At 55.5% G+C, this 57,671-nt stretch carries 49 protein-coding genes (1 of these 49 only partly in view); 21 read left to right on the top strand and 28 right to left on the bottom strand.

The genetic code is table 11. The features are described 5' to 3' along the window. The 14 genes from B5D61_RS09845 to pseB all read right to left on the bottom strand — a co-directional run. Nucleotides 1-257, bottom strand: the 5' end (the start) of a protein-coding gene (locus B5D61_RS09845) for an SDR family NAD(P)-dependent oxidoreductase (protein ID WP_078813184.1). The gene continues 493 nt to the left of window position 1, outside the view; 257 of the gene's 750 nt are visible here — the first part of the coding sequence; it begins with the start codon at nt 255-257; its stop codon lies off the left edge, out of view. A 32-nt stretch (nt 258-289) separates the two neighbouring features. Next, on the bottom strand, nt 290-1,258 hold the full coding sequence (locus B5D61_RS09840) for a transketolase family protein (RefSeq protein ID WP_078813182.1): 969 nt from the start codon (nt 1,256-1,258) through the stop codon (nt 290-292). Between the two features lie 48 nt (nt 1,259-1,306). Beyond that, complete coding sequence (locus B5D61_RS09835) at nt 1,307-2,119, bottom strand: transketolase (RefSeq protein WP_078813181.1); 813 nt, start codon at nt 2,117-2,119, stop codon at nt 1,307-1,309. Nucleotides 2,120-2,165: 46 nt separating this feature from the next. Continuing rightward, nucleotides 2,166-2,798: a class I SAM-dependent methyltransferase gene (locus B5D61_RS09830; protein WP_139373165.1), complete on the bottom strand. Its 633-nt coding sequence runs from the start codon at nt 2,796-2,798 to the stop codon at nt 2,166-2,168. A gap of 59 nt (nt 2,799-2,857) precedes the next feature. Further along, nucleotides 2,858-4,093 carry a polysaccharide pyruvyl transferase family protein gene (locus tag B5D61_RS09825; protein WP_078813177.1) on the bottom strand — a complete coding sequence of 412 codons (1,236 nt, stop codon included), beginning with the start codon at nt 4,091-4,093 and terminating at the stop codon, nt 2,858-2,860. A gap of 250 nt (nt 4,094-4,343) precedes the next feature. Beyond that, complete coding sequence (locus B5D61_RS09820; RefSeq protein ID WP_078813176.1) at nt 4,344-6,152, bottom strand: 1-deoxy-D-xylulose-5-phosphate synthase; 1,809 nt, start codon at nt 6,150-6,152, stop codon at nt 4,344-4,346. A 511-nt stretch (nt 6,153-6,663) separates the two neighbouring features. Next, on the bottom strand, nt 6,664-7,584 hold the full coding sequence (locus B5D61_RS09815; protein WP_078813174.1) for a class I SAM-dependent methyltransferase: 921 nt from the start codon (nt 7,582-7,584) through the stop codon (nt 6,664-6,666). Beyond that, nucleotides 7,581-9,377, bottom strand: coding sequence for a cytidylyltransferase domain-containing protein (locus tag B5D61_RS09810; RefSeq protein WP_078813173.1), 1,797 nt, complete (start codon nt 9,375-9,377; stop codon nt 7,581-7,583). Before B5D61_RS09810 ends, B5D61_RS09815 begins: the two co-directional genes overlap by 4 nt. Nucleotides 9,378-9,393: 16 nt before the next feature. Beyond that, nucleotides 9,394-10,236 (bottom strand): N-acetylneuraminate synthase family protein, encoded by an 843-nt coding sequence (locus tag B5D61_RS09805; RefSeq protein WP_078813171.1) that lies wholly within the window; start codon nt 10,234-10,236, stop codon nt 9,394-9,396. 92 nt (nt 10,237-10,328) lie between these two features. Further along, the gene (locus B5D61_RS09800) at nt 10,329-10,556 is read right to left on the bottom strand and encodes an acyl carrier protein (protein ID WP_139373164.1); all 228 of its coding nucleotides are present in this window, start codon (nt 10,554-10,556) and stop codon (nt 10,329-10,331) included. A 14-nt stretch (nt 10,557-10,570) separates the two neighbouring features. Next, a complete protein-coding gene (locus B5D61_RS09795; RefSeq protein WP_078813167.1) occupies nt 10,571-11,506 on the bottom strand; it encodes a ketoacyl-ACP synthase III in 936 nt (311 codons plus the stop codon). Beyond that, on the bottom strand, nt 11,503-12,114 hold the full coding sequence (locus B5D61_RS09790) for a hypothetical protein (RefSeq protein WP_217698955.1): 612 nt from the start codon (nt 12,112-12,114) through the stop codon (nt 11,503-11,505). Before B5D61_RS09790 ends, B5D61_RS09795 begins: the two co-directional genes overlap by 4 nt. 88 nt (nt 12,115-12,202) lie before the next feature. Next, nucleotides 12,203-13,378, bottom strand: coding sequence for a UDP-4-amino-4,6-dideoxy-N-acetyl-beta-L-altrosamine transaminase (pseC, locus tag B5D61_RS09785; protein ID WP_078813163.1), 1,176 nt, complete (start codon nt 13,376-13,378; stop codon nt 12,203-12,205). 13 nt (nt 13,379-13,391) lie between these two features. After that, complete coding sequence (gene pseB, locus B5D61_RS09780; protein WP_217698954.1) at nt 13,392-14,402, bottom strand: UDP-N-acetylglucosamine 4,6-dehydratase (inverting); 1,011 nt, start codon at nt 14,400-14,402, stop codon at nt 13,392-13,394. A 161-nt stretch (nt 14,403-14,563) separates the two neighbouring features. Between pseB and B5D61_RS09775 the strand changes: the two genes are divergently transcribed. The 3 genes from B5D61_RS09775 to B5D61_RS09765 are packed head-to-tail and all read left to right on the top strand — an operon-like array spanning nt 14,564 to nt 17,812. Continuing rightward, entirely contained in the window at nt 14,564-15,592 is a 1,029-nt protein-coding gene (locus B5D61_RS09775; RefSeq protein WP_139373162.1) for a tRNA dihydrouridine synthase, read from the top strand. A gap of 53 nt (nt 15,593-15,645) precedes the next feature. Beyond that, a complete protein-coding gene (locus tag B5D61_RS09770; protein ID WP_078813157.1) occupies nt 15,646-16,776 on the top strand; it encodes an LptF/LptG family permease in 1,131 nt (376 codons plus the stop codon). Nucleotides 16,777-16,804: 28 nt separating this feature from the next. Further along, nucleotides 16,805-17,812 carry a sugar ABC transporter substrate-binding protein gene (locus B5D61_RS09765; RefSeq protein WP_176159331.1) on the top strand — a complete coding sequence of 336 codons (1,008 nt, stop codon included), beginning with the start codon at nt 16,805-16,807 and terminating at the stop codon, nt 17,810-17,812. A gap of 24 nt (nt 17,813-17,836) precedes the next feature. Here B5D61_RS09765 and B5D61_RS09760 read toward each other — a convergent pair whose 3' ends face one another. Next, nucleotides 17,837-19,375: an amidase gene (locus B5D61_RS09760; RefSeq protein WP_078813154.1), complete on the bottom strand. Its 1,539-nt coding sequence runs from the start codon at nt 19,373-19,375 to the stop codon at nt 17,837-17,839. A gap of 129 nt (nt 19,376-19,504) precedes the next feature. Between B5D61_RS09760 and B5D61_RS09755 the strand changes: the two genes are divergently transcribed. Together B5D61_RS09755 and B5D61_RS09750 are read left to right on the top strand one after the other, a co-directional pair. Then, nucleotides 19,505-20,410 carry a helix-turn-helix transcriptional regulator gene (locus tag B5D61_RS09755; RefSeq protein WP_078813152.1) on the top strand — a complete coding sequence of 302 codons (906 nt, stop codon included), beginning with the start codon at nt 19,505-19,507 and terminating at the stop codon, nt 20,408-20,410. 47 nt (nt 20,411-20,457) lie between these two features. Further along, nucleotides 20,458-21,036, top strand: coding sequence for a DUF417 family protein (locus B5D61_RS09750; RefSeq protein WP_078813151.1), 579 nt, complete (start codon nt 20,458-20,460; stop codon nt 21,034-21,036). 22 nt (nt 21,037-21,058) lie between these two features. On the opposite strand, the gene B5D61_RS09745 is transcribed toward B5D61_RS09750, so the two are convergent. The 3 genes from B5D61_RS09745 to B5D61_RS09730 form a co-directional block, all read right to left on the bottom strand. Next, nucleotides 21,059-21,451, bottom strand: a complete 393-nt coding sequence (locus B5D61_RS09745; protein ID WP_078813150.1) for a hypothetical protein — start codon at nt 21,449-21,451, stop codon at nt 21,059-21,061. Nucleotides 21,452-21,487: 36 nt separating this feature from the next. Next, nucleotides 21,488-22,066, bottom strand: a complete 579-nt coding sequence (locus B5D61_RS09740; protein ID WP_176159330.1) for a redoxin domain-containing protein — start codon at nt 22,064-22,066, stop codon at nt 21,488-21,490. A 314-nt stretch (nt 22,067-22,380) separates the two neighbouring features. Then, nucleotides 22,381-22,779: a hypothetical protein gene (locus B5D61_RS09730; RefSeq protein ID WP_078813147.1), complete on the bottom strand. Its 399-nt coding sequence runs from the start codon at nt 22,777-22,779 to the stop codon at nt 22,381-22,383. Nucleotides 22,780-22,957: 178 nt separating this feature from the next. Here B5D61_RS09730 and gap point away from each other — a divergent pair, with 178 nt between their 5' ends. The 7 genes from gap to B5D61_RS09695 all read left to right on the top strand — a co-directional run bounded on the left by gap (nt 22,958) and on the right by B5D61_RS09695 (nt 29,645). Further along, entirely contained in the window at nt 22,958-24,007 is a 1,050-nt protein-coding gene (gap, locus tag B5D61_RS09725; protein ID WP_078813146.1) for a type I glyceraldehyde-3-phosphate dehydrogenase, read from the top strand. Nucleotides 24,008-24,407: 400 nt separating this feature from the next. Further along, complete coding sequence (locus tag B5D61_RS09720; RefSeq protein WP_078813145.1) at nt 24,408-25,577, top strand: MFS transporter; 1,170 nt, start codon at nt 24,408-24,410, stop codon at nt 25,575-25,577. An 80-nt stretch (nt 25,578-25,657) separates the two neighbouring features. Continuing rightward, the gene (locus B5D61_RS09715; protein WP_078813311.1) at nt 25,658-26,398 is read left to right on the top strand and encodes a (Fe-S)-binding protein; all 741 of its coding nucleotides are present in this window, start codon (nt 25,658-25,660) and stop codon (nt 26,396-26,398) included. A 4-nt stretch (nt 26,399-26,402) separates the two neighbouring features. Continuing rightward, nucleotides 26,403-26,780: a hypothetical protein gene (locus tag B5D61_RS09710; protein ID WP_078813144.1), complete on the top strand. Its 378-nt coding sequence runs from the start codon at nt 26,403-26,405 to the stop codon at nt 26,778-26,780. Nucleotides 26,781-26,797: 17 nt separating this feature from the next. After that, nucleotides 26,798-28,210 carry a lactate utilization protein B gene (locus tag B5D61_RS09705; RefSeq protein WP_078813143.1) on the top strand — a complete coding sequence of 471 codons (1,413 nt, stop codon included), beginning with the start codon at nt 26,798-26,800 and terminating at the stop codon, nt 28,208-28,210. Then, the gene (locus B5D61_RS09700) at nt 28,207-28,806 is read left to right on the top strand and encodes a LutC/YkgG family protein (RefSeq protein ID WP_078813142.1); all 600 of its coding nucleotides are present in this window, start codon (nt 28,207-28,209) and stop codon (nt 28,804-28,806) included. The genes B5D61_RS09705 and B5D61_RS09700 overlap by 4 nt, the downstream gene beginning before the upstream one ends. Beyond that, nucleotides 28,806-29,645, top strand: coding sequence for an AraC family transcriptional regulator (locus B5D61_RS09695; protein WP_078813141.1), 840 nt, complete (start codon nt 28,806-28,808; stop codon nt 29,643-29,645). The genes B5D61_RS09700 and B5D61_RS09695 overlap by 1 nt, the downstream gene beginning before the upstream one ends. A 4-nt stretch (nt 29,646-29,649) precedes the next feature. Here the strand turns inward: B5D61_RS09695 and B5D61_RS09690 are convergent, their stop codons facing one another. Continuing rightward, on the bottom strand, nt 29,650-30,372 hold the full coding sequence (locus B5D61_RS09690) for a phosphatase PAP2 family protein (RefSeq protein ID WP_078813140.1): 723 nt from the start codon (nt 30,370-30,372) through the stop codon (nt 29,650-29,652). Between the two features lie 174 nt (nt 30,373-30,546). Here B5D61_RS09690 and B5D61_RS09685 point away from each other — a divergent pair, with 174 nt between their 5' ends. From B5D61_RS09685 to B5D61_RS09665, 5 genes are all read left to right on the top strand, one after another. After that, nucleotides 30,547-34,641: a DUF7133 domain-containing protein gene (locus B5D61_RS09685; RefSeq protein ID WP_078813139.1), complete on the top strand. Its 4,095-nt coding sequence runs from the start codon at nt 30,547-30,549 to the stop codon at nt 34,639-34,641. Between the two features lie 136 nt (nt 34,642-34,777). Further along, complete coding sequence (locus B5D61_RS09680) at nt 34,778-35,989, top strand: nucleoside monophosphate kinase (protein ID WP_078813138.1); 1,212 nt, start codon at nt 34,778-34,780, stop codon at nt 35,987-35,989. 63 nt (nt 35,990-36,052) lie between these two features. Then, nucleotides 36,053-37,768: a tRNA guanosine(34) transglycosylase Tgt gene (tgt, locus tag B5D61_RS09675; protein ID WP_078813137.1), complete on the top strand. Its 1,716-nt coding sequence runs from the start codon at nt 36,053-36,055 to the stop codon at nt 37,766-37,768. A 69-nt stretch (nt 37,769-37,837) separates the two neighbouring features. Further along, nucleotides 37,838-40,861, top strand: a complete 3,024-nt coding sequence (locus tag B5D61_RS09670) for a PSD1 and planctomycete cytochrome C domain-containing protein (RefSeq protein ID WP_078813310.1) — start codon at nt 37,838-37,840, stop codon at nt 40,859-40,861. A 35-nt stretch (nt 40,862-40,896) separates the two neighbouring features. Beyond that, entirely contained in the window at nt 40,897-42,336 is a 1,440-nt protein-coding gene (locus B5D61_RS09665) for a DUF1501 domain-containing protein (RefSeq protein WP_078813136.1), read from the top strand. Between the two features lie 11 nt (nt 42,337-42,347). Here B5D61_RS09665 and polX read toward each other — a convergent pair whose 3' ends face one another. Then, entirely contained in the window at nt 42,348-44,087 is a 1,740-nt protein-coding gene (gene polX, locus B5D61_RS09660; protein WP_078813135.1) for a DNA polymerase/3'-5' exonuclease PolX, read from the bottom strand. 190 nt (nt 44,088-44,277) lie between these two features. On the opposite strand from polX, the gene B5D61_RS09655 reads away from it, so the two are divergent. Then, nucleotides 44,278-45,315, top strand: a complete 1,038-nt coding sequence (locus B5D61_RS09655) for a L,D-transpeptidase (RefSeq protein ID WP_176159329.1) — start codon at nt 44,278-44,280, stop codon at nt 45,313-45,315. Between the two features lie 114 nt (nt 45,316-45,429). On the opposite strand, the gene B5D61_RS09650 is transcribed toward B5D61_RS09655, so the two are convergent. The 4 genes from B5D61_RS09650 to thiD form a co-directional block, all read right to left on the bottom strand. After that, on the bottom strand, nt 45,430-46,386 hold the full coding sequence (locus tag B5D61_RS09650; protein WP_245846518.1) for a phosphoglycerate dehydrogenase: 957 nt from the start codon (nt 46,384-46,386) through the stop codon (nt 45,430-45,432). Between the two features lie 80 nt (nt 46,387-46,466). Then, on the bottom strand, nt 46,467-46,685 hold the full coding sequence (locus B5D61_RS09645; RefSeq protein ID WP_078813132.1) for a hypothetical protein: 219 nt from the start codon (nt 46,683-46,685) through the stop codon (nt 46,467-46,469). Beyond that, a complete protein-coding gene (locus B5D61_RS09640) occupies nt 46,682-47,791 on the bottom strand; it encodes a S41 family peptidase (RefSeq protein ID WP_078813131.1) in 1,110 nt (369 codons plus the stop codon). The genes B5D61_RS09645 and B5D61_RS09640 overlap by 4 nt, the downstream gene beginning before the upstream one ends. After that, a complete protein-coding gene (thiD, locus tag B5D61_RS09635) occupies nt 47,788-48,597 on the bottom strand; it encodes a bifunctional hydroxymethylpyrimidine kinase/phosphomethylpyrimidine kinase (RefSeq protein WP_078813130.1) in 810 nt (269 codons plus the stop codon). The genes B5D61_RS09640 and thiD overlap by 4 nt, the downstream gene beginning before the upstream one ends. 81 nt (nt 48,598-48,678) lie before the next feature. Between thiD and B5D61_RS09630 the strand changes: the two genes are divergently transcribed. Further along, nucleotides 48,679-49,065, top strand: coding sequence for an ApaG domain-containing protein (locus B5D61_RS09630; protein ID WP_176159328.1), 387 nt, complete (start codon nt 48,679-48,681; stop codon nt 49,063-49,065). 194 nt (nt 49,066-49,259) lie between these two features. On the opposite strand, the gene B5D61_RS09625 is transcribed toward B5D61_RS09630, so the two are convergent. Continuing rightward, nucleotides 49,260-51,422 (bottom strand): polyribonucleotide nucleotidyltransferase, encoded by a 2,163-nt coding sequence (locus B5D61_RS09625; RefSeq protein ID WP_078813129.1) that lies wholly within the window; start codon nt 51,420-51,422, stop codon nt 49,260-49,262. A gap of 247 nt (nt 51,423-51,669) precedes the next feature. Beyond that, nucleotides 51,670-51,927, bottom strand: a complete 258-nt coding sequence (gene rpsO / locus B5D61_RS09620) for a 30S ribosomal protein S15 (protein WP_078813128.1) — start codon at nt 51,925-51,927, stop codon at nt 51,670-51,672. Between the two features lie 246 nt (nt 51,928-52,173). Here rpsO and B5D61_RS09615 point away from each other — a divergent pair, with 246 nt between their 5' ends. Both B5D61_RS09615 and B5D61_RS09610 read left to right on the top strand, forming a co-directional pair. Then, entirely contained in the window at nt 52,174-54,324 is a 2,151-nt protein-coding gene (locus tag B5D61_RS09615; protein ID WP_078813127.1) for a DUF1549 domain-containing protein, read from the top strand. A 45-nt stretch (nt 54,325-54,369) separates the two neighbouring features. After that, nucleotides 54,370-55,671, top strand: a complete 1,302-nt coding sequence (locus B5D61_RS09610; protein ID WP_078813126.1) for a DUF1501 domain-containing protein — start codon at nt 54,370-54,372, stop codon at nt 55,669-55,671. A gap of 31 nt (nt 55,672-55,702) precedes the next feature. On the opposite strand, the gene B5D61_RS09605 is transcribed toward B5D61_RS09610, so the two are convergent. Then, nucleotides 55,703-56,059 (bottom strand): VOC family protein, encoded by a 357-nt coding sequence (locus B5D61_RS09605; protein ID WP_078813125.1) that lies wholly within the window; start codon nt 56,057-56,059, stop codon nt 55,703-55,705. 99 nt (nt 56,060-56,158) lie between these two features. Further along, nucleotides 56,159-57,631 carry a sulfatase gene (locus B5D61_RS09600; RefSeq protein WP_078813124.1) on the bottom strand — a complete coding sequence of 491 codons (1,473 nt, stop codon included), beginning with the start codon at nt 57,629-57,631 and terminating at the stop codon, nt 56,159-56,161. Nucleotides 57,632-57,671: the final 40 nt, after the last annotated feature.

The raw sequence follows: 57,671 nt of genomic DNA, 5'->3' as shown, positions 1-57,671 counted from the left end.
ATATCGATTCTTCCGTAACGCTCATGGGCTTCCTTGAAGAGACGTTTCACCTCTTCACGCACGGCCACATTGGCCTGGATCAAAACCGCATCCGCACCTGCTTCGGTCAGTTCAGCGAGAGTCGCTTCCGCAGCCGCTCTGTTGTTGACGTAATTGACAACGATCTTTGCACCTTCAGCCGCAAAAGTTTTTGCGATTTCTTTGCCGATACCTCGGCCAGCACCGGTGATAACGGCGACTTTATCCTGGAGTCTCATGAACGATGAAAGAGAGAATGAATGAATGAATGTTACTTTTTGCGTTTCAAAACACGCTGCGCAGCCTCAATGATGTCAGCTTCAGAAATGCCATAAAGAGCAAAGAGCTCATGATGCTCTCCACTGCGACCAAATTTATCCTGGATTCCCAAGATTTCGAGAGGTGCAGGGCAATACTGAGCCAAGGCTTCTGCCACAGCCCCGCCCAAACCGCCGTGGATACTGTGGTCCTCGACCGTCACAAAGGCACCAGTCTGAGCAGCAAGTCGGGTAATCAACTCAATATCCAGAGGCTTGATACTGCGCATGTTCACAACAGCAGCGGAGATCCCCTGCTCTTGCAATTTCACGGCCGCATCAAGAGACGCGTAGACACGGGAACCACAAGCAATGATGGTGACATCTGTGCCTTCTCTCAATAGATCGCCTTTACCGATCTGAATGGGACCGGGATTTTCATAGAGAATGGGCGTCGGACTACGGCCGATGCGCATATAAACGGGGCCAGGCTCATTGAGCACCGCTTCAAACATGGGCTGGATCTCATTGGCGCAAGAAGGCACCATGATCTTCAGGCCAGGAATGGTGCGGCAGGTGCCAAGATCCTCAATCATCTGAGCTGTCGCCCCATCAGGGCCGGTATCCACACCGAGGTGACTGCAACAGACCTTGACGTTCCGCTTCCCGTAACACACGGCTGTCCGCAGCATCTCATGGGCGCGCATGATGGTGAAAGCGCTGAATCCAACCACCACCGGAATCAGGCCTGTATCAGCAAACCCAGCCGACGCCGCCATCATATTCTGCTCCGCGATCCCGAACTGAACGATGCGATCTGGGAAGGCATCCGAAAAGGCTTTGGCACCCGTGCCACCTCGGACATCGGCGTCAAAATGAAAGAAGTCCTGGCGCTGATGGCCCAACGTGACCATCGCACGCCCGAAGCCTTCCCGCAGAGAAATGCTCTCGCCCTTTTTGAAAAATTGAAAATCTGAACTCATGATATTTTGCGACTGACTGGCGATCGTTTGATACGGTAAGAGATATGCTCAGCAATTGAGCTCAGCTAAGGAAGCCTCCAACTGCTCCGCAGATAGGGGAGTACTGCCGTGCCATCTGACCTGATGTTCCATGAAGGAAACACCTTTGCCTTTGATCGTGCGGGCGACAATCAGTGTGGGTTTACCCGTCTCTGACCGGGCTCTCTTTAGAGCTTCAGCGATCTGGTCACAGTCATGCCCATCGACTTCTTGCACCGCCCAGTGAAAAGCCTCCAGCTTGTCAGCAATCGGGGCAATATTCATGGTGTCTTCCACCCGGCCATCCTGCTGCACTCCATTGAGATCTAAAATCGCGCAGAGTGAACTCACCTTGTGATGTCCAGCGGCCATGATGGCTTCCCAAGTACTACCTTCTTGGAGATCGCCTTCCCCCAGCACCACATAGGTGCGGAAGTCACGTTTACCAAAACGAGCGCCCAGAGCCATGCCCAGGCCTTGTGACAGCCCCATTCCGAGTGAGCCTGAAGGTGCATCAATGCCTGGAATCGCAACGGACGGATGCCCTTCTAGCAAACCATCAATGCGGCGAAATCTCAGAAACTCCTTTTGATCGAAATAACCTAACAGGCCAAGGGCAGCATAAACAGCCGCACAGGCATGCCCTTTAGACAAAATGCAACGGTCACGATCCAACCAGCGAGGTTCTTCAGGTTTCAAACGCAACTCTGAAAAGTAGAGAACAGCAATGATATCCGCGACGGATAAGCTGCCCCCCGGATGGCCCGCCGGGCTGTGGTGAATCATTTTCAATGACTCGATACGAATAGTTTTAGCCCAGTCCTGAAGGGATTTCTGACTCATACGGGAATGCGAATCGTGAAGCGTTGAACGGCTGTGGTCAGGGAAATCAAAATGGAAAGTGCTCGTTGAAATAGACCACGTATTTCGTTTCCTCGATGTAAAACAACTTCAGGCTCTCCGAGAGGCCGTCTAGATACTGGGTGATCTCGTAATGCGGATTGTTATAATCGTGCCAAATCACGCAGCCCGGCTTCGAGCGATCCAAGAGCGCCAGAGCATTTTCCGTATCTTTGATCACAACTTCGGTCTGGTGCCCACCATCGATCAAAACGAACTGAATGCTGCCATGGTAGCTGGAAAAATCAAAGAGGGTGCTATCTCCCAAAAGCTGAGTGACACGCTTCCCGCATTCACGGATTTCCCATTGCTTCTGATTCGAGCGATGCTGAGCAAGGTTGTTTTTCTCAAAGTTATCAAGCTGGGGGGAATCATATGACTCACCCAAATCTAGCGTGAAGACCTCCGCTTCAGTATTCTCCGCCAGCATGAAAGTGGTCTCCCCAAGGTAGGTGCCAAATTCAAAGATTCGCTGCGGCTTCACAGCCTTCGCCAAGGAAAGCAGAATACCGCGCTCAAGCATGGAGGTAAGAGACTTCTTTTGAGGCAGACAGATCACGGCGCTTTTTTCCTCTGCTGGAACGAGGTCAAAAATGCGGTGTGGGCGGATTTTATTTATCATATAAGAAAGGGATTCCGTAGATTGGATCGAAAGAAACTGACTGCCTAGGGCCGAGCCATTCACGAGAAATGGACTTTTTCCCGCATGGCTTCAATCGCAATATTCGAGTATTCTTCCAAGTTCTGCCGCCCAGCCTGGATGGCTCTCGTCGATTGAGCGACAAACTGCTTTTGAGGGTCCAACACTGCGACAGCCCCCTCCAAAAGCGTCTCCACAGATAAATCCTGCATTGCAAAGGCAAACTCAGGGAACCCAATCCAACTCATGAACTCTGACACTTTCGGGTGGTAGCAAAGAGCCAAGGTGGGAATGCCGTTCATCACCGCAAATACACAACCGTGCAGCCTCGTGCAGAGGGCAAGCTTCGCCCCCTCGTACAAGGCCGCGCACTGATAAACATCCAGTTCATTCTCCACCGAAAAGCAACGCTGTACTTCCTTCATTCTGGACATCAACTGCCTAGCCGTAAACCGGTCATCTTGATCGGGGGTTGCGTGAGCGTAGATACATTGCGGAATCAAAAGCACATTCGCATCATGGAGGACGACCAATTTATCCAAGGCAGACGCCAGGATTGTTAGATATTCGTCCATCGTAAGCCCACTACTGGTAGGCACGGCCCTGACTGACACCGCTATTACCGACTTTCCTTCTGAATGAGCAGCCTGCCACACGGGATTGCTGGCTGCCGTTCCACGTGGAGCCAACTCTAGCCCCAGCACAGGATCAGGGAGATGTATCGCAGGTGAATGAATTTCAAGCGACTTCAACTCCCGCAAACTCTTCTCGTCCCTCACCGTGATTCGGCTGGCGAGTGATGCAGCTAAGCGGCTCATGTCTCTTCCTAGACGCGTTTTGAGCGGTCCCACCGAAATCCCATACCACAGCACAGGAGTCCCTGTCATACGTGCCATGAGCGACATGAGAAGAAATCGAGGAACAGGCCCTTTGAGGACATCAATCGTGATATCGATCAAGAAATTCCCTGCCCCTAAAACCACGAGGTCGCTAGCGGCGATTTCATCATACAGACGGCATAGGTCTGCGCGTTCATCATCGGGATTGAATCCCCGAAACCAGCGCCCCAAGCTTTCGGCCTTGGTCGCGTATTCGACTCCTTCGATAGCCCGAATGCCATAGCTCTCATACTGAGCCTCAGCAGCATGTCGGCTTACCACCACGCATTCGACAGCACCGAGCTTTTTCCGCAAGGTCTCCGCTAGGACGATGAGAGGAGCATCATCTCCAAAACTGCGAATACCGTAGGCACCGTCGAATAAAATTTGAAAGGGCATGTTTAAACGTCCGACCTGTATCGTTGCTCACACGATCTCATGCCGCCCGCCCTCTGCTGTAATGAGAGTACTGAAACAACCGTGCCCCCATCTGAAAGGTCCTGGAAGTTTAAAGAGGGCGCCATCATGGATCGAAAATCAATCCCAGTGTGAATTTACTGGGCTGATTAGCAATGAGTTTTTGGGGATGACGCGCTATTCGTCACCCCCAAAATCCGAAGTCAAACGACCGATTTGATCTCTGAGCCCTCTAGCAAGCTTTAGCCAAGGCCTGAGTCGGAGCCAACGCAGCGCGTAAGGATGGAGCAGCCCATTTTTTCACCACCGTTTGCACAATGCTTTGGGTATCCAGCCCCGTATCACGAGAGCACTCCTCTTTGGTCCCCGGTGCGACAAACTGATCATTGACCCCAAATCGCATCAACGGCACTTGCACCCCAAAATCCGCAAAGGTTTCGGCGATCAATGAGCCAAACCCACCCGCTAGAGCACTCTCCTCTAAAGTGATGACGCGCTCTAACGTTTGGCAGAGATCGAGCACTTGCTGCACTGGGAAGGGCTTGATTTGACGGATCACCGCCACGCCATATGAAAGCCCCGTTTCCACTTTCAAGGCAGCCTGAAGCTCAATCGCCGCTTTAGATCGGTTGGGAAGCGTTAAAATAAGCCCGTCTTTACCGTGTTCGACCAGATAGACATCTTCGCACTCCTCCAACTCCGAACGCAATTCTGGTTCCTCAATCGGCTCGTAGGGATGCAGAATAGTCATCGGCCCGTTCGGGGATGCCATTCTTCTACGCAGCAAAGCCCGCATGTCATGGCTATCCGTCGGATAAATGATCTGCATGTTTGGGAATGACCTCAGATAAGGGATATCAAAAATGCCATGGTGGGTGGGTGAGTCATAGCCCGAGAAGCCTGATCGCACGCCCAGAATGGTGACAGGCACATCCATGTAACAGACGTCATGGAGCAACTGATCGTAGGCGCGCTGCATGAAGGTGGTCTGGATGCACACCACGGGTTTTTTACCGCGCAATGCCATTCCTACTGCCATTCCCACCGCTTGTTGCTCAGCCATTCCCACATCGATGACTCGGTCAGGGAACCGGCTGATGAGTCGATCTAAATAGGATGCATAAGGTGTCGCCGGGGTAATCAATACCACATCAGGATCCTCTTGTAAAATCTCCTCCAACTCCTGCGCCGCTACCAAGGCCATTGTCTTTCCTGCCACAGTCGGATTGGCACCTTTACCAGTCACAGGATCAAACGGCATCGAAAAATGCATCTTATAGGGATGACCATCCGCACACGACAAGCCACGTCCCTTTTCAGTTTTCACATGCACCAGCACTGGGTGCGAGCTTTGATGCGCTTCACGCATCGCAGAAACCAGGGATGCCAAGTCATGTCCATCTTCTACAGCCAGATAGGACAAACCCAACCCTTCAAAAAAAGCCCTGCTTTTCTCCTGCCAATCCTGACCTGTTGTCAGATTACGAATTCCACCAATGTTAGGAGCGATGGCCATTTCGTTGTCATTCAAAACGATCACCAGAGGTAATTCAGAGCCAGCAACGAAGTTCAATCCCTCGAAAGCCATGCCCTCAACCATGGAACCATCTCCAATGATGGCCACCACCTTTTGAGGGGAAGCTGACACCTTAAAAGACCACGCCATCCCGCTGGCGATACTGATGGATGTGCCCGCATGAGATGCATCAATCGTGTCATGCTCGCTTTCATGACGCGATACAAAACGGCTCATCCCGCCCCATGTGTTTAAGGTCGAGAAGTGTTCCTGCCGACCGGTGATCAACTTATGAATGTAGCCTTGATGTCCGGTGTCAAAAATGATCGCGTCTTGAGGAGAGTCGAATACCGCATGAACCGCCAGAGTCAGCTCGACGACACCTAGATTCGCACCGATATGCCCTCCAGTCGTGGAGATGGCACCAATCAAATATTGACGAATATCAGCCGCCAAGGCGGTCAGCTCATCGACGGACAGTTTTTTCAGATAATCAGGGGACAGCTGGTGGAGATCAGAGTTCATGGGGGGGGGAAGAACAGCAAATGCAGTCCGTAAGAAGCCGGAGCCCCAACGAACGCCCCTCCAGTTAATGGGTTGGATTTTGAGTGGTCAAACCACAAGACAGTCACAATCCAACACTACGCCATAACTCGTAGTTCGACAATGAACGAACCCTTATGATCCCCGTCTCAGAGTCTTCTGAAAACGGCAAATAATTCCTCACGCAAACATCGTCTTTTCCTGCTTTCGCCAGCTTCGCAAGCAACTGGCCACTCACTTTTAGGCCGGGCTCCCATCCCCCTAAAGAATTCACAAGCGCGGCTTAACCGCGACATTAACCTAACTAACAATTGAGCAACGAATCCGTCACTCAATCGAGCAAAAAGCATGGTTTTGACACCGTCGAGAAACCGATACCACTTTTTGTTGGCCAGTGCAAAATCACTGCAAAATGCTCAACGCCCAATCCGAAAGAATTGAAAGCGAAGGAGATTCCTTAATCCCTACCTCGCATCATCTCTTGAAGCGCCCGTTATTTCTTACGCGCAAAGATAACCACCTCGCGACCTAGACCTAATTCAGCCAACTTTTGATACATCTGCCGTTTTAAGCTCCCCATTCCAGAGCGCTGAAGGTTGAGCTCAAAGTTTTTTCGTCTGCCGTGACAGGCGCGGCCTAAGGTATCGTTGCCGATGTAAAGATCTCCCATCAACAAAAACATCTCAATGGGGAACGTTGCCTCTTGGTAAACGACCTCGTATCCACAACGCTCAACCAACTGCGCCAGAGAGGCATGGTCAAAATAATTCAAATGATGCGGAGGTGCAACCCACCAGGTCGGCAAAGCCTGCTGTTCGACAGCCGCTTTTTGGAAGCTATTGAAGTCATTGGGCACAGCGATGCTAATCAAGCCATCTTCCGCCAACATGCCATGAATCAGCTTCAAAAAAGATTCAGGATCTGGAATGTGCTCCAGAACTTCACTCATATTAACTGCGTCGAATTTGCCAAAGGACGCCGCGTTTTCAGCGCTCAAAAACTGGTTAGTCACGTTCAAACCCAGACCTTGACTGTGTTCGAAGGCTTGTACTGAGGGCTCGATACCCATCACATCCCATCCCCGTCCTTTTCCATGCAGCAAGAAGAAACCTGGGCCAGAGCCGACATCGAGAAGGCGGCGTCTGCCTTGAGGCAAATGGGCTTCAAGCGTCTCATAGCGCTCTGCATACACCATGTTCCACCATTCCAAGTCCTCTCGATGCCGCTCAAGGTAGAGGGGCTTCTCAGACGAGTAATACTCGTGCTTATAAGCATTGGTGAGTTCCTCCGCAGTGGGCACCGGAATCGCATGTTTGAACCCCTGAGCCTGGCAATCAATGATATCAAAACCGTTGGCTGAGGCCTGAACTGAGCCGTGGTGGCCATTCCATTCCTTGGTTTGAGATTCGCTCATATGCGCTTGGTCAGGTGGTTGGTAATTGTTTGGGCGATGCGTCGAGCTCCGAGTCCGTCCGTCTTCGTAAGCGCGGCTTGAGACATGAGAAGGCGGCGAGGAGTGTCAACGAGAATCTCGGAAATGGCAGCCGTGAGAGTTTCGCCTTTCACCTGATCATGCACCCCCAAACTCAGAGCCAAGCCATCGAGCACAAAAGGCAATGAGGACTCGTAATGGTCTGCTGTAAGTGAAAGAAAAATGGAAGGAACGCCTACAGTGGCCAATTCATAGGCCGTCACGGAGAAGCAAGCCACGGCCAGATCCACCCTCAGCATGAGGTCCGCCATCGCATCCACAGACCGTAGGATTTCATAAGAATATGAAACTTTGCTCAACTGCTCCTCAAACGCTTCGTCGTGACAGAAGGCCCCTCCTAAAACAAACAGGACATGAAAGCAGCCCGGAACGTTCGCCAGCGCCGCACTAGCTTTCAGCGTCAGGCCCGCCGGATCGCTACCGCCCATCGTCACGAGGATGACCGGTCTGTCCTGAGAGACCAAAGGCACCGCAACCCGCCGTTGATGCGCCTCATGAAATTGCTTTCTCAAAAGCAGCCAATCCCACCCGGCATGTTTTGTCCCCTTGAGTCCGGCCCAATCCATGTGATCGAGTTGAGGTACGGGTGGATAAAACAAAAGATCGCAAACTAGGCGTTTATCTTCGGGATCATCAATATCGACCAGGAGAGCACCCGTTTTTCTTTGTAGCGATTCAAGCCGTGGTGGACTCACCCCATCACGTACATCGAGCACCAAAACGTCGGCCTTATCCTGGCTGACCTTGGCTTCGAGTTGATCCCAGGCATCCAGATTTTCATCTAAAATCCAATGCCGATGACGTTGCTGCGAGATCAATCGGGAAGCCGCTTCGGATGGCCGTGTCACAAAGGTAATCCCCAAGCTCTGCTCATCGCGCAAAACTTCGGCAAGCGCTAGGCAACGGATCAGATGGCCAAAACCGATTTGAGCAGAGGCATCACAACGAAAAATCGCGGTCCTTGAGACAGCTCCGGCAGTTTTTTGGACCACACCTGCATTGATCTGAGTGAGCTGAGGTTCGCGGCGAAGAAGCTGCACCACCTCGCGGATATCCAATTCACCTGGTGCAACATCGAGTCGCTCATGCAGCAAATTAAGAAAAGCGAGATCTGGCGGTGTATCCACAGAGATTCGCGCTCCGCGATATTGCAATTCTTCAGGCACCTGCGCATAAACGACCTGCACAAAACCCGGGTTCTTTTTGAAATAGGTGCAGGTGTGCTCTTTGGCGATGGGATCGTCCCCAGCTTCAATTTGAAGCTTCGTTAAGGCAGCCATCGTAAACGCCTCGAAGCCTTCGTTGATATTCGGCACTTCAGGCTCAGAAACACAAAAGTCCGCGTGGGCAGCCACCATGACGGACACTTGATCGTCCAGCGATTGAGGATCTACCAATGGAGCATCTCCGGTCACGCGCACGATGATATCCGCCTCAGATTCTTCGGCAGCTTTGAGGAGACGCTCGAGCACATTTGTCTCTGAGCCTCTGACGACCCGAATGCCCAGATTGCTCACATAAGCAGCCAAATCATCGTCACCTGACTGGTCTGAGGTAGCCACCACGATTTCATCAATCTCACGGCATTGGCCAATTCTGTGAATGAGATGCCAGATGACGGGCTGGCCGTGCAAATCAGCCAGCACTTTACGTGGAAAACGAGCCGAGCCCATGCGGGCCTGGATGATCGCAACGGCACGACGTGAGTCAGACATAAAGCTGTAACAACAGTTAAACGAGACCTCGAATCTTCACTGTGGGGCGCAGCCCATCACTCGGATCAGCACGCCAATCCCGCTCGACCAGTTCGATAGCAGCAGGTTCCTTCACGCCACTTCCATCCGCAATGAAGGCGTCCTTGGTGTCACGAATCACGGCTTTGATTTGCTCCGGCAGCCAGCAATGCCCGGCGGCATACTCGGCCCCTTTGCCATCCAGATCCAGATGGAATTCGACAGCCGTCGCTCCCCAACGATGAATCGCCCGCGAGATCACCCCAGGATTGACGGTATGATCTGACCAACCGACTTGGCAGCCAAAGGTATCTCGCATGGTCTGAATGGCTGCCAGATTGCATTCAGCAGGAGGTGTCGGATAACTCGAAGTGCAGTGGAGCAAGGTAAGATCCTTACAGCCATTGCCACGCAATACCTCGACAGCCACCGCAATTTCATTCATGGTCGCCATACCTGTCGATAAGATGACCGGCTTACCCGTACGGGCACATTCAGCCAGCAAATCCGACCACAGCAATTCGTAGGAAGCTACTTTGTAGAAGTCCACGTAGGGTTCTAATTCTTCGACAGCTTTGAGGTAAAAAGGCGTCGCCGAAAATTGGATCCCAAGTTCGTGGCTTCGATCCGCTAAAGGTTTCAAAAAGGAGACGGGCAACTCCCACTTCCGCCGCTCACGGTGCCCTGGCCGAGTCGCTAACACATCGGCAGTGAAAAGCTCATCAATCTTGAAAAGCTGGAATTTCGCTGAAGAGCATCCGACTTGAGCGGCACAATCTACGAATTGAAGACAACGTTCGAGATCCTGATGATGATTGCTTGAAACTTCGGCGATAAACATGGTGGCAAACTAGAATGAGCCCGTAGGCCGCTGAACATCAATACTCACAAAAAAGCTAAAACCTGGACTCTTCAACCCTCCAACTCCCCGAGTCATCCTACCTTGCGGCAAATGTCGTTGATACTGTTCAGTTCGGCAATTTCCTGCTCCGTAAATTCGAGGTTCCATTTTTCCTGAATCCCAAGGAGCAAGGACATTTTATCGAGAGAATCGATCCCAAGCTCTTTGAACGACCGATCTCCATCCGCTTCCGGATTGATTTCAGCACCAGGAACAGCTTCGCGGATGATGGCTACAACAGAATTCAGAGTATCACTCATGGAAAAAAGAAAAGTCAGGAGCAACGCTCCAACAAGGCTGTAGCGTAAGAAAGGCCGACACCAAAGCCAGAAATCAAAATGCGCTGATCTTGGTGGCTTTTCAATACTGCTTCTAGCGTTAACGGAATAGCGGAAGAAACCGTATTTCCGATTCCTGAAAGATGCACTGGGACTTTCTCTTCAGGCAATTTCAGACGCTCCCTCAGCTTATCGACGATGTATCGACTGCCCTGGTGCAAAACCACGCGATCCACAGCATCCAAGGTCAATTCTTGCCGCGCCAGGAGGGCGCTGATCTGTTTCGGCACCGTCAACATGGCAAAGTTAAACACATCACGCCCATTCATAGCCAATTTGCCTTCGCGGTTATTGATCGCCGCCCCTCCTTTACCTTGAGTTCCAAAAAGCACATCTCGGACTTCCCAGCCACCCTGCCCCGCCTCCAAGAGGCTCACCGTCGCAGCATCTCCGAACAGCAATGAGGTGGCTTGATCCGCTGGATCAATGATCACTGAATAAGGGTCACTCGTGAAAAATAGGCCTCGTTGGATCCCATGAGCCTGCATGAAGGAGATGGCCACGGACAGTCCGTAAACATAGCCGGAGCAACCGAGAGAGATATCGAAACAAGCACAGTTATCCGGCAGCCCTAACTTGGCATGGACTACAGCGGACGTATGAGGAATCCCGTGATGATCTGGGGTCTGAGTGCATACAATCACAACCCCGACTCCCTCAATCATTCCACCTTGACCTTCGAGGGCTCGTGCAGCTTTGACACAAAGGTCGGAAGCCTGTTCATCAGGTGCCTTAGCGGCGAGGGATGTCGTGCCCAGCTTCCCCTCTAAAAAATCATCTCCATAATCAAAGCGCTTCCCCCGATCTCGCGTGTCCACACGTCCTTCAGGAATATAAGAGGCGATTTGAGTGAGACGAACGGAAGAACTCATTGAGGGGTGGAAAAGGAAATGGTGCCGTAGCGTTTACCGTCCAGCAAAATATCACTGCGCGTAAAGCGGTTCCCCAAGACTTGCTTGAGCACCACTTCGAGCGAGTCAGCGCAGACTGGGGGCAAGCTTGACTCGAGCTCCAACCTTGCAAAAAGCCACTTCGGACTCAGGTGCGGCAACAGTTTCAGATGGAGATGCTTGTTGAGAAAGACCACTTGCTCGATTGGCACCCCGATTCTCGGATGAAGTAGTTTCGCGGTTTTAGCCGACTCATCCACCTCGGCAGCAGCGGCCACCTCATTCTCATTGCAGAGCTTGCGCTCAGTGACGGGACGGTCGCTCTCCAGTAAAACAGCATGCAGCGTGTTCTCGGCACTGCCGAAGCGAAGTTCCCCACGAAAAGCAGGATCCTCACGCCATTGGCGCAAGCTCTCCCGCGAGCAAATGAGATCCGGAGCCTGCCGCAGCAATGAATGGAACATCATGGAAAAAGGCCCCTGAGGAAGATCGTCTCCCACAGCACCAACCACACTTTGATAGAGGTCTGTGCCATGTAAGTAAGAACGTTCGCCTCGAAAGGGTAACTCAAGCGGGTAGCGTGACATCATGAAATCCAGTGGCCACTACTCTGGGAGGGCTGATACCTTGTCAACCGTGCTGCACTGCCCCTCCGCAAGGTGAAGCAATCACCTAACATTACAGATTCAGGGCTTTTGCCAGTGCATCTCTGACACGAGCAACGTCAGCATCGTTCATGGCAGGGAACATGGGAAGCGTGATGCATTCTTCGTAGTATTTTTCCGCCTCAGGGAAATCACCCTGCTTAAACCCTAACTTCAGGTAGTCCGGCTGAAGATGCACAGGTATGTAATGAACATTGACTCCGATTCCCAGCCCCCGTAACCGCTCAAACACCTGCCTGCGGGTCAGCGGGAGAATTTCCTCCAAATTCAGCCGGATCATGTAGAGGTGCCAACCGCTCACTCCCTGTGTATCCCTAGCCAAGGGGCGCAGGGGCATGCCAGCCAGAGCCTGATCGTAGAGATCAGCGATCTGCCGACGACGAACGGCAAAGGCATCCAGTTTAGCCATTTGACTAGCCCCGAGAGCCGCCTGGATGTCGGTCATGCGATAGTTAAACCCCAACTCAAGCTGTTGATAATACCAAGGGCCATCACTTTCCCCGATCATTCGGTCCGCATCGCGAGTGATCCCATGCGTTCGCAGCGTGCCAATCCGCCAAGCCAATTCATCATCATTGGTCGTGATCATCCCGCCTTCGCCGCTAGTCACGATTTTGACCGGATGGAAGCTATGCGACGCCGCATCTGACCAACGACAATTACCGATGCGCTCACCGAGGTAATCACCGCCTAACGCATGGGCGGCGTCTTCTAGGATACGAAAGCCGTATTTCTGCCCGAGCGCATGGATCTGAGGCATGTCACAAGATTGCCCGGCGAAATGCACTGGCACGACGACTTTAGGGAGCGTGCCGTTTTTCTCGGCCTGCCGCAATTTTTCTGCAAGCCGCTCCACACTCATGCACGCAGTGCCAGCATCCACATCAACAAAATCCACCTTGGCACCACAGTAACGGCCAGCATTGGCCGACGCCACAAAGGTGATCGGCGAGGTCCACAACACATCACCATGACCAAGTCCCAGGGCTTTCGCTGCACAATGCAGGGTTGCAGTCCCATTCGCTAGAGCGATGCCGTGCTTGGCACCACACCAGTCTGCTACCGCACGCTCAAACCTGGAAATCGCCGGGCCTTGAGTCAAAAAATCTGACTTTAAAACCTCAACAACGGCAGCGATGTCTGCCTCGTCCAGCGATTGACGCCCATAAGGAAGAAACGGGGTGCTCATGAGCGCAACTCGATCAGGTCAAATCAAAGGAAGAATCGACGTGCTGACGAATCAATGTCCGGATTTCAGACACGGTCAGCCACTCCGTATTTGTGCCTGAATTATAGGCAAAGTCTGCTGCCACGGGTCTGCCTTGGTGATGCTCCGAGAATTTTTTCAAGGTCGCCTCCAAGCCCATCTTGCCACTAGGCACGATGATGTAATGACGATCCGTCATGATCGTTTGCAGAGCATCGGTCGAAGTCACCATCTCCTCATGGATTTTCTCGCCAGGGCGGATACCCACGACGGGTTTTTCACAGTTTGGCCCGATCGCCTCAGCCACATCCGTGATGCGATAGCTGGGGATTTTAGGCACGAAGATTTCGCCGCCGAGCGCGCGCTCCAAGGCATACTGAACCAATTCAACGCCTTCCTGAAGAGTAATGTTAAAGCGGGTCATCGCCAAATCCGTGATTGGCAGGATTCCAGTCTTACGACGATCCAAGAAGAACGGGATGACTGAACCGCGAGACCCCATCACATTGCCATAGCGAACCACGCTGAAGCGGATATCCCGGCTGCCTTTAACATTGTTAGCTGCGATGAAAAGCTTATCCGAGCAGAGCTTGGTGGCACCGTAGAGGTTGATCGGAGCCGCCGCCTTATCGGTCGAAAGAGCCACGACATTTCGAACGCCCGTATCCATACAGGCCTCAATCAAATTTTCCGCACCCAAGACGTTGGTCTTGATGAACTCCATCGGATTGTATTCCGCTGCAGGCACCTGCTTGAGTGCCGCTGCATGAATCACCGTATCCACGCCCTCCAAGGCACGGCAGAGGCGAGCCCGGTCACGCACATCACCTAAAAAGAAACGCAGACGTGGGTCTGTGAACTTCTGGCTCATCTCGAACTGCTTCAGTTCGTCACGGGAATAAATGACGATGCGCTTAACTTCTGGATCGGCCAGCAAAGTGGCGATGCATTTCTGACCGAAAGAACCGGTGCCTCCGGTGACGAGAATCGAGCGGGCTGATGACACAATAAATAAATTCCGAGGTTGGTGCTGGCTTTAAGAAGCCCGGAGTAAAGTCCTGACAGGTGAACCTGGCAAGACGGGATTTCCATTTGTCAGCCTCCCCTTTCGCAAACTCGCCTCCGCCACTTGACGCCCGGCACGACCCAGAGCAAGGCGTTCCCCTCGTGCGCGATCTCCTTCCCTCTCACCGTCCAGCTCTCGTCCTCGCTCCCATGCAGGATGTGACCGATCTGCCTTTCATGCGGCTGATCGCCCGGTATGGTGGGCCAGATTGGTTCGTCACGGAGTATTTCCGCATCACTCCAGACTCCAAACCAGACGGGCTCATTCTCAAATCCATCACGGAGAACGATACCGGGATTCCGGTGATCGCCCAAATGATCGGCCAAGACATTCCCGCCTTGGTCAGAAATGCGAAGCTGCTCGAAAAGCTCCCTATAGCGGGCATCGATCTCAATCTGGGCTGCCCGGCCCCAGTCGTCTGCCGCAAGGACGCAGGAGGTGGTCTGCTCCGCCAACCTGAGCGCGTGGATGAAATTTTGCGCGCGCTTCGGGACACTATTCAGGGCCGATTTACCGTGAAATGCCGAATCGGTTTCACCGATAAGGCCGAGTTCCCACGCCTTTTGGAGGTCTTCCAAAAGCACTCAATCAATGGCCTCACGGTCCATGGGCGGACGGTTCGAGATGCCTATAAAACCCCGGTTCACCCCGAGTGCGTGGCCATGGCGGTGCGCTCGATGCCCTGCCCTGTGATCGCCAATGGCAATGTCGTGGATGTGCCGACCGGACTTGCCTACCTCCGCCAAACCGAGGCTGCAGGTCTCATGCTGGGCCGGGGAGCCATCCGCCACCCTTGGCTCTTTGAGCATCTACGCAATCACTGGGAAGGGAGAGAATCTCGACCCAAAACCGGGCGCGACATGCTGGACTATATCCAGGCCCTCTATGACATGACGGCAGCCTTTAACCCTCATTTCCAAGCCGATCTGCACGTGCAGAAAATGAAGCGTTACATGGTCTTCATCACCACGGGCATCGCAGAGGGAGAACTGGAGTATCGAATCCGTCGCGTCACCACTGAGCCGGATTTCTTTGCTCTGTGCCGAGAGTTTTTGGACCATGACACCCCGCTGCCTGCCCGTCCACCCGTCGAATCGTCGGTATTCTGCGGCTTTTCAGAGTTGCGCTGAGACCCTGATTCACTTCTTGCCTGATGCAGCAAGGCCGCTAGTCTGCAAGCCACATGGTGGTGCGAATTTTTGACCGTTATTTGGGCAAGCAGGTTCTCTCGGCGACGCTGATGGGCGTCTTGCTGCTCAGCGGCGTGATGGTGCTGGGAAACGTCTATAAAAAGCTGGATGAGCTCTTGGGAGACACCCAGTTGCCACTGGGATTCATCCTGGAGTTCATCTCTCTCGTCATCCCCTTCTCGCTCATTTTCACCATCCCCTGGGCGTTTCTCACGGGCATCCTGCTGGTCTTTGGTCGCCTCTCGGCGGATAACGAGCTCGTCTCTCTCAGGATGACGGGCTGGTCCATGTCCCGCATCTGCGCCTCGGTCTTTGCCCTAGCCTTTGCCCTATCTGCCATTTGCTATTGGGTCAACGTCTCGGTCTCCCCCATGGCCAAGGACCGCATCAAGCGCATGTTCTTCGCCGTGGCTCTGGACAATCCTTCCGCACTTTTCCAGGAAGGCCGAGTGCTGGATAAGGTTCCCGGTTTCCGCATCCACACCACCAAGCGGGATGGCAACGTTCTGCACGGGCTGGAAATCGTGGAAGTGGAAGGCCGCCTCGCCAAACGCATCATCCATGCCGAGCGCGCAACCCTGGAGATGCAGCCGGGAGTGCTGGATATCATCATGCACCTGGAAGGGGCAGAGATCGAAAACATCACCTACACCCCCGAACGCACGGTGGATAAGGTGGAGTTCGTCAATGCTGGCAAGACTGCAATGCTCTTCCCCCTGTCTCGTCTGAAAGAAGACACTGTGAAGGTCAATGCCAGCATGAAATCCACCGGCATGCTCTGGCAGGAGATCTCAGACGGAGTGGATGGAGCCACGGGTAAAAAGATGGAAGAGAAGGATATGAGCCGCTCCCTCACGGAACTGAGCAAGCGCTACAGCTTTTCCCTGGCCTGCATCACCTTTGCCCTCGTCGGCATCCCGCTAGGCGTCACCGCCCAACGCCGCGAGACATCCACAGGCTTTGCCCTCAGCCTCGTCACGGCGACGGTTTACCTCGTCTTCATCATCTTGGCAGATACGCTGAATGATAAACCCTCTGCCATGCCTCACCTCATCATGTGGGCACCCAATGTCCTTTTCATGGGCATGGGGGGCTGGTTGTTCTATCGCCTGAGCCGCCGTTGATCTTTCGCCCTGTCTATCTGCTATGAAGATGAAGGTTTCTCGTCGTGTCTGGTCTGCCCTTGCCTTGTCCACCCTGGCCATGCTGGCAGGCTGTGACCGCACCGGCCCTTCCTACACCGTCATTGAGGAACCTGAGAAAGTCGTTTTCCTCTCTGCTCGCGGAAATCGCTCCTTTGAAATCGGGCAGCGCCTGCTGCTGACCCAGCTCATGGGAGGGAATGCTGGCTTTGAACTCGATATTCAAGACGCTGGGTTGGATGCAGCTCTGCAGGGCGGCCAACTCCAAGCGGCCATCGCTGCCAAGCCCTTTGCCATCTTGCTGGATCCGCTCCAGCCAAAGGATCTGCAAGGACAAGTCCGAATGGCTGAAGAGGCCGGGATTTTGGTGATCGGCTTGGGCCAAGACAGTGCCGACCTGGACTGCCGCACCTACCTTTACACCGACCAAAAAAAGCTCGGTCAAAAAGTGGGTGAACTCGTCATCGCCGCCCTCCAGGCCAAAGCCCAGGAATCGGGTCAAACCGAGACGGTCGGTCGCGTGGTTGAAATCCGTGGGGACGAACAAACGCCGGACTGCCAACACCTGCATGAGGGTTTCGAAAGTGCGCTCACAGCAGCCCCCGGAGTCATTCTCGTGCACGACGCCCCTGGTGATTGGACCCAAAAAGGCGGTCAAGAACGCGCCCAGGATGCCCTACGTCTCCAGCACACTTTTGACATCGTCTTCGCCCAAGATGATCTCATGGCGCTGGGTGCCGCAGAGGCCTTAAAAGATCGGCGCAACGACCTGATGATCATCGGCATCAACGGTTTCCGCGGTCCCCAAGGCGGCACCACCCTCGTGGACGACGGGCAAATCGACGCCACCGTTTACCAGCCCATGCTGGTGGACTTCGCCTGGCTGCTTCTCAAAAAGAAAGCCCAGGACCCCAAGTTCATTCCCAAGCCGAGCTATGAGATGACCTTCCGCACCATCCTCCCCAAGGACGTGAACGACATCTATAGGAATGGTCTGCCCGCCCTGCCTGAGTTGTAAGCCGACTCCATTTGCGGTTCGCGGTTACCCAAACAGCACCGTCGGCTGATACACCCGCACGCTTTCGAAGGCATGGCCGAGCTGGAGCAGCAGTCCCTCTGACCACGCAGGGCCGACGAACGACAGACCGACGGGGAGATCATTCACCAGCCCCATCGGCACGGTGAGGTGCGGGAATCCCGCGATGGCTGGGGCGGAGCTGAAGACGTGGCTACGGGCATCGCCAAGACCGAGGTCGGTGCGCCCTGCGGGGTCGTTGGTAGGGCAGATGAGGGCATCGAGCTTGTCCTTTTTGAAAGCGGTTTCCAGACCTTCGGGACCGGCGAGGGTCTGGGCGAGCTGACGCAGTTCAGCAGCTTCGGCGATGAGTTCAGGGGTATTGCGGCTTTCGGCCTCGATGAAGAACTCTTGGTTGAAGTGCGGCATCTCCTGCTGCTGATGTTCCTCATTGTAAGCGATGAGATCGGCCAGCGAAGTGACTGCGCTTCGACGAGTTGCAAGGTAGGCATTGAGGTCCTGGCGAAACTCGGTGAGCAGAGCCCGCCAAGCGGCGGCGGAAGCCTCCCGGTTATGCGGCAAAGTCACCTCATCCACCACCTCAGCCCCGGCTTCGCGGAGCAGGCTCACGGTCCCCTGAAAGAGCTTCAGCACATCGCGATTCGTGGTGCTGGGAGAACGCAGAATGCCCAGTCGTTTCCCCTTCAAACCCTGAGGGGAGAGATGAAAGGCGTAGTCGCGCGCGAGGTGACTCGCCGCCTGGGCCGTGGCCGGATCACGCCCATCGGTCCCAGCTAGGATGTTCAGCAGAAGGGCCGCATCCCGGACGGTCTGGGTCATCGGCCCGGGGGTATCCTGCCAGTGACTGATGGGGATGATGCCCGCGCGACTGATGAGGCCAAGCGTCGGCTTGAGCCCCACAATGCCACAAGCGGCTGCCGGGCTGACAATGGACCCATTCGTCTCCGTGCCGATGGCGGCCGCGCAAAGTCCCGCCGCGACCGCAGCCGCAGAACCGCTGCTGGAGCCGCTAGGGGTGTGAGCGAGATTGTGCGGATTCAGGGTCAAACCACCCCGAGCACTCCAGCCGCTGGTGGAGTTGGGAGAGCGGATGTTGGCCCACTCACTGAGGTTCGTTTTACCCAAAATCACCGCCCCCGCCAGCCGCAGACGCTGAACCACCGTGGCATCGACCGCCGGTTTCTCAGCGCCTAACAAAGCCAAAGAACCAGCCGTCGTCTCCATGGCATCGGCGGTCTCGATGTTGTCCTTGATCAGAATGGGCACCCCATGCAACGGACCGCGCTGGGGTGTCGCACGAGCCGCAGGGTTCACCTCGATCACGGCACGCAGACGCGGACCGGATTGGTCAATGGCAGTGATGCGGGCGAGGTAATGCTCCACCACTCGATTGGGGCTGAGATTCCCAGCACCGATCTGCTCCACCAGATCCGCCACGGTGAAACTCTGCCCCGGCGCAATCGCCGACTCACGCCGACAACCCGCCAGTGCCGCAGTGCTGGCTGCAACGGTGACACCGAGAAAGCGGCGGCGGGGGAAAAGCATATCTCAAAGCTTCGCAGGAAAGACGCAGAAACGTCAAGATCGTTCCATCTATCCAAAGGCTATGTCGCGTATGGGGAGGAGTGGGAAGATGGCTCTGTGAATCCTCCAACCGAGTTACCTTGATACTTCATGAGACGAAAAAGGCTGTCTGGCGAAATCCCCCTGCGTTTGTTTGACCCCACGCGTGGGCAGCTGGCGCTATCGGTGGGAGATCTGACCCCGGAGCGTCATCACCCTAGCCGGAGCAATTGTTTCACCATCCTCTGGATTCCCGCAGGGCGAGGTGTTTTCCATCGGGGATTGGATTCATATGCCTTTGAGGGCCCTGTTTTACTTTTTGGCTCTCCCTATCAGACGCTTTTCATCGAATCCTCCCCCCTGCTTGAGGGACAGGTGATCCTCTTCCACGCCAATTTCTTTTGCATCGAGACCTACCATCATGAGGTGGGCTGCAATGGGGTGCTTTTTAACGATCTCAATAACATCCCGCTGGTCCAGCCTGACGAGGCTTTCTCGATGGAGATCCAAAACCTTCTCCAGCAGATGCGCCAGGAACTGCAAGTGAGCGGGTTGGCCCATTCGGAGATTTTGGTTTCTTATCTCAAGGTCCTGCTGATCAAGGCGACTCGGCTCAAACTGGAGTCGCAACGTCAGGCCACAGACTTGATTGAGCCCGCCTCAAAACCTGTCCTCTTGATGGAACTGACCGACCTCATTGAACGCCATTTCAAAGAGCGTTTAGGCCCTGCAGACTATGCCCAGAGGCTGCACATCTCCTTGAAAGCCCTCGGCAAGCTGGTGAAAACACATCTGGGCAAGACACTGACGGATCTAATCCGTGAACGCACACTCCAGCATGCCAAGTGGCAACTCCTGCACACGCTGCGTCCGGTGAAGGAAGTAGCAGCGGAAGCCGGATTTTCTGACGAGCTCTATTTCAGCCGAGTTTTCAAACAAGAGACAGGTCTGTCCCCCAAGGCCTTCCGAGAGTTTGAAACGGCCATCCGTGGCGGGAGAAATCTGTCCATGGACTGACGGCTTGCGTCCATTTTATCGCATTCGATTCGAATGTAGGGACGAGTATGAATCAAACCCAAATTTTCTCTCTGGCAGCTCAAACAGATCGTCTTGGTATGGCAGTCACTCGGCTGGGGTTGGTTGTCGTTCTGCTCTGGATTGGCGGTTTAAAGATCTATAAATATGAAGCCGATGGCATCGTGCCTTTTGTCGCCAATAGCCCGCTGATGAGCTTTCTTTACAAGCATCCCGCGCCGGAATACAAGACCCATATGAATGCGGAAGGGCAACTGGTCCCGGCCAATCGGCAATGGCACGAGGATAACGGCACTTATGCCTTCTCATATGGCCTGGGGGCAGTCATTGTTCTTTATGGCTTGATGCTCTGCCTGCATCCCTGGCTGCCAGGAATCGCCACTCTGGGCAGCTTCTTGGTCGTAATCATGTCTTTGGTCACCCTGTCTTTTCTAATCACAACCCCAGAGACCTGGGTGCCTGCGCTAGGCGATAGCGAACATGGATTTCCTTATCTCAGTGGACGCGGTCGCCTAGTCCTCAAAGATGCCATCATGCTGGGAGCCGCGATGGTCACCATGGCCGACTCTGCCAAAGCTTGGCTCAAGAAGCGTGGTCAAAATATCTGATCTCGGTCAAGGCTACCCGAGCCTAGGCAGGAAAAGACCAACTGACGACCTGCCAGATCACCCACAGAAAGGGAATCAGAAAGACCACGAGAGCTAGTTTCTTCAGGGGCTGGCTGTAGCGGTAGAGGCGGGGGTGAAGCGCCCAAAACCAGTGGAAGTGGGCAAAAGCTCCAAGGGCGATGTAGGCCACGGCCAAAGCTTGAGCCTCCGCGCCACGCAAAAGCATGGAGGGACTGCGGCTACCGAAAAGCGGTGTCCAGCCACGTTCCAGACAGACCCATCCGTAAATCACTGGAATCAGCGCCAGTCCGATTCCGGCCAGATACATCGTCCCCCGACCGCCGCTGGGACCGTTGGCGAGGTCACCTACATCATCCCCCAAGGTGCGGTGTTCTGGAAAACGAAGGGGCGTCATAGCGGACAATGTGGACGAAGCCCTGAAGAAACCTGATTACTTTAACCCACCAATCTTACACCCCTGGGCCTCCATTTGTGGCTGAGGCACTGGGTTACCAGCCAGGATGGCATCCAGAGCATGGCGAAGATCTTTCGTCGTGGCGGCACGCTGACGCTTAGTGGGGCCGAGATAGAGGTCATTGATCCGACCTTGATAAAGCACCTCGCCCGTGGGTGAAAGCACCACCGCCTCGGGAGTGATCGTGGCTTTCACCAGTTTGGCGAGCTTTTGATCCTTATCCACCAGCACGGGGGCTTTCACCTCGTTCATGTCCGCATGCTGGAGGGCGACTTCGACGGTGATTTCACTGTCGGAATGGATCAGAGAAACCGCCGCGCGATCCGCATAGTCCGCCGCGATGGCATTGATCTCCTTCATGAAAGGGCGGGTGGTGGAGCAGAAGGGCGAGACAAAAAACAGGACGACAGCTTTTTTATCCCCGGCGACTAGAGGCGTGTGCATCTGACCATCCGTGCCTTGGAGTTCCAGAGCGGGTTCTGCGGCAGAAAGGGAGAGGAAACTCGTCACAAACAATACCGCCAGGGCAACCCGTGTGTTTTGAAAGAATCGCATTGGGTGAGTGTGGTGGATCATTCCAGGTTCTGCAATCTCTTCAGATGCTGAGCCTGAGCGTAGTGATAAGAATATGAAAAGACGGACAGAAAAAGGATTGCGATGGGCAGAGTCATAGAGCTGCCCTCAAACGCCTGCACCTCCAACAACTGAGCCAAGAGAACGAGCGCTGACAAAATGAAGATCACCAGTGCCAGCGTCCGACTCCGGTAAATGCCCAGTTCATATCTTAGAAGCCGTTTTTTGTATCGAGTAAGCTCCATTTTCATGACCGGAAACCAAACGTAGCCGTCAAATCTGATCTTTCCCGCCGCTCAGTGCCCTTTCGAATTCAACCCTCGTGCTTTCTCAGCACGATAAACGGCAAATACGGATCGCACCCAGACAAAGCTCAGAAACCCAAGTCCGACTAGCCACTCAGGATTTTGGAAACGAAGCATCGGCAAAGCAGCTAACCATCCTAGGAGGCTAAGAACCCCACCAAACATAGCCAACAGTGCAGATGGAAAACGGGCTCCCAGCACCCAAAAAGACCCCAGGGTATAAATGCCACCCAGGCCCGCAAAAAGGCCAAAGTAAAGGTCAAACTCTCGAAACAAAAAGAGCAAAGCCGCCCACACGACGGTGAACAAGGCCCATACGGCAATCGCCATAGCAAAACAGATCCTGGCCAACACAATCTCATTCAATGGCGGTGATTCGATGAAGTTCATGCTCCCATTCCTGCGGATTTCTCCTCCAGAAAGGATCAATCGGAACAGCCTATTTTTACCCCCCCCCGCCCCTTCCCTGGCGTAACCGCCAGTTGACGCCCCCCCTTCCCTGCACTATCCAGAATCTCCGGCGCGCTTTCTGCTGCGACGGGCATTCGTAAATCCCACTCACACTCAAATGGTCAAAATCGGCATCAATGGTTTCGGGCGCATCGGCCGCCTCGTGTTTCGCGCAATCTGTGATCAGGGCCTCCTGGGCAAGGAGATCGAAGTCGTCGCCGTGAACGACCTCGTGCCTGCTGACAACCTGGCCTACCTGGTCAAGTATGACTCCACTCAGGGGAAAGCGAAGGAAGAAGTTTCCTCCAAGAAGAGCAGCCCTGAACTGGCTGAAGACGACATCCTGGTCGTGGACGGTCATGAGATCAAGTGCCTCGCCGTGCGTGCGGGTCCTTCCGCCCTGCCATGGAAAGAACTCGGCGTGGACATCGTCATCGAGTCCACCGGTCTCTTCACCGAGCGCAGCAAGGCTCAGGGTCACATCGACGCTGGCGCTAAGAAAGTCATCATCTCCGCTCCTGGTAAGGAAGAGGACATCACCATCGTCATGGGCGTGAACCATGAGAAGTATGATCCTGCCACTCACCACGTGATCTCCAACGCTTCCTGCACCACCAACTGCTTGGCTCCTGTCGTGCACGTGTTGCTGAAAGAAGGTTTCGGCGTGGAAGAAGGTCTGATGACCACCATCCACAGCTACACCGCCACCCAGAAGACCGTGGACGGCCCAAGCGCCAAAGACTGGAAAGGTGGCCGCTCCGCCGCCATCAACATCATCCCAAGCAGCACTGGCGCCGCCAAGGCTGTGGGTCTGGCGATCCCTGAAGTGAAGGGCAAGCTGACCGGTATGTCCTTCCGCGTGCCAACCCCAACCGTCTCCGTGGTGGACCTCACCGTGAAGACCGTGAAGGAAACCAGCTACAAGGAAATCAGCGCGGCTATGAAGAACGCCAGCGAGACCTACCTCAAGGGTATCCTGGGCTGGACCAAGGACGAAGTGGTCAGCACCGACTTCATCCACGACTCCAGCAGTTCCGTCTTCGACGCGGGTTCCGGCATCGAGCTGAACAGCAAGTTCTTCAAACTGGTGTCCTGGTATGACAACGAGTGGGGTTACTCCAACCGCGTCGTTGACCTAGTGAAATACATCGTGAGCAAAGGCCTGTAATTCTTTAGAACACAGCACCCCTTTCAAACCCACAACGGGCCGGCTCGCGAGAGTCCGGCCCGTTTTTTGTATTTGGAGCGCACGCGTCTCGCGTGCTGTCTTTGGCGTCCCGCCGAAGACCGTCCAATCAATCACCGAAACCACTCTCAAATCCACCTCACTCAACGGTTTCCTGCGAGGATGCAGGAAACAGTAGGCGAGACGCCTGCGCTCCATTCCCCCCTTCCAATCCCATGAACACATCCCCCATGACTAACAAACTCCGCATCAATCCTCTCGTCCATACCAACTCCACCAAACGACAGGGCTTTTCCACCCTCCCGCCGTTACCGCCTTCATCACCTTCTTAGTTTGTTAGACCACCGCTGCGCGTGCGGTGCCTGCTCGACGCGCACCAACCATGTTCCCCTATCTCGCGCAACTTCGCACCTTACCCAGGCCTTTTTGGATTCTCATCGGGGCCACCTTCGTGAATCGGTTCGGGCTTTTCGTCTGGCCCTTCCTCACCATCTTCATCACCCGCAATGGCAACACCGCCACCGAAGCGGGTCTAGCAGTCGCGGCTTACTCCACCGGCTCTTTTGGGGCCGCTATTCTCGGAGGATGGCTGGCTGACCGTCTCGGGCGCAACATCACGCTCGCCTTAGCCTCCTTCGGCAGCGCCGTCTGCATGATGACCTTGTCTCAAGCCAGCGATTGGAGGGTGCTGTCGGTCATCGCTTTCGCCACCGGTCTCATCGGCGAATCCGGACAACCTGCGGGTAGTGCCTTGATTCAAGACCTCGTCCCCACAGACAAACGCGTTTTGGCCTTTGCTGTGCATCGCTTCGCCGTGAATCTCGGCTGGTCCGTAGGCCCTGCTGTGGCGGGTTTACTCGCCGAGAGTTCGTTTTTCTGGCTCTTCGTCGTGGATGCCGCCACCTCGGCTTTCTTCGGCATGATCGCCTGGACGAGCCTTCCTCGTGGTAGGCGCACAGAAGCCCATAAGGCGGGCTGGAGACCTGCCCTGGTCTCCATTCGGCAAAATCCATCCTTTCTCGCCTTAGCCGCCGCGTGCCTCTGTGTCGCGTGGGTCTTCAGACAAACCTCCACCAGCTTCCCGCTGCACTTTGAGCGTAGCGGTTTACCCATGACGTGGTGCGGGCTCGTGCTGGCCATGAATGGCCTCATGATCTGTCTGCTGGAAATCCCTCTCGCCTCCTTCACGCGAGTCTGGCCCGTGAAGACGATGCTCGGCCTCGGCTATGTGCTCATGGGGGGCGCGTTTCTGTTTTTCCAGGTGGGAGGCAGCTTACTGATCTTCATCGTCATGATGATCGTCTTCACGCTGGGGGAAATGTGCTCCTTCTCCCGCCAGCAAGCTTATGCAGCCAGCCTCGCCCCTGAAGATATGCGGGGACGGTATGCGGGCTTCTTGAGCTTTGCGTGGTCAGCGGGTGGCATCGTCACCTCGGTGCTATCCATGCAGCTTTATGAAATCAATCCTGGTTGGCTTTGGTTCATCACCGCAGGTCTTGGCATCACGGCCGCACTGCTCATCTCCCGATCCGGTCGTTCAGAGCAAACTTGAGTGCATGTGCATTTCAGTCATGACAGCGTGCGTGCTGCCTTGCTAGGCTCACGCACGCTTTGGCGTAAATGTCTGATCGCATGACTCTGGGCCTGTTCATTCCCTGCTACATTGACCAACTCTACCCGCAAGTGGGTAAGGCCACATGGAAGCTGTTGACGGAGCTCGGTTATCAAGTGGCCGTGCCAGAACGCCCGTCATGCTGTGGGCAACCGATGGCCAACTCCGGCTATGCTCACCTGGGGGCGGGCTGCGTCACGGACTTCGCCCTGGAGTATGCTCGATTCGATCACATCGTCAGCCCATCGGGCAGTTGTGTGCTGCACCTCAAAGAGAGGCTGGAAGCGCAGCACTCTCCCCTCGCTCATCGGGTGCATGAGCTGTGTGAGTTCCTGCATGACATCGTCCAAGTGAAGTCTCTACCCACACGCTTTCCTCATCGGGTTGGTTTGCATCAGAGCTGCCATGGCCTGCGCGGGCTGGGGCTTGGGCGAGCCAGTGAGTGCATAGTGCCTGCCTTCTCCAAACCCGCACAGCTTCTCCAAATGGTGTCTGAGTTGGAACTCGTGCCGCTGGATCGCTGCGATGAATGCTGTGGCTTTGGCGGCACTTTCTCAGTCTTTGAAAGCGATGTCTCTACGTCCATGGGCCGCGACCGCATCCACGATCACATCCGCAACGGTGCCGAGGTCATCACCAGTGCCGACATGTCCTGCCTCATGCACCTCGGTGGACTGCTAGCCCGCGAAGCTCCACAGGTGAAAGTGATGCACATCGCGGAAATCTTGGCAGGCACGGAATGCTTATCTCACCTCTCTTAGCACCATGTACATTAAACTGCTCGTTCAGTGTGTCTTTGTCAGTGGGGCGGTGGGCTTTGCCTTCGTTGTTCTGAGCTTTCTCGCCTTTGATTCAGCACTACGCAAGCTTGCCCAGCACCACCCCGAACGCTGGATTAAGCTTGGTAAACCCATTGGATTTTTTTGGCAACCTAAGATGCCATTCAAAACCGTGAGCGGCTCAGTCGCCCGAACCAATCTTTACAATCAATGGATTCATCGACCATTGATCGATCTTGTCGCAGAAGACCTTCCAATCAACGAGCTCACTCGTATGAGGCGATTTTCAAGGATAAGCACCTTCTCCTCGGCTGGTTTTTTGGCCCTCTTATTGGCATCGATCGCGGTCGTTTTAATTAGCTAATCATATTTGCTTCACCCATGAATCATCCTTCCGCAGCCCGAGATTTCCTGCGCGATCCTGAGCGTGCGGCGTGGCATGATCAGACGCTGTGGATGGTGCGGAGCAAGCGTGACCGCATGGCTGCGCGAGTTCCAGAATGGGAGCAGCTCCGCGAAGCGGCCTCGCAGATCAAAAAACACACGCTGGCTCATCTCGCGGATTACTTGGAAGAGTTTGCCGACAAAGCCGAAGCCAACGGCATTCACGTGCATTGGGCTGCGGATGGGGATGAGCATAATCGCATCGTCCACAGCATCCTGAAGCGACACCACGTAAACAAGCTCGTGAAGAGCAAATCCATGCTCACGGAGGAATGCCACCTCAATCCCTACCTTCAGCAGCATGGCATCGAGGTGATTGATACCGATCTGGGCGAGCGCATCGTGCAGCTTCAGCAGAAATCACCGAGCCACATCGTCATGCCCGCCATTCATTTGAAGCGGGCCGAGGTAGGGGAAGTTTTTCATGAGCATCTAGGCACCTCCGCAGGCCTCGATGATGCCCAGCAACTCACCGAAGCCGCGCGCCAGCATTTGCGCAGTCACTTCCTCACGGCCGATGCAGCGCTGACGGGCGTGAACTTTGCCGTGGCGGAAACAGGCGGCTTTGTGGTCTGCACCAATGAAGGCAATGCCGATATGGGAGCGCATCTCGCCCCGGTCCACATCGCCTGCATGGGCATCGAAAAGATCATCCCCAAACAAAAAGACCTGGGTGTGTTTCTCCGCCTGCTTGCACGCAGTGCCACCGGTCAACCCAGCACCGTCTTCAGTTCGCATTTCCTCAAGCCTCGTCTGGGTCAGGAAATGCATCTGGTGCTGGTGGACAACGGACGCAGCCGACAGCTCGCACGCCCCGACTTTCACCAATCCCTGGCCTGCATTCGTTGTGCGGCTTGTTTCAATACCTGCCCGGTGTATCGGCGCAGTGGCGGTTACAGTTACAGCTACTTCATCGCCGGCCCGATCGGCAGCATCCTCGCGCCGAATGTGGATAAAGCCGCCCACAGCAGCATGCCCTTTGCCTCAACCCTCTGCGGTTCATGCTCGAATGTCTGCCCGGTCAAAATTGACATCCACACGCAACTCCTGAAATGGCGGCAGGAGATCAGCCAAGCCGGGCTCCAGCCTGCGTGGAAAACCCTGTCCATGCAGGTCATGGCGTGGATCATCCAACGCCCGCTTCTCTTCCGCTTCAGCGGCTGGCTAGCCCGCAAGGGACTCCCGCTCGCCAACCTGCTGAAGCTGGACCCCTGGACTCAACACCGAGATCTTCCCGAGCCACCTCAAGAGTCTTTCAGGCACTGGTATAACAACCAATCGAACAAGACTCCTGTTAATTCTGAAAATCGTGTTAATCCTGTCCCAAAAGGACCCACGCCCACCCCATGAGTCGAACCACCATTCTCCATGCCGTGCGTCAGGCTCAAGATGTGAGGGCACACCGCCATCCTCCTCATGAGGTCAAGACGACTCCAAGCTTTGATCTCAACACTACCCCCTCCTTAGCTGAATTCATCGCCACACTGGATCTGATCGGCGCTCAAGTCATCCGAGGTCGCAGCTTCTCCGAAGCCGCCGCGTGGCTGAGTGAAAACGTGCCTGCGCAGGCCTCCACCGCCTCACGAGTGGTCGAGCTTCCCGGCACCGTGGATCTCTCTGCCATCCACGATCCGCACCTGCTGGATGGCATTCATACGGCGATCCTCCCGGCACGCTTTGGCGTGTGTGAAAATGGAGCGGTCTGGCTGGATGAAACGGAGCTCGGCCCGCATCGTGTTCTCCCCTTCATCGCCGAGCACCTCTTCCTTGTTTTAAAGGCACGGGAACTTGTTTCCACCATGCACCAAGCTTACCAACGCATCGGCTCCATCGAGACGGGCTTCGGCCTGTTCCTGGCAGGTCCATCGAAGACCGCCGATATCGAACAATGCCTCGTCATCGGTGCCCATGGCGCACGCGGGGCCACGGTTTTCATCCTCGATTGATGACCACGCCCCCTCCAGCTTTGATCGAAACCACCTGCGATGGTCCCAAGACCACACGCTGGGTCCTCGAGGCTGCCGATCACCCTGCCCTGAGCACGCACCGCATTGCCCGTCTTGGCATTGACGAGGCCGTGGCCCCTTACACTCGAGTGCGGCTCAATCCCAGCGGCAGCTTCATTATGATCTGCCTCCGCGGCCACGCCCAGGTCCTCCTGGATGGCCGCTGGCATCGTATCGGCCCAGGCACCGTCTGCATGGCTCCCCCACGAGTTCCCAACGCCTTCCAGGCACTGCCCGGCAAAGTCTGGCAGTTTCTCTGGGTGCGGTATGAGGAACCAGCATTCGTCACCCCCTTAGTCAGTGCAGCATCTCCCGTTCGCTTAAAGCTGGATGCCTCTCAACTGGAGCGCATTTGGTTAGGCTTACGCACCGAATGGGAAAGCACACGCGATGCGAAGGCCTTGCACCACTGGCTCGAACTTCTCCAGCATCATACCCGCCGCATGGCCGAACCCTGGCGACGCGATGAACGTCTGCGCCGACTCTGGGAAGAGGTGGAGTCACGCTTGGCAGAAGACTGGACCCTCGCCTCCCTGGCCCATGCTGCGCATGTCAGTGAAGAGCACTTCCGTCGGCTCTGCTGGAAAGAACTCGGTCGCAGTCCCATGGCCCATCTCACTGCCTTGCGCATTCGCTCCGCGCAGAACCTGCTTAGCAACACCCACGACAAGCAGGAAGTCATCGCTCAGCAGGTTGGCTATCGCAGCCCCATCGCCTTCTCCCGGGCTTTTCGTCGCTGGGCGGGCTGTCTCCCTTCGGATTATCGCAACCGAGGCTGAGCCCTCATTCGAGGTTTTCAGACTCTTTGGATTTGGGTTTTAACAGCAATGCGAGAAGTCCAAACGTCAGTGCCCACAAACCACCCACGATCCAACCCGCCAGCACATCCGTGGGCCAATGTACCCCGAGATAAACGCGACTGATCCCCACCCCGAGGGTGATGACGACCGATAATGTGATGATATAAAGCCGCACCCGAACCGAAGACTGTGTCCGTGCCAGCAGCACCCCCAACGTCAGGTAAACGAGAGCTGACATCATCGCATGACCGCTGGGAAAGCTCGCGCTCGATACCCAAACACCGTGAGGAACGAGGTCTGGACGCGGACGATCAAACAAGTTTTTCAAGCCGCTGGAAAGCATCATGCCACTGGTGATGGCCACGGCTGTCAGCAGTGCCAGTCGAGCCCTTCCTAACAGCAGCATCAGGCCCACCGAGGCGACGGTTAGCCCTGTGAGCAGAGCAAACCCACCCAAAGCCGTGACATCCCGTCCCATCTCCTCCAGCCATTTGGGGCCGATGGGGTCGGCTGGATCACCCGGCTCACGCATGGCCAAGAGAATCTTTTGATCATAGCTATGCTGTTCCTCTTCCCAGACACTCTCAGCCAGATCGATAAAGGCAAGTGACCCTGCCGCGAGGAGCAACAACGCCCCAGGGATGAGAGGCTCTTGATGCCATCGTTTGATTTGAGTCAGTAACAAAGAGGGAAGCTTAGCAATCATGCGGTCACAAAGGAATATCAGGCCATTGGCTCAGGGCAAACGGACCTTCTTTTGCCTATGGATTCGGAGGTCGCAGTCTCTTTGGCGGTCTGGGGTCGGGTGCATTTCAATCACCTAGGTGTGGACGCCCAATCGCGAATCTGATGAAATGATGTGCGTTAATGACTTATCACCATGCGCTTCATCGCTTCTTTTTTCATGCTCATCACTCTCGCCTCCATGGTGAGAGCCGAGAGCGTTTCTCTCTTTGATGGGAAAACCCTCGACGGTTGGGATTACGACCCCAGCATCTGGCGTGTGGAAGATGGCATGATCACAGGCGGGTCCACCACGGAAAAGATCAAGCAGAACTACTTCATCTGCACGAACCGGAGTTATCAAAACTTCGATCTCAAAATGAAGATCAAATGCAGTGGTGACCCAACCACGGGCCTGATCAACAGCGGCATCCAGATCCGCAGTCTGCGGGTACCAGGAGGGCATCACATGAGTGGGTATCAAGTGGACTGCGGCCAAGGCTGGTTTGGCAAGATCTACGATGAGTTTCGTCGAAACAAAGTCATTGCCGAACCTCTCGATGAAGCCGCTTTGGACAAGGCTGTGGATGTCTATGGCTGGAATGAATATCGCATCCGCGCGGAAGGCACACGCATCCAAGTCTGGATCAATGATGTGGCGGCCATTGATTACACGGAAACGGATTCGAACATCGCTCTCGATGGTCAGATCGGTCCTCAGGTTCATAGTGGCGGTGCCTGTTTGGTGCAGGTGAAAGACATCACACTGGAGGAACTACCACCGACTTCCCAAGCGCCCACGTGGAAATCCCTCGGTGGGGTTGAAGGCGCACGCAAGCTGGTCGCGCCACCACTAACACCAAAGCCGCAAGCCAGCAGCGCGCAGCCCAAACGAGACATCAGTTACAACAACATTCAAGGCACCCCTAGAACGGCCCAAGAACAACGGAAGCTCTTCCATCTCCCTGAAGGTTACGACATCGAACTGGTTGTTCAGGAGAGCGACGGACTGGGCAAATTCGTCAGTGTTTACTTTGACCAACGTGGGCGGATGTGGACGCAGACAGCCCTCGAGTATCCCGTGGATGCCAATGAAAACCCAGCGGCTGCTGAAGCCGTTTATGAGGGGCGCGGGAAGGACAAAGTCCTCGTTTATCCACGTGAGGCCTTGAACCAAAAGATTCCCTCAACTGGACTGACCGATCCGACGATCTTTGCCGAGGGTCTCGCCATCCCGCTCGGCATTCTGCCCTGGGGGAACGGGGACACGTGTTACATCCAGCACGGCCATGATCTCAAGCTCTTCAAAGACACGAATGGGGATGGTCAAGCCGACACTCATGAGGTGGTCCTAACAGGTTTCGGGGTGCAAGACTCCCATCTCTTCCCGCATCAATTCACCCGCGCCCCAGGTGGCTGGATCTGGATGGCTCAGGGCTTGTTCAATAACAGCCAGGTCCATAAACCCGGCAGCAATGAGATCGTGGATTACCCCAAGTGCGGCATGGCCCGCATGCGACCTGACGGCAGCCAATTCGAAGTCACCAGCGTGGGACCTAACAACATTTGGGGCTTAGCGATCACTGGCGAAGGCGAAGCGTTCATCCAGGAGGCCAACGACTATGGCTATCCCATCATGCCTTTCCATGAATACGCCTATTACCCAGGTGGGATGGAAGCCCTCAAAAAGAGCTACCAACCAGCGTTCCCCCCTCAAGCTGAGTTCCGCATGGGCGGCACTGGACTGAGTGGCCTAGCTCTGATTGAAAGCGGTCCCCTCCGAGATGCCAAGGCCGCCCATATCATGGCCGTGGCCAATCCGATCACCTCCAAGGTCCAAACTCTCGCCATGCATCGTGATGGTGCGTATTGGAAGCTCGAACAACTCCCCGACCTCATCACCTGCGATGATCCCTTTTTCCGCCCCGTGGGACTCACCAACGGCCCCGATGGCTGCATCTACATCGTGGATTGGTATAACAAAATCATCTCCCACAACGAAGTTCCCCGCTCGCACCCTGACCGGGACAAGACCCGAGGCCGCATCTGGAGGATCGTCCCGAAAAAAGCCTCAAGGCCCATCCCCGACTTCACTCAACTCAGCACCGATGCACTCATCCCGATGCTCGGACAAAAGCCCATTGGTCGAATGCACATGGCTTGGCAGACGTTAGCGGATCGAAAAGCATTGCCCGCCACTCATTGGGCTGTGTCTGACTATGCGGCTCCTGCCGCTACACGTCAGATCCGAGAGTATGCTGGCGAGCTTACTGAGGAAAACATGATCAAGCTTCTCGCCTTCGCCAAGCCTAGCCTCCCCGGCCCCTTAGCGCCCTCCTCACGCAGCAAGCAGTTACTGCCCATCCGTGAGGCTTATGATCGGGAGTTCGAACGTTTCCTTGTCCGCATGTTCTTGGAGAAACAGCCGGATGTCGTCGCTGCGTTTCTCGACTCAGAGGCGGCTTCGAAAGTCCCCCTTGAAGCACGTTTACTTGCGGCGTTAGCGCTTGAACCCAAAGCCAGCGCTGCACGCGTTGCGCGTCTCCTCCCGCTCTTGGATCGTTCCCCCAATGAAGAAGAACTCTTGCGTCTCGCTCAATTTCCCCATGAGGAAGGGGTGGCTCAGGCTTTGAGGCAACTTCTCACGCAGCCAAAATCGCAAGCAGTGGTGGCTGAAAAACTCCTGGCTCAACGCACCAAGTTAGACCCTTCTCAACTCGCGCCTTTTTTGACGGATGCCGCTCACGCCATGCTCCAGTCCAAAGAGGCTCGGTCCTTAGCTCTTCAACTCATCAGCGGTTTTCAGCTTCAGGGGCTTGAAGACGAATTGATCACCTGGGTCAAAAGCGCACCTGACGTCCCCCTGCTCCACACGCTGAGAGACCTTCGCAGCACCGAAGTCAAACTGTTTGCCAAGCTGGCTCAAGAGCCCCCAGACTCCGCCCTTCGGGACGCTGCCGTCGAGGCCTTGGCGGCCTCTAGTTCAGAAGAAGCAGGTGCGCAATTTTTGTCACTCTATCCTGCGTTAACGCCTGCTCAACGCCGAGGTGCCCTCAAAGCGCTTTCCAGTTCGAAATCGGGCGCGAAGACCGTGGTTCAAGGTCTCTTGGACGAGACACTTCCTCAGTCTGACCTTGAGGGTTCCACGGTTGAACGTCTGGCCATTGTGCTGGGAGATGATCCCCTCGTGACTCAGTTGCAGAAGAAGTTAGGCGGCGTGTTTCGGGACGTCTTGCTGCTGGATGGTCGCGATACCGCTTGGGTGGATAGCCAGATCCATCTTGAAGGCCCGTTTACCGTCGAAGCCTGGGTGCGTTTGTCCCCCGGCATCAGCAATGAAGACAGCCTTCTGGGCAGCCAAGGACAGATCGATCTCAATTTCTTCCGCTCCCAATTCCGGGTCTGGATCGGAGGGGGTGTGAACGACATCGTCACCTCGAAGAAACCGATGACGCCCGATCTCTGGACCCATCTAGCCGTGACTCGAGATGCGGAGGGTGTGTTCCGCCTCTATCAAAACGGTGAATTGGATGCCACCAGTTCCCGTCGGCACACCGGCCGTTTCGAAAACTGCAAGATCGGCTGGAGCGGCCCCCATCAAGGCACCTCGGGTGTGATCACTGAGTTTCGCGTTTGGAAGTCGGCTCGAAGTGCCACCGAGATTCGATCGACCTTTGATCGCTCTCTCGAAGCTGACGATGGCCACATCGCTTATCCGACCTCCAAGAGTCGCTTTAGCCTCGGTGCACGCCTCGCCAAAACGCTCGATACACCGCCCCTCCTGACTGAAGAACAAGCGCAGGCCTTGGAAACGAAGTTTGCCAAATACTCCGCTCTTACGACTCAAGGTAATGCCCAAGCTGGGAAGGCCCTCTCGGCCCTGTGCCTAGCCTGCCATCAGATCGGTAACACCGGAGGCCAGATCGGCCCCAACCTCAGCGGTGCTGGGGCCATGGGACTGGAGGCGGTGCTGCGCAATATCCTCACCCCCAATGCGGCCATGGAACCCGGTTATCGCATCTTCCGAATGGAGATGACCAATGGCGATCTGCTGGATGCCTTTTACGTCAATGAAGACACCCAGGCCTATGTGGTGCGTCAGCCTGGAATGGCAGATCGTCGCATCCCTAAAACCGGCGTGCGTCATACCCAATTCATCCGCCGCAGCCTCATGCCCGAAGGACTTCTGGATGGCCTACAGGACCAACAAGTGGCGGATTTGTTAGCGTATCTCATGACGCTGAAGGGCTAGGTTATCAAGGAGAGGGACTTGCAGCCTCAGCCCAAGGAGAGGGACTTGCCAAGTCCCTTCATCATTCCCGGCACTTGGCAAGTGCCGCTCCTTGAATCCGCTTGGCAAGTCCCTTCCCTTGGGATAATCCCACGGCATGCATCCCACCCCTGCCGAACCCTCACCCGTCAAATCCACCGCTCCGGCGGATCTGGAAATCAAGGATGCTCAGATCATCTTCAGCCAAGTCTGGAAAGAGCTGGAGGACGAATATGGACGCGAGAAACTGCGCTTCCCAAAAGAGCTCATTTTGCTCGGCGGTGCCCCCGGCGCGGGGAAAGGGACCAACACCGATTTCATTCGGAAACTCCGAGGCATCACGGCGGAACCCATCGTGGTGAGTGCGCTGCTCGACAGCCCTGAGGCTAAAAAACTCAAGTCCCAAGGCGGCATGGTGGGAGATCGAGAAGTGGTCAGCATTCTCATCCGCAAGCTGCTGGAACCTGAGCAACAGAATGGTGCCATCCTGGATGGATTCCCTCGCACCAAGGTTCAGGTGGAGTGTCTGAAATTGCTCTTCGATGAAATGATGCGGCTGCGCCGCGACTTCTCCGAAACCCCCGAAGCCTTCCATTTCAAGCAGCCCATCTTTCACATCATGGTGCTGTTCGTGGATGAGAGCGAAAGCATCGCTCGACAGCTCAAGCGCGGTCAGGAAGTGCTGGCTCACAATGAAGAGGTGCGCCGCTCCGGTCTAGGTGAACTCTGGGAGGAACGAGCGACGGACTTTGATCCCGCTCTGGCACGGAATCGTTACAAGGTCTTCAAAGAAAAGACCTATGATGCCTTGGTTTCCCTGAAGGAGATCTTCCACTATCACTTCATCAATGCCCAGGCCTCGCTGGAGCGGGTGCAGGAAAACATCGTTCGCGAACTCGAATACCAGAGCTCCCTTGAACTGGATCCCCGCACCTTCGACCTTCTGCGCAAGCTGCCGCTGGCCAGCGAGATCGTCCGTCATGCTCGCCAGGATCTGGTGCGGCGGTTGGATAGCTACAAGGTTGAGAAACCTGACCTGATGAACGCCGTGGTGACCTTCATCGAAGAAAAGATGATGCCCATCATCGTTCGCCACGCCATCTCAGGCCGGGCGGATATCAATTCGGAAGATGCTCTCTTTCACGATCCTCAGGCCCTGGCGATTTTGATCGATGTCTTCTCCGAGCGCGGTTTCCACGCAACCGTGGATCTCCATCACATTGAGATCCCTGAGAAGTTTGATCTCCAAACCGGTCAGATCCAGTGCCGGAAGAAAAAGGTCTTTCGCTTTGGCATCCGGTTCAAGGGATCAGAGATCCGTCGCGGATAACATGGGCCTCACGCCATCATTGCCTCTCGACGTGGCCTGAATCAGCGATAGGGAGAGGAGTTCATGTCCCCCTCCCGACTCGACTTTCGCCTAGAAGCCCGCGCCAGCGGTTCGCGCGCTCGTGCCGCCACTTTCCGCACGCTGCATACCACCGTGCGCACGCCTTTGTTCATGCCGGTCGGCACCCAGGCGACTGTGAAGGCGCAGCTTCCCGAGAGCCTACATGAGTCGGGTTCACAAATCCTCCTGGCCAATACCTATCACCTGCTACTACGCCCCGGTCCGGAGGTGTTTCAGAAGATGGGAGGCATCCATCCTTTCATGCAGTGGCCGGGCTCCGTGCTCACGGATTCAGGCGGGTATCAGATCTTCTCGCTTCCTCACTCCCGTTCCATGCGTGAAGAAGGCGCGGTGTTTCAGAGTTATGTAGATGGCCGCCGCATCCTGCTGAGTCCTGAACTGAGCATCGAAACTCAGATGGCCATCGGCAGTGATATCATGATGGTGCTGGATCAGTGCATCCCCTCGACAGCGGATGAAAAGGCAGCCCGGGCGGCGCTCCAAATTACCCAACGCTGGGCCGTGCGCAGTCTGGCGGCGCGCAAGGACTCGCCTCAATCCATGTTCGGCATTGTTCAGGGAGCCTTGTATCCGCACCTGCGGCAGGAGAGTGCCGAGGGGCTGATGCAGCTTCCTTTTGATGGATTTGCCATCGGCGGCTTGGCGGTCGGGGAGGCCAAACAAGAGCGCGAAGACACCTGCGAAGTCACCGCCGCACTCCTGCCGGAGGATCGTCCGCGTTACCTCATGGGTGTCGGCACGCCTCTGGATGTGCTGGAGGCAGTGCATCGCGGAGTGGATATGTTTGACTGCATCATCCCCACGCAGGTGGCTAAGCATGGCACCGCTTTCACTTCGCGTGGTATGGTTCAGATCCGTCGCACCGTGCATAAGTTCTCGGATCGACCGCTTGATCCCGCCTGCACCTGTTCAGCATGCCAGAAATACAGCCGGGCTTACCTGCATCACTTGGTCAAAACTCAAGAACCCTTGGGCTGGCAGCTCATGGGCCAGCATAACATTCATTTCTACCATCAACTGATGCGAGAGATCCGTCAGAGCATCTTGGAGGATTGCTTTCTGAAGCTGTATGAGGAAAAGCGTCAGATCCTCCAGGCCGAAGATCTCGACTTCCCTGTTACCCAGGAACGCCCACCCGTCATCAGTCCCGATCACGGTCACCGAATCGGCGATTACGAACTCCAACTCGATCCCGGCAAACCCGCCCGCATTGTGCATGTCACCTCGGGCAAAACCGTCCCCACGGAGGCTGATATCCATCAATGGCCCCAAGCGGCTCAACTGGCCCTTCATCTTCGTTTACCCGCCGATCAATCTCCGGAGGAGGCAACCCCATTGATCATATGGGATCTGGACCTGGGAGCGGCAGATTCAGCCCTTGCAGCCATCCTTGTGTATGAAGAGGAATCCTCCAAAGGCCCGGTGCGTCCCATGCATCTCGTCAGCCTAACAGAAGATGTTTCCGCGCTTCGTCTCGCGCTGAGTCACAAGCGTTATTTCGCCTACCTTCGCCATGGCGCAGCGGATACCGTCCTGCGTCGCGGACACTGGAAATCACGCTATCGCGAGGGTTTGAGCTGGACGCTTTTGCAAGGACCGTTGGCAGCAATCCAGGCGCAAGCACCCGGCCCTGCGGAGATGATTTTGGGCCTCCCGGAGACGATTTCGGAGCCTATCTCCACAACCGCCTCAGCATAGCCGGATAATCCAAAGGCAAATCCTGCACCCTGCATGGTGCGGACCGTTCCTTATGGCATGGTTAACTCCATGTCCCCCCGTCTGCTGCTGTCCATCCTTCTTTCACTGCCCGCCTTTATCGTGGCAGTGGAGCCGGTGAGCTTTAGTCGAGACGTCTTGCCCATTCTCTCTGACAATTGTCTGAGCTGCCATGGCCAAGATGAAGCGCATCGCAAAGCGGATTTGAGACTCGACACTCGTGAGGGAGCCCTCGCAGTGATCAAGCCTGGCCAGCCCCACGCCAGTGATTTCATCAGCCGGATTCTCACCGAGAATCTCGACGATCTGATGCCCCCGCCGAAGTCCCATAAACCTCGGCTCACCGCAGACCAAACAGCGACTCTCCAACGCTGGATTCAAGAAGGAGCCCCCTGGGGTAAGCATTGGGCCTTTGAGAAGCCTGTTCAGCGACCGGTGAAAGGGCATCCCGTGGATCACTGGGTTCGAGCTCGATTGTCCAAAGAGGGTCTCTCCCCTTCCCCAGAAGCACCTCCACACACGCTCCTGCGCCGGCTCTCCTTCGACCTCACGGGCCTTCCGCCGACGCCTGCGGATGTCGCCGCTTTTTCACCCCCTCAGTTTGAGGAAACGGTGGATCGCTTGTTAGCCTCCCCACACTTCGGTGAACGCATGGCCATGTGGTGGCTGGATGCCGCCAGGTATGCAGACACCGATGGATTCCAGGCGGATGCCAACCGAACCAACTGGCCCTGGCGAGACTACGTGGTGCAGTCCTTCAACGAGAACAAACCCTTCGATCAATTCACGCTGGAACAATTCGCAGGCGACCTCTTGCCCAATGCCACCGCAGAACAAAAGATCGCCACGTGTTTTCACCGCAACCACATGACCAATGGTGAAGGAGGGCGGGATAAAGAGGAGTCGCGGGTAGATTATGTGATTGATCGCGTCAATACCACCGGCACGGTTTGGCTCGGCCTAACGTTAGGTTGCACGCAATGTCACACGCACAAGTTTGATCCCATCACTCATGCGGACTACTACAGCCTCGCAGCTTTCTTCAATAGCATCGATGAAGATGGCCGTGCAGGCACGAATGCTAAGCCCTACCTGAGCTATCAATCGCCCCTCTCCAAACGAGCCGTTCGCGAAGCGGAAGCGCTGGTGGCTGAGCGGACGCCTCTGGAAAAGCAAGCACGTGCCGCTGCTGAATCACCTTTTAAGAACTGGCTCCAAGATCGGTGGCAAAGCACCAAGCCCAGTTACAAAGCGTGGCAGGTGCTGCACGGCCAATTGGAGTCCGAGGAAGGCACCCTCCTGAAACAAGAAAAAGACGGCACCGTGCAGGCCTCAGGTCCGAATCGAAAGCAGGATGACTATCGGCTCATCGCGCCCGTGAAACAGTCACGCATCACAGGCCTGAAGCTGGAAGTGTTTCCCCACGCCAGTCATACTCAGGGAGGTTTATCACGAGGAGCTTCAGGAGAGTTCATCCTGACAGACATTAAAGTTCAGGTGCGCCGCCGAGGCAGCACCCAGATCCGCGACATCGCCGTGAAGAATGCGGTGGCCGACGCCGAGTTCACTCCCACCGATAAAAAGGCCGCCCGCGAGTATGGCAGTGTCAAAGGCACCCTGGATGATGATCCGCGCAATGGCTGGACGACTCGTGGGGCCCAACAAACGCAGCCTCACACGGCCGTGTTTGCGCTTGCCGCCCCTTTGTCGCTGGATGCGGAGGAAGAGCTCATCTTTGAAATGCTGCATCGCTCCACCCAGGGAGATGCCAATATTGGGCGCTTTCGTCTTTCCATCACGGATCAACCCGGCCCTGCCGTGAATAGCCTGGAGCCAGCCCCTCTGGAACAGTTAGCCAGCGCAGGAATCAAAGACCTCGACCAACTTCCTCCAGCCTTGCATGACCGCCTCTTCGCTCAGTTCCTAGAGGACTACGCACCTTATCAAGAAGCCAAAACGGCCCTGGAGCGCGCAACCGCTCAGCTTCAGGAAGTCAAAGCCGGCGCGGGCAAACTCAGCGTCATGGTTTTAGCCGAACGCAAAGAACCGCGTGAAACCCACATCCTAGTCCGTGGTGTCTGGGACAAACATGGCGACAAGGTTCAGCAAGACGTTCCAGCAGCCATCGCGGCCTGGCCCTCAGGTGAATCACGCAATCGGTTAGGCCTTGCCCGCTGGATCACATCCAAGGAAAATCCCCTCACCGCTCGTGTTTTCGTCAATCACTTGTGGCAGATGTTCTTCGGGTATGGGCTGGTGCGCACACCCGACGATTTCGGCTTGCAGGGAGAACGCCCCACCCATCCGGAGTTATTGGATTGGCTCGCAGTCGATTTCATGAAGCATGGCTGGGATGTGAAGCATCTGATTCGGCAAATCGTCACCAGTGAGACGTATCGCCAGGATTCAGCAACCAGTGCGGATCTCATCGAACGGGATCCGCAGAATCGTCTGCTCGCACGTGGACCGCGTTTCCGACTCCCTAGCTGGATGTTACGCGATGCCGCCCTCACCGTCTCAGGCCTGTTGAACCCCGCTTTGGGAGGCCCGCCCGTGCGCCCTTATCAACCCGAAGGCGTCTGGGAGGAAAACTTCATGGGCCGCTTCACCTATCAGCCCAGCGAGGGAGCCGCTCAATACCGCCGCACTCTCTACGCTTTCTGGCGCCGTAGCATCGCCCCCACCTTCCTTTTTGATAGCGCCCAACGTCGTGTCTGTGAAGTCGGCATGAATCGCACCAACACGCCCCTCCAGGCCCTGACTCTGCTCAATGATGCGACCATGCGGGAAGCTGCGGAAACGCTCGCTCAACAGGTCCTGCACAAGAAAATCACTCCCGAACAGCGTCTCAATGACTTGTTTGAAGGCGTCTTGTCTCGTTCAGCCTCCTCTCAAGAACTCCACATTTTGACCCGTGAGTTAGACCGTGCCCTCAAGCACTACCAAGCGCACCCTCAAGACGCCGAAAGCTATCTGCGACTGCCCCACAACCAAGTGCCGCCGCATGAACAAGCGGCCTACGCCCTTGTTGCCAGCCTCGTTCTTAACCTGGATGAAGCCATCACGCATGAGTGAAGCCTGACTCAGTCATCACATTCTTACCTTTTATCATGAGTCCTGAACCACTCCACACCACCCGCCGCTACTTCCTCGGTCAATGCACCGGTGTTTCGGTCGGCGCGATGGCGTTATCTTCCTTGTTAGGCAGGACCGCGGCAGCCGAGTCCTCTACCATGGGGTTGCCAGGACTCCCTCACTTTGCGCCCAAAGCCAAACGTGTGATCTTTCTTACCCAGTCGGGTGGTCCTTCACAGCTTGAGCTGTATGATCACAAACCCGGCTTGATGAAGTGGGCAGGCACCGAGTTGCCGGAGTCAGTGCGTCAGGGACAGCGCCTGACCACCATGACGGCCAATCAGAAGCAACTCATTCTACCCGGCATCACCAAGTTTTCTCGTCATGGCCAAAGCGGAGCCACCATCAGCGAGTGGCTGCCTCATCTCGGTGAAGTGGCGGATGAACTTTGTTTCATCAAGTCCATGACCACGGATCAGATCAATCACGCGCCTGCCATGACGCAGTTTTTGACGGGCAATCAGATCCCGGGTCGCCCGAGCATGGGCTCCTGGATCAGCTACGGCCTGGGTAGCCTGAACAAAAACCTTCCCGATTATCTGGTGCTCATCTCCAAGATGCAGCGCCCGAGTGACCAACCGCTCTACGATCACTACTGGGGCAGTGGTTTTCTTCCATCTCGTTATCAGGGCGTCAAGCTTCGCAACTCCAAAGACCCCGTGCTGTATCTACGTGATCCCGAGGGCTTACCGCGTCATCTTCGCCGCGGTATGTTGGATGGATTGGCCGAGCTGAATCAAATGCGCTTTGCCCAAACCAACGATGCCGAAATCACCACACGCATCCGCCAGTATGAAATGGCTTATCGCATGCAGGCCAGTGTGCCTGAATTGACGGACCTGAGCGATGAACCGGATTCCGTGTTTGATCTCTACGGTCCCGACTCCCGTCGAGCAGGCAGCTATGCCGCCAATTGCATCCAGGCGCGCCGCCTAGCTGAGCGTGGTGTTCGTTTCATTCAGCTTTTCCACCCCGATTGGGATCACCACAGCCGCCTGCCAAGCTGGTGCACAGCCCGTTGCCGAGATACGGATCAACCCAGCGCCGCTCTGATCAAGGATCTGAAACAACGTGGTCTACTGGATGAAACCCTGGTCATCTGGGGCGGTGAATTTGGGCGCGGTGTCGCCGGCCAAGGCCAATGGGACAGCCCCGAAGCCGGACGTGATCATCATCCACGCTGCTTCACCATGTGGATGGCGGGTGGGGGCGTCAAAGCCGGTCTCACCTACGGTTCCACCGATGACTTCAGCTACAACGTCGCGGAGAATCCCGTCCACGTGCGTGATCTCCATGCCACCGTGATGCACCTCCTCGGCATCGACCACGAACGCTTCACCTTCCGCTCCCAAGGTCTCGACTTCCGACTCACTGGTGTGGAGAAAGCGAATGTGGTGAAGGGAGTGCTAGCTTAAGAATGGTCGTCTCAGTCAGGCCGTTTCTTCTTCAAGACCTTCTCCACTTCACCCAGAGGCAGGCAGTTGATCACATCCTTGCGCGTCAGCCAGCCTTTGCGGGCGGAACGAATGCCGAACAAAACATCCTGCAGGCCTCGGGTGCTGTGGGCATCGGGATTGATGCTGCATTTAACACCTTTTTCCTTCGCCAGCTTCCACCAGCGCCAGTCCATGTCCAAGCGCCAAGCGCTGGCATTGAGCTCGATGATGGTGCCTGTTTCCGCAGCGGCATCAATGATCGCGGGGATATTCACCGCATAGGATGGACGCTGCAAGAGTAGGCGACCTGTGACGTGTCCCAGCATGGTGACATGGGGATTTTCAATCGCACGGATGATGCGTTGGGTCATCTCGGCTTCCGGCAGATTGAAGACGTTGTGCACACTGGCCACGCAATAGTCGAGCTGTGCCAGGATCTCATCGGAGAAGTCCAAAGAACCATCTTTGAGAATATCCACCTCGGTGCCACTGAAGAGTCGAAAATGGCCTTCGAACTCCTCGTTCATTTCACGAATCTCTTCGATCTGGGCCAGCAAACGCGTCTCATTCAGGCCGTTCGCTTGGAAGCTGCTCTTGCTATGATCGGCGATCCCCAGGTATTGCATGCCTAAATCTCGTGCCGCTTCGGCCATCTCCCGCAGGCTGGCCATGCCGTCACTGGCCGTGGTGTGATTGTGGAAGACCCCACGCAGGTTTTCGAGCTGGATGAGATGTGGCAGTTGACCTTTCTCGGCCGCTTCGAATTCACCGATGTTTTCACGCAATTCAGGTTCGATGAAATCCAGACCTAACGAACGATACAGTTCAGCTTCATCATGAACGGAGGGAAGTGGACGAGACTCCTTCCCCTCCACGGGTGTGAAGGCATACTCATTGAGCGACCAACCTTGATCGAGAGCACGCTGACGAAGCTCGACGTTATGCTCCTTGCTTCCCGTAAAGTAAATGAGTGCGTAAGGGAACTCCTGGGCACTGACCGCGCGCAGATCACACTGCACCCCGTTCGGCGCATAGACGCTGGCTTTCGTGCCTCCATGCGCGATGACCTTCTCCACCATGGGTAGCTTCACAAAGTATTCGATGACCTCCTCCGGCTTTCGTGTGGAGCAAAGGAAATCCAGATCATGAACGGTCTCTTTTCCACGTCGGAAACTGCCACACACCTCCGCGCGAGACACCGCCGGGTGTGAGCGAAGCGCTTCCAGAATATCCATCGCAAGGCCATACACTTGGTCCACACGGAACTCCGAGGCGTGCTCACTACGGAAGGCAATGCTCTCCAAGATTTTGACCACCGTCTTCCCACCGAAGCCACTCAGGCGTGCCGCTTCGCCACTTTCACAGACACGTTTCAGGTCCGCGATCGATCCCACCCCAAGCTCGGTGTAAAGGGCAGCGATCTTCTTTGGCCCCAACCCCTGGACCTCAAAAAGCTCAAACAGGCTTTCTGGAAATTCTGACCGTAGGTTTTCATAAAACTCCAGTTTTCCGGTCGTGGCCATCTCATGAAGCTTGTCACGAAGGGCATCTCCGATGCCTTTGATTCCCGCCAACTTGTTTTCTATTGCAAGTTGCATGACATCGCCGGCATAACTTTCCACCACTTCCGCCCCCGTTTTGTAGGCGCGGATTTTGAACGGATTTTCGCCTTTGAGTTCTAGGAGTAGAGCAATTCGTTCTAGGATCTGGGCAGCAGCTTCGCGAGTCATCGCCAGAGCATGCCAAGAAAGATCCAAAAGACAAATGCCAGCCCCCGAACGTAAAAAACTAGGCCCACTTGGCAGGCAGATTGCACTGGCCACTAGGGGGCATGCCAAACTTGAAAGATTCTTTCACGCCTTGATGTTTCCCTCAAATACGATTGCAGGTTCTTTAACTTCTATTAAATTTAGCAAGCCGATGCACTCTATCGCTTCTCTCCCGAATTCTCGCTTCGCTCAGCCGGCCATCGTCAGGCTGGGGCTTGCACTTGTGGGCGGAGCAATGCTTTGCCAATGCACCTCCACACCTAAATCCGAAGTGGTGGTGAGCGTCAAAGATCAGCGCATGGGCCTCTACCATGAGGGTGTGTTGCAAAAGCAATATGTCATCTCCACCTCCAAGTTCGGTCTGGGTGACAAGCCTAACAGCTATTGCACACCGACTGGCAAGCATGAGATCATCGCCAAGATTGGCCACGGTCTCCCCACAGGCGCTGTTCTCAAAAGCCGCCACTGGAATGGCGAAGTTCTCAAGCCGAATGCCCCGGGCCGCGATCCCATCGTGTCTCGCATTCTCTGGCTGCGTGGTTTGGAGAGCAATAACCGCAATGCCATGCGCCGCTTCATTTACATCCATGGCACCACCGAGGAATTTCGCTTGGGCCAGCCAGCCAGCTATGGCTGCATCCGTATGGGCATGAAGGATGTGGTGGACGTCTTTAACGATGTGAACATCGGCGCCAAGGTGGTGATCACCAAAGATCACCTCCCTGGAGGAAAGAAAGCCCATACTGCCGAACCTGAAGTGGCACCTGCACCAGCGCCCGTCAGCCCAGCGGCTGCCCCCGCGATTGTGCCTGTTGAAACACCTGTCTTGGCTGCTAAACAGGGCAAAGCGACATCGCCATCCCAAGCTGCTCAGCCAAGCCCCGTGATGCCAGCCACCCCAGCGGCACCTAAGGCGAAAAAATCTTTCTTCTCCTTCATCTCTTGGGGCAAGTCTGAGCCAGAACAACCCGTGGCCGCTTCCGCTGCAACTCCTGTTCCACCCGCCGCAGCCCAGCCGCAATCATCCATCAAGGTGGTGACTGCGACGCCAAAGCCAAGCAAGAGAGATGCTGTCGGTCCCGAAGTGCCTGAGGCGATGCGACCTCAACTGACTGAGGAACAGCCCGTTGAAAAAGTCTCGACCTACAATCGGTTCAGCCGCCTTCTGGGTTTCAACACCCACAGTTGATCACATCCCACAACGGCACGGCTCGTCTTCAAAGCGACAAAACAAACGGGAGCTTCTTGGCAGAAGCTCCCGTTGCTTTTTATTTAGAGCGGCTAACGGCTATCTCAATTAAAGCTAGAACTTGTTCGCTTGGATCACATCCTTCTCGCCTTTGAGGAAGTTCACCAGATTCAGGGTCGCCCGCATGGCCTGACGAGGCACGCTCTCATAGGTGCGTGAGCCGATGTGCGGTGTGATCAGGGCTTTGGGATGCTTCAGCAGAGGATGATCTGCGGGCGGTGGTTCCTCGTCTAAAACGTCTGTGGCATAACCACCGACCTTGCCTTCATTCAGAGCCGCGATCATGTCCGGCATATTAACCAATTCTGCACGGGACGTATTCACGACCAGAAGGCTCGGCTTGGCCAAAGCGATGCGATCAGCCCGGACGAGGTGCTTGGTGCTTTCGCTCAGGTTAGCGTGAAGGCTCAGCACATCCACGGTGGAGATCAGGCTCTCGATGTTCTCGTGACGAGTCACCTTGTTTTCCTTCGCGAAGGCCTCGGGCCAATAGATGTCCATACCGTGCACTTCCATACCAAAGGCAATCGCACGCTTCGCCACTTCCTGACCGATACGGCCCAGGCCGACGATACCGATCTTTTTGTTCCAGATCTCATTACCCGTCACGCGCTTCCACTGCCCTTCCCTGACAGCATTGGCGCTATCCACAAGGTTACGCACGAGAGCCAGCAGCAAACAGAAGGTATGCTCAGCCACGGTGGTGTGATTGACACCAGGAGTGAAAAGCACGGGTAACTTGCGTGCGGTACATTCCTCCACATTGATCTTATCCAGACCAATCCCGTATTTGCTGATAACCTTCAGGCGCGGCAGGGCCTTGTCCAAAACCGCCGTCGTGATTTCATCGTCACCGCACAGAAAAGCGTCAAACTGCCCCGCCAACTCCAACATCTTGCTCTCTGGCAAAGGACCGCGTTCACGATGAATCTCGAATCCTTGGGATTCTAACAGGGCATGATGATCTCCTGGGGTGTCTTGATAGCTGGTGGTGGTAAGCAATACGCGCATGATAGGGGCGTGCAGAATGACCCGGAAGCGCGTGAGGGCAAGGAGCTTTCACGCTTCCGCCTCCTTCTCAGCGAGGATCTTCAGGCAATCGCATGCTCACCGAGCAGCAGCAGAGCGCGTGAGAAATCAGCCACCGTCAAGCGTGCCGGCACCTGCTGACCTTCCTGGAGAGTAACCAAGGCGGTATCGGTCGGACGAAAGGCCAACACAGGACGCCCATTGGGCAACAGGGCATGCCAGGTGCGCTCGGAGTGTTGGGAGCGGATGGTGACGGTGGTATCGACAGTCTCAGGAATCATGGGGGAGTCACAGGTTCGGCTTTTTTAATCGTAGGTGCCGATGAATTTCCAGTCCGTGATTTGCCTGCCGGCCATTTGAGCCGAGTCTCCTGCAAATGGGTGCGGGCGTTCAGCATATCCACGGCACGTTGAAGAACGGTGTCGCGGATCGCTGGGCGATCATCTTCGAGCACTTCCCCGGAACTGCGGCGGATGTAGGAGTCGATTTCGGGGTTCTTCCTCGCGATCAGAGCCGCCTCATTGTAGCGCTGCCTCCCATGGTCAAAAAGCGCGTCCTTGACCGCACCAGCTCCATCAAAAATCTGCCGCTTGATGGCAGGTGCTAGGTCCAGGGGAAAATCGGGGCTGATCCCCTTCTTAAACAAGGAGCGGTCTCCCTCCAATAACATCTCCGCACGGGCAAAACGCAGCTTCCACTGGTCATCCAGGGGTAATGTCTCGTATCGAACCGTCGCCCCTCGTGTTTTACTGCCGATCAAGAGGGCTTGCTTGCGATCTTGGAGAACCGCAGCCACGGTTTCCCCGAGGTTACAGGTTTCTCCATCCACCAGGACCACCAAGGGCTTCGTCCACACCGGTTCATGGCTGGCAATGAAAAGCTGAGGATCATCTCGCCCGACTTGCTTGAGCTTGAACATCAGTTGCCCACGAGGAATGAAGAGATCCAGCATGGCAGCAGCCGTCTCAAAAGTCCCGGGAGAGGCCGCGCTGCGCAGGTCCAATATCAGATAAGGGATCTTCTCGGCAACATACTGAGTGAGCAGTTTCTTCATCCGATGAGGCTCATCCTCGGCAAAGCCCAATGGCCTCAGGTAAGCGATCTGCTCCGTCAGCATCTCGGCCAAAACTCCATGCCGTGTCAGGGGCCGCTCAGCATCCACCTTGCTCACCAGTTCAGCCCCGAGATCCAGCCGCTCAAGTAAACCCTGAAACGCCGCCCGGTTCAATTCATCGAAGGTCAAATCTCCACTGCGAATGTATTCGCTGCGAAGAATCTGAAACGCTGACTGCACTGCTGACTGAGAAACCCCTTCCACTTTGGAAGGAGACTCACCATCCGCCAAGGCGATTCCGGCCAACAAAGACCATGCCATGAGGGTTTTCATAAGGCGCTATTCGTGAGGTGATTGAGGGCATGGACTGTGCCAGCAGAGCCTTTCCATGCAAAATAATCTGAGATGGCGGCACTGACATAACGTTTCGCTCGATCAATGGCTTGCGGCAGATCCATTCCCAAACCCAAACCTGTCGCGATACTTGCAGAGTAGGTGCAGCCAGTGCCGTGCGTCTGCACCCCCACAGTGCGCTCACTTTCAAACCAATGCAGCTTCTCTCCTGCCATGTACAGGACATCGGCTGCGGCACCGATAAGATGCCCGCCTTTCACCAAAACCGCCGTGCCAAAAGCTGCCGCCAGATCCTGAGCACAAGCGGCCATCTCCTGCCGCGTAGTGACAGGCCGATCCCAGAGCACAGCCGCCTCATCCATATTGGGCGTGATCAAAGTCGCCAAAGGAAGAAGCTGAGTCTTCACCACTTCAATGGCGTCATCCTCCAGCAGTTTTCCTCCACCCGTGGCGACCATGACTGGGTCCACCACTAGAGGTAGTTGGGACAGTGACCGCTCCTTCCAGACCTGAACAACGGCCTCCACCTGCGAGCGTCCTCCCAGCATTCCCGTCTTGGCAGCTGCGATGGGAAATGCATCCAAAAGCACCCGAATCTGATCCGCCACAAGGTCGGCATCCAGCAAACAAACTTTAGAAACTCGTCCTGGAGTCTCAGAAACCACGCTGGTCAGAGCATTCAAAGCATAGCATCCCAGGGCAGATATCGCCTTCAAGTCAGCTTGCACCCCAGCACCGCAAGACGAGTCAGAACCGGCAATGGTAAGGATAGGGGGAGGCAGCATGAATGAACAGTCATCCGCTAAAGGGGTCAAAGGTCAAGCGTGCCTTGACCTTTGCGGCTCTGCCCTTAATCTGAGAATTATATGAACGTGCGTTTTGAGCATCTTACCGGTCTGTCCGTCACCGTGGACGAGGTCCAGTATGATCCAACGCGTCCAGCCCCACCGGATCGCCCGCACCCGTTCGTTTACCACGTCTCCATCCACAACGATTCCCAGGAGACGGTGAACATCTTTGGCCGCAAGTGGATCGTCCGAGATACCGATGGAGATACCCTCGTCGTGGAGGGAGATGGAGTGGTCGGTCAGTTCCCCAAGCTGGAACCCGGTCAAACCTTCAGCTACAACTCCTACCACGTAATCAAAGCGGAAAGCACCGCCACGGGGTCCTTCTTCGGCACCACGGGCCAAGGCCGGCCCATCTGTGCGCGGATCCCACGATTCGAGATGCATCCGCCCATGATGGCGTGATTGATTGTACTTAGTGAACCGCATCGGCTTTGCGCCAGAAGCTAGGGCTTCACACTCGTCCAAGAGCAACCCATGCCCCATGGGGTAACGATGTCCACACCCAAGCCTCAAACAACTTGGATGAACAAGGCCTAACAGCAAAAACCCCCGACCACCTTGCGGCAGTCGGGGGTTAGAGAGGTTAACCTTGAAGGTTAAGCTTCCACAGGAGCAGGAGCCTCTTCGGCCTCGCCTTCAGCCTTAGCTGCAGCGTCTTTCTCCTTCATGGCGGCCTTGCGGCTCATCTTCACGCGGCCTTTTTCGTCAATGCCCAGGCATTTGGCGGTGACGATGTCACCTACCTTGACGACGTCTTCGACCTTGTTGACACGGAAGTCGGCCAGTTCGCTAATGTGGATCAGACCGTCCTTCTTGCCACCCAGATTCATGAACGCACCGAAGTTCGTCGTGCTGACGATCTTGCCGGTGTAGATCTTGCCGGGTTCGATCTCTTGGGACACGCCGCTGATCATCTCGATCGCGCGCTCCAGACCTTCCTTGCGGGTCGCATAAACATAGATGGTGCCGTCGTCTTCGATGCTGATCTCAGCGCCAGACTCAGCCTGGATGCCCTTGATGTTCTTGCCGCCAGGACCGATGAGTTCACCGATCTTGTCTGGGTTGATTTTCAGGATCTCAATGCGAGGAGCGTGTGGGCTCAGCGGACGGACTTCAGCGATCGCAGCTGCCATAGCGCCAAGCACTTCCGTGCGGCCATTCTTGGCTTTCGCGATGGCTTCTTCCAGGATGCTCAGAGGGATACCAGGAAGCTTAAGGTCAAGCTGATAACCAGTCACACCTTCGGTCGTGCCGCAGAGTTTGAAGTCCATGTCACCGAAGTGGTCCTCAGAGCCGAGGATGTCCATCATGGTGAGGTAACGCTTCATCTGATCATTGGCATCGAACTCGGTCACGAGACCGACGGAGATACCAGCCACAGGGCGGATGAGGGGAACACCCGCGTCCAGAAGGGCCATGACACCAGAGCAAACGGAGGCCATGGAAGTGGAGCCGTTGGAGCTCATCACCTCGCTGCTCACGCGGATGGCGTAAGGGAACTTTTCCTTCGGTGGAATGACGGGCTCAATGGAGCGCTCAGCCAAGGCACCGTGACCGATTTCACGACGGTTCTGACCACCGAAACGGCCCGTCTCACCGACGGAGAACGGAGGGAAGTTGTAGTGAAGAATGAAGCGCTTCGTATCTGGACCACCGGCGTAGGTGTCCATTTCCTGAGCTTCATCGGCTGGAGCCAGTGTGGCAATGGCCAGAGCCTGGGTTTCACCGCGGGAGAAGATAGCAGAACCGTGAGTGCGAGGCAGCACGGAAGCTTCGCCGGAGAGCTGGCGGATCTGATCAATGCCACGACCGTCGCAACGGTTGAGTTTATCCAGGATGGAAATGCGGAAAGCTTTCTTCTGGAGGTAGTCAAAGGCCTGGCTGATTTCAAAAGCAGTCGCTTCTGGGTAACGAGACTTGATGGCGGTTTCGACTTCGTCTTTAAGCGCGCCGACGGCTTTGCCACGGGCGACCTTGCTTGGCTGATAGAGAGCGCCTTCGATGCGGTCACCAGCGATTTCGTAGGCGACTTCGAGCAGCTCATCTTTCACCAGCATGAGAGGCACCACACGCTTTGGCTTACCAGCCAGAGCGGCGAGTTCTTCCTGGGCCTTCACGATCCCCTGGATGCTTTCCTGAGCGAAGCGAAGGGCAGCGATGAATTGATCTTCAGGCAACTCGTTGGCAGCACCTTCGATCATGATCACGTCGGTCTTGTTACCAACATACACGAGGTCGAGGTCGCTGTATTCACGCTGGCTGTGAGTGGGGTTCACCACAAACTGGCCATTGACGCGTCCCACACGCACAGCACCGATCGGGCCTGCAAAAGGAATGTCCGAGATGCAAAGAGCAGCAGAAGCTCCGTTGATGCTCAGGATATCGGAGTCATTTTCGCCATCGGCGCTCAACAACAAGGTGATCACCTGGGTGTCGTAGTAGTAGCCTTTCGGGAAGAGCGGACGCAGAGGGCGGTCCGTCATACGAGCGGTGAGGATTTCCTTTTCCGTTGGGCGGCCCTCGCGCTTGAAGTAACCACCAGGGAACTTACCGGCTGCGGAGGCTTTTTCTTTGTATTCAACCGTGAGCGGGAAGAAGTCTTGGCCGTCTTTCACTTTCGTGGCGGAGACAGCAGTGACGATGACGATGGTATCACCAAGGCGGACGGTGACAGCACCGTCGGCAAGGTGGGCATATTTGCCAGTTTCGATTTCAATGACCCCTGAACCGCAGGGAGTGCTTACTTTTTGGATGGCCATGGTGGCTGTATTCTATTTTGTTTGTTGGGAAATGGATGACCGCTTTGACGCTCAACGGGGCACCACGTGTCAGCACGAGCGCCCGCTTTAGTTGGAGCATGGCGGCCTTCGATAAACCTCTCAGAAGAGAAGGCTGGCGGCCTCAAAAGACTCATAGGTCTCTCAATCGCGCTCTTTGAACGCCCGCAATACCTCTATAAAAAACAAGGGGTGATTTTCATCACCCCTCGTTAGAAAAGAAGGTCAATTAGCGGCGCAGGCTCAGACCTTTCAGAATCTTCTGATAACGGTCGTTTGCAGTCAGCTTCAGGTAGTCGAGCAGCTTGCGGCGGCGGGCCACCATCTTGAGGAGGCCGCGACGGGTGGAGTGATCCTTAGAGTGGACCGTCAGGTGCTCCGTCAGTTCGTTGATACGGGCCGTCAAGATTGCGACCTGCACGTCGGCGCTGCCGGTGTCTTTTTCGTGCAGTTTGAATACTTGGGGGCTGGTAGTAGCTTCGCTCATGGTCTGTTGTTAAACCCGACACCTTGTCAGGCGGGTTGTGTGTGAAATGTTAAATAGGGCTGTGAACAAACCACGGATGCCAATCTTGGCAAGAGGAATTTAGCACGGTTAAACACAGCTTTTTTCATCTCCTCCCTGGAGGATTCCTTTCTGGGATACGGAGGATCCTGCCGATTGAAAAATAGATGAATAACCCCCGCACCAGCACGTTTCAGCGATGGTTACAGAGAAGCAAGTCTTCACGCCATGAAAAAAATCGCCCTTTTCCTGCTGGCCGCCACCCTTTCCCACGGGGCGGCCCTGCCAGAGGCCGCTCAAATTGACAGCCTCCTGGCTGCGGATTGGCAAAAGCAAAACCTTCAACCCAATCCCCCCGCTTCCGATGACGTGATCGTGCGCCGTCTCTATCTGGACATTGCCGGACGCATTCCCAGTCTCGATGAACGCCAGGACTTCATGCAGTCCACCGACCGTGACAAGAGAGCCAAGCTCATTGATAAGCTGCTGGCGAGTGATGGCTACACCAGCCACATGTTTAACTTCTGGGCCGATGTGCTGCGCCTCACGGATAACGCCAAAGGCAAAATCACCGCAGAGGCCTATGAGGAATGGCTGAAGAAGGAACTCAAGGCCAATACGCCCTATGATGAGTTTGTGAAAAAGCTGCTCACGACGGAAGGCGGTGCCTGGGATAGCGGCAGCATCGGTTTCTACCAGCGGGATGAGAACAAGCTCGATCACCTGGCCTACACCGTGCAGGTCTTTCTCGGCACCAGCATCGTCTGCGCCCAGTGCCACAATCATCCTTTCGACAAGTGGAGCCAAATGGACTACTACAGCATGGCCGCCTTCACTTACGGCATGGACACACGCGGCAGCGGCAGTGGAGCAGAGATCAAGATTCCGAAAAAGCCTCAAGGCAAACAAGTGCCTGATGTGCTGGCGGACATGAAGCCCAAAGAGCGCCGCCAATACATGAAGGAGCATCCCGAAGAGGTCGCCAAGATGCGGGAAGAAGCCAATAAAGTAGGCTCCGCCAGCCGCGAAGAACTTCAGCAAGTGCGCAAGGCCCTGGGCGACGTGATGAAGCCGCTTCGCTACACCTCCGTGACTTGGCATGAAGGCAAACTGCCCAAGCTCCCAGACGATTATAAATACAAGGATGGTCAACCTGGCGAGGCTATCCAACCCCGCGCGATGTTCGGTCACGAAGCTAAACCCAAAGAAGGTCAGACGACGATCCAAGCCTTCGCTGACTGGATGACCGACCCGAAAAACCCCCGTTTCACGACCGTGATTGCCAACCGGATGTGGAAGCACGTCTTTGGCCTCGGCTTGATCGAACCCCTGGATGAAATGACGGACTCAACCGTCGCCAGCAATCCCGCACTCATGGATTACCTCGCGCAGTTGATGATTGATAAACAGTATTCCATCAAATCTTTCCTGCGCGTCCTCTACAACACAGATACCTATCAACGCATGGCCAGCACGCAGGAAGTGGCGCTCGGTGAGACCTACCATTTCACGGGCCCTACTTTGCGCCGCATGAGTGCGGAACAGATCTGGGATTCCTTACTCACTCTCACTCAGGGGAACAAAGACAGCGAAGTGGATGAAGAAAATGTCCGTCTCCATCAATACCTGGGCGACCTGAACATGTTCATCAATACGATGAAAACTAAGGGACCAGAAGGTATCATCGCTGCCGCCAAAGAAGGCATGGAGCAGCGCAAAGAGAATGACCGCAAGCTGGATGAAATGCGCGCGAAGATCGCCGCTCAAAAAGGCAACACCAATGACCCAGCCGCCGCCAAGGAACTGGCTAGGGCCGCCAGCAAATTGCGCCGTGAAGCTAGCAATGATCTTCTCGTCAACCTGATCGGTGAGGAACGCGCGGAGGATCTGATCCGAGGCTACAATCCCAACCGACAAAACAAACGCACCACCATTGATAAAAAAGCACTCGCCAGCTTACCCCGAGAGGAGCGTAAACAAGCCGCCAAAGCAGCCGCCAACAACATCATGGTCGCACGAGCTTCTGAGCTGAACTCCCCTGCCCGCCCAGGCCACTTACTCCGCACCTTTGGTCAATCAGATCGTGAGTTGATTGACAATGCCAATGACGACGCCTCCGTGCCCCAAGCACTAACCATGCTCAATGGCCCCGTGGTGGAAAGTCTGACCAGCCCGTTGTCTCTGTTAAGCCAGCATTTGGACAAGGCTCCAAGCCCAGAACAAAAGGGAGCGCTCCTCTACGAAGCCCTGCTGAGCCGCCGCCCAACTCAGGAGGAAAACACCGTCCTGACCGAGGTGTTCCATGACCGGGGAGACAAAGCCGTGGATGACATCACCCACGCTCTGATCACTGGCTCGCAGTTTCTTTTCATCCAGTAAGATCAGTTAGGCCGTCACTTTCAGCTTCAGCACCCCGCCTACGCCATGAAGACCTCCGCTCTCCGCGCCGACGAACCCACGCGCCGTGAATTCGTCCTTAATATCGCCAAGACTTGTCTCGGCGTCTCCGTGATGCAGCCTCTGCTCCGCGGTCAAGCTCATGCCGTTGCCTTCGAAGGGAGTTCCAAAGCTCGCCAGGTGCCCACTGCGCGGAATGTCATTTATCTCTACATGTCAGGCGGCATGACGCACTTGGATACCTTTGGCGTGAGCCCTGGGGCTGACACCATGGGAGATACCCAATGCATCGCCACCAGCGCTGACGATATCCAACTTGGGTCCGGTCTCCCCACCGTGGCTAAATACATGCACCATGGAGTGGTCATCAACAGCCTATCGAGCACGCAGGGTGCCCATGAGCAGGGCAACTACTACCAGCATACGGGCTACACGCTTCGCGGAGCGACGCGCCATCCGACCATGGGGGCATGGTTGCAAAAGTTTCAAGGCAAGGGCAATCCTGATCTGCCTGGAACTGTGGTCATCTCCAACGACAGCAAACATCCCGGAGGCGGCTTTTTTGAAGCCTCCTTCCAGCCTTTGCTGCTGAACAATCCTTCCACAGGGCTGCAACACAGCAAACGCCTCGCCGCCCTCAGCGAAGGAGATCTTGACTATCGGCTGAACCTCTCCGCCAAACTCAACTCAAGCTTTGAGCACACCTACAGCCACAACGCCGTCAAAGCCTACAGTGACGTCTATAAAGACGCGGTGAGGGTGATGAAGAGCGCCGATCTCGAAGCCTTTGATCTCAGCCGTGAACCGGAAGCTCTACAAAGTGAATATGGCACTAGCACCTTCGGTCAGGGCTGCCTCCTCGCTCGACGCTTGATCGAGCATGGCGTACGTTTCATTGAAGTCACCAGTGGTGGCTGGGACATGCACAACGACATCTATGCGCGCCTGCCTGAAAAAATCAGTGAGCTGGACAAGGCTCTCGGAGCTCTCTTAGCAGACCTGGATCACCGCGGATTACTGCAAGAAACGTTGGTGGTGGTGACGAGCGAATTTGGTCGCACGCCCAAGATCAATCAAAACTCAGGCCGTGATCATTACCCTAAAGCCTTCAGTTCTGCACTCTGGGGTGGCGGCATCAAGGGCGGCCAAATTTATGGGAAAACAGACCGGGGAATCGAAGTCACCGAAAACAAGGTTTCACCACCGGATCTCAATGCCACCATCGGTTATGCCCTAGGCCTACCGCTGGATCAAGTGCTCTACTCCCCCACCAAGCGTCCGTTCACCATCGCAGATAAAGGCCAGCCGATCACCAGCCTTTTTGGTTAAGCCGGATCCCAACAACGAAACGGGTCTAAAATCACGGCCTCACCTCGTGCCCGAAAGCGACGAGGTTGAGGTCGGGATCTTCAATCACAAAGTCACGCATGCCGTAGTCGTAATCGCGCGGTGCATTTTGCGCCACCGCCCCTCGGCTTGTGATGAGGTGGTAATACTCATCCACTTCATCACAAAAGATGTAGATGCTGCCCTGCCCGACCTGACGCTTGTTCGGCACACCGGGACCAGAAAGGTGAATCTGAACTTCGCCATATTGCACCCCCGCGTAGTTGCCGAACCGGAACTTCTGGGTAAAGCCGAGCACTTCAATGTAAAAACGCAAAGAAGCCTCCAGCTCAGACACGTGAAAGGTGGTCGCTGAAGAGAAGGCTTTCATGGGAACAAGGCTAACGGGCCACGGCACTTCCGCCAATCCAATTTTCAGGTGTGCGGCGCCAGCATCTGGAGCGCACGATCATGAGCAGCGGAAGAAGCTCTACTCGTCAGCTTCAGACTTCGCTTTCCCTTTGCCCTTTCCTTTACCTTTTCCCTTCCCCTGGCCTTTGCCTTTCTTTTCCTCACCGCTCCCATTACTGCCTTTACCTCCGGAGGTTGGAGTCACCTCCGAAGCAGCCGCGGGCAGAACGGTCGCGAGACGGGTTTTCACCTCACTGAAGCCGACCTCGCCTGCGAGATTGGTCCATTCGTTAGGATCTTTGGTATGGTCGTAGAGTTCCTCGCTGCCATCATCGTAGCGAATGTAGCGCCACTGCGTATCTCTCACCGCGTGGTTACCACGCCCATGGGTGCAAACAGCCAAGTAATCCCAAGCTGAATTCGGATCTTTAAGCAGAGGCACAAGGCTGGGTGCCTTAACATGCTCAGGCAGCGGCAGCCCTGTCAGCTCGCACAGCGTGGGATAGATGTTCATGTAATCCACGGGGGACTTGCAGACCGTGCCTTCTTTGGACACACCAGGGGCCACGATGGCACAAGAGGTCCGGGTTGTTTCTTCCCAGAGGGCAAACTTCCGCCAATGCTGCTTCTCACCCAAAGCCCAGCCGTGATCCGTCCACCAGACAATGATGGTTTTATCTTTCCGCGGGCTGGCATCCAGGCCCTCAAGCAGACGGCCCACCTGATCATCCAAGAAAGAAATGGTCGCCAGATAAGCCTGCACTCCTTTCTTCCACTGATCACCTTTGACCACGGCCGCGTGATCTCCCTGCGGCTTGGCCATCGCTACACCCGCCGCTGGGATGTCCACCAGATCATCGTCCTTCACCACAGGCAGTTGAATGGTCTCCAACGGGAAGCGCTCAAAATACTCGCGTGGGACATACCATGGCAGGTGCGGTTTCACATAACCCACAGCGAGAAACAGCGGCTGTTCTTGAGGAGCCGTCTTGAGTTGATCAATGGCCCAATCAGTGAGTTTGTAATCCCCCATCTCTGATGGTGCTGCATCCACCGCACCCCAATCGAAGTGACCGCTATGAAGCCCGTTCATGTTGGCTTCTTTTTCTTTGATCGAGGGAAAAAGTCCCACCCACTTTGTCCACGTATCCTCACGGCCTTCGGCACCGAAATTGTGGTAAATCTTTCCTCCGCCAAGGGTGTTGTAGCCTTGGTCTTTGAAATGACGATTGATCGTTAAAGTGTTCTTCAGCACCTTTTGGGCGGGGTCACCATTCGTATAAATCCCTGTCTGCCACGGACGCAGACCACTCATCAAGGCCGCACGAGAGGGATTGCAGGCCGGTGCCGCGCAGTGTGTATTCGAAAAGTTAACGCCGCGCGCAACAAGACGATCAATGTTCGGCGTTTTCGCCTGGGGATGTCCTCCCAAATGACCAACCCAATCATTGAGATCATCCACAGCAATGAATAAAACATCCGGCTTATCTGCGGCGGACAGATGCAGAGAAAACAGACCTAAAAGGGCGGGAAGAAGACGTGAGAGCTTCATGCGCGCTGGGAACGAAGGTCATTCGACCAATCTTCCCTCA

It is taken from the genome of Prosthecobacter debontii (genome assembly GCF_900167535.1).
GTDB classification, from domain to species: domain Bacteria; phylum Verrucomicrobiota; class Verrucomicrobiia; order Verrucomicrobiales; family Verrucomicrobiaceae; genus Prosthecobacter; species Prosthecobacter debontii.
The sequence above is the reverse complement of the archived record's forward strand: the minus strand, read 5'-3'. Positions and strand labels throughout refer to the sequence as shown.

Bases quoted from the DNA above. Each gene is read 5' to 3' on its own strand.
- B5D61_RS09825 (WP_078813177.1), bottom strand. From the start codon at position 4,093: ATGCCCTTTCAAATTTTATTCGACGGTGCCTACGGTATTCGCAGTTTT.
- B5D61_RS09720 (WP_078813145.1), top strand. From the start codon at position 24,408: ATGTTCCCCTATCTCGCGCAACTTCGCACCTTACCCAGGCCTTTTTGG.
- B5D61_RS09820 (WP_078813176.1), bottom strand. From the start codon at position 6,152: ATGAACTCTGATCTCCACCAGCTGTCCCCTGATTATCTGAAAAAACTG.
- B5D61_RS09705 (WP_078813143.1), top strand. From the start codon at position 26,798: ATGAATCATCCTTCCGCAGCCCGAGATTTCCTGCGCGATCCTGAGCGT.
- B5D61_RS09630 (WP_176159328.1), top strand. From the start codon at position 48,679: ATGAACGTGCGTTTTGAGCATCTTACCGGTCTGTCCGTCACCGTGGAC.
- B5D61_RS09750 (WP_078813151.1), top strand. From the start codon at position 20,458: ATGAATCAAACCCAAATTTTCTCTCTGGCAGCTCAAACAGATCGTCTT.
- B5D61_RS09795 (WP_078813167.1), bottom strand. From the start codon at position 11,506: ATGAGTTCTTCCGTTCGTCTCACTCAAATCGCCTCTTATATTCCTGAA.
- B5D61_RS09800 (WP_139373164.1), bottom strand. From the start codon at position 10,556: ATGAGTGATACTCTGAATTCTGTTGTAGCCATCATCCGCGAAGCTGTT.
- B5D61_RS09625 (WP_078813129.1), bottom strand. From the start codon at position 51,422: ATGGCCATCCAAAAAGTAAGCACTCCCTGCGGTTCAGGGGTCATTGAA.
- B5D61_RS09745 (WP_078813150.1), bottom strand. From the start codon at position 21,451: ATGACGCCCCTTCGTTTTCCAGAACACCGCACCTTGGGGGATGATGTA.
- tgt (WP_078813137.1), top strand. From the start codon at position 36,053: ATGTCCCCCTCCCGACTCGACTTTCGCCTAGAAGCCCGCGCCAGCGGT.
- B5D61_RS09830 (WP_139373165.1), bottom strand. From the start codon at position 2,798: ATGATAAATAAAATCCGCCCACACCGCATTTTTGACCTCGTTCCAGCA.
- B5D61_RS09840 (WP_078813182.1), bottom strand. From the start codon at position 1,258: ATGAGTTCAGATTTTCAATTTTTCAAAAAGGGCGAGAGCATTTCTCTG.
- B5D61_RS09815 (WP_078813174.1), bottom strand. From the start codon at position 7,584: ATGAGCGAATCTCAAACCAAGGAATGGAATGGCCACCACGGCTCAGTT.
- B5D61_RS09645 (WP_078813132.1), bottom strand. From the start codon at position 46,685: ATGATTCCTGAGACTGTCGATACCACCGTCACCATCCGCTCCCAACAC.
- B5D61_RS09715 (WP_078813311.1), top strand. From the start codon at position 25,658: ATGACTCTGGGCCTGTTCATTCCCTGCTACATTGACCAACTCTACCCG.
- B5D61_RS09770 (WP_078813157.1), top strand. From the start codon at position 15,646: ATGGTGGTGCGAATTTTTGACCGTTATTTGGGCAAGCAGGTTCTCTCG.
- B5D61_RS09685 (WP_078813139.1), top strand. From the start codon at position 30,547: ATGCGCTTCATCGCTTCTTTTTTCATGCTCATCACTCTCGCCTCCATG.
- B5D61_RS09730 (WP_078813147.1), bottom strand. From the start codon at position 22,779: ATGAACTTCATCGAATCACCGCCATTGAATGAGATTGTGTTGGCCAGG.
- B5D61_RS09810 (WP_078813173.1), bottom strand. From the start codon at position 9,377: ATGTCTGACTCACGTCGTGCCGTTGCGATCATCCAGGCCCGCATGGGC.
- B5D61_RS09615 (WP_078813127.1), top strand. From the start codon at position 52,174: ATGAAAAAAATCGCCCTTTTCCTGCTGGCCGCCACCCTTTCCCACGGG.
- pseC (WP_078813163.1), bottom strand. From the start codon at position 13,378: ATGAGCACCCCGTTTCTTCCTTATGGGCGTCAATCGCTGGACGAGGCA.
- B5D61_RS09695 (WP_078813141.1), top strand. From the start codon at position 28,806: ATGACCACGCCCCCTCCAGCTTTGATCGAAACCACCTGCGATGGTCCC.
- B5D61_RS09755 (WP_078813152.1), top strand. From the start codon at position 19,505: ATGAGACGAAAAAGGCTGTCTGGCGAAATCCCCCTGCGTTTGTTTGAC.
- B5D61_RS09760 (WP_078813154.1), bottom strand. From the start codon at position 19,375: ATGCTTTTCCCCCGCCGCCGCTTTCTCGGTGTCACCGTTGCAGCCAGC.
- B5D61_RS09610 (WP_078813126.1), top strand. From the start codon at position 54,370: ATGAAGACCTCCGCTCTCCGCGCCGACGAACCCACGCGCCGTGAATTC.
- B5D61_RS09640 (WP_078813131.1), bottom strand. From the start codon at position 47,791: ATGAAAACCCTCATGGCATGGTCTTTGTTGGCCGGAATCGCCTTGGCG.
- polX (WP_078813135.1), bottom strand. From the start codon at position 44,087: ATGACTCGCGAAGCTGCTGCCCAGATCCTAGAACGAATTGCTCTACTC.
- B5D61_RS09740 (WP_176159330.1), bottom strand. From the start codon at position 22,066: ATGCGATTCTTTCAAAACACACGGGTTGCCCTGGCGGTATTGTTTGTG.
- B5D61_RS09765 (WP_176159331.1), top strand. From the start codon at position 16,805: ATGAAGGTTTCTCGTCGTGTCTGGTCTGCCCTTGCCTTGTCCACCCTG.
- rpsO (WP_078813128.1), bottom strand. From the start codon at position 51,927: ATGAGCGAAGCTACTACCAGCCCCCAAGTATTCAAACTGCACGAAAAA.
- B5D61_RS09655 (WP_176159329.1), top strand. From the start codon at position 44,278: ATGCACTCTATCGCTTCTCTCCCGAATTCTCGCTTCGCTCAGCCGGCC.
- B5D61_RS09805 (WP_078813171.1), bottom strand. From the start codon at position 10,236: ATGTTTATCGCCGAAGTTTCAAGCAATCATCATCAGGATCTCGAACGT.
- B5D61_RS09700 (WP_078813142.1), top strand. From the start codon at position 28,207: ATGAGTCGAACCACCATTCTCCATGCCGTGCGTCAGGCTCAAGATGTG.
- B5D61_RS09835 (WP_078813181.1), bottom strand. From the start codon at position 2,119: ATGAGTCAGAAATCCCTTCAGGACTGGGCTAAAACTATTCGTATCGAG.
- B5D61_RS09680 (WP_078813138.1), top strand. From the start codon at position 34,778: ATGCATCCCACCCCTGCCGAACCCTCACCCGTCAAATCCACCGCTCCG.
- B5D61_RS09690 (WP_078813140.1), bottom strand. From the start codon at position 30,372: ATGATTGCTAAGCTTCCCTCTTTGTTACTGACTCAAATCAAACGATGG.
- gap (WP_078813146.1), top strand. From the start codon at position 22,958: ATGGTCAAAATCGGCATCAATGGTTTCGGGCGCATCGGCCGCCTCGTG.
- B5D61_RS09670 (WP_078813310.1), top strand. From the start codon at position 37,838: ATGTCCCCCCGTCTGCTGCTGTCCATCCTTCTTTCACTGCCCGCCTTT.
- B5D61_RS09665 (WP_078813136.1), top strand. From the start codon at position 40,897: ATGAGTCCTGAACCACTCCACACCACCCGCCGCTACTTCCTCGGTCAA.
- B5D61_RS09710 (WP_078813144.1), top strand. From the start codon at position 26,403: ATGTACATTAAACTGCTCGTTCAGTGTGTCTTTGTCAGTGGGGCGGTG.
- B5D61_RS09790 (WP_217698955.1), bottom strand. From the start codon at position 12,114: ATGATGTCACGCTACCCGCTTGAGTTACCCTTTCGAGGCGAACGTTCT.
- B5D61_RS09650 (WP_245846518.1), bottom strand. From the start codon at position 46,386: ATGCGCGTATTGCTTACCACCACCAGCTATCAAGACACCCCAGGAGAT.
- B5D61_RS09600 (WP_078813124.1), bottom strand. From the start codon at position 57,631: ATGAAGCTCTCACGTCTTCTTCCCGCCCTTTTAGGTCTGTTTTCTCTG.
- B5D61_RS09605 (WP_078813125.1), bottom strand. From the start codon at position 56,059: ATGAAAGCCTTCTCTTCAGCGACCACCTTTCACGTGTCTGAGCTGGAG.
- thiD (WP_078813130.1), bottom strand. From the start codon at position 48,597: ATGCTGCCTCCCCCTATCCTTACCATTGCCGGTTCTGACTCGTCTTGC.